Genomic DNA, 55,010 nt, shown 5'->3' on the forward strand with positions numbered 1-55,010 from the left:
TCAAGTCGACCATGTGGATCATTCGTTCGTCTTCGCTGGCCGAGAATTCCACCTTCCAACCTTCGCATTCGATCGACTCAATTGCGAAAGGCTTGCGGCCCCGAATCGCCAAGCGTTGGGAAATGCTATCGCCTTGCTTGATCGTTCCAACCGCGATGGATTGAGGAGCGATCGACAGGGCTGATTCGACGGTGCCGATCACTCGCAAAGGAACGTTCGGCATGCTGCGGTCATTGGTTTGAATGATCAGCTCGTCTTGGAAGTAGCCTTCCGGAGCGTCTTCACGCACTTCGACGGACAGTTCGTAGTTGGCTTTGCCTGCACCACGTTCGGTTTGCTTGAACGAAGGCACCAACCAAGGCGTGTTGGAGCGGACGTCGACCACCTGCCAATCACTTCGCCCCGCGTAGAACAACTTGGTCGACCCCGACTTGGGTTCGCCTTGATTGACGGTTCCCAGTTCGATGGCACCAGGGTGGAACACCATGTCGCTGCGGATGTAACCATCCACTTTCAACTGAATTTCGCTGTAGAACGGTTTGTCGATGACGACCGTCAACGTCGCGCCACGTTTGCCGCGAAACGTTGGGGTGTTGAAACGAGCCAAGATCGATCCGGACTCGCCGGGAGCGATCGTTGCGGTTTCGATGATCGCGGTGGTGCATCCACAGCTTTCTCGCACCGATCGGATATGCAGATCCGAGTTGAACGTGTTGACCACCGGAAAGCGAAATTCCGTTTTGGAAGCGACCGCAACCGTTCCAAAATTGTGCGTCTTCACCGGGAACACCGTTTGGGTCCAATCCGCCCTCGCAGAGGAACCCAGGGCCGAACCCAAGAAGACAAACGCCACCATCCACACTCGACTGTTCATTCGATCCCCTCCTGAGGGGAGCTGCGAGGAAACATGTTCACCTGAAATGCCCATCCATCGGCATTGGCTCGAGGTTGACCATTTGCTAGCAACAACGCGAAGGTCGGGTGCATCCACAATCGATCAACGATCTCGTGTGAATCGTACCGAGATGCCTCAGATGGACAAGCTCGATTGGGGGGAGAATTTGTGGAAACCAATGAAAATCAGCGAATCTGTGAAGAATGAGTGGATCAAATTGACGTTGTTGCCGAGGGGGCGATTTTCGTAGCGTCTGGCCGGTCGATTGTCCCCCGTCTCCGATGCCAGGTTCCTCATGTCTGCGCCACGTCTCCTCCTCCTGCCCCTGTTCACGGAATGGTCGGTTCGATCATCCTCGCTGACACGCTCGGGATTGGCCATCGCTCTGCTGGCCACCGGATTCACCAGCTCGGGCTGCCATCGCTCGCGGTTGTTCTCACCGCTCAACGGCCGATCCGGTCTGGAACAACACGCCAATCAGGGACCTTCGGACATCTTCATTTCGGGGGAGGATGCCGCCCCAGAGACGCTGCTTGAAGAAGTCCCGCAGCGTTTGGCGACGGCGAAAACACCGATCACTCGAAAGAATTCGAATTCGACGACCGCGGCAACCCCGCCCACCAAGACTCCGGCTCCCGCTCAAACCACCACCTCCTCCGGCCCCGAATCTGACGATTTGTCGTCACGTGATTCGGCGGCAACCACACGCCAAGTCAGCTACGTCAGCGACTCGCCGTCCCGCCCGGATGAAAACGGCACTCCCAAACCCACCTCGGCACCGGACACTTACGCGGGCGTCGACGTCAGCATGGTCATGAACGCGCTCAAGGATCATCCGCCTGAGGTGCAGCGAGAGGCGATTCGCCGCTTGGTCGCAATGTCCTACAAGAAAGCCCAACCCACCCAGCAACCGGCCGGGATCGACAACCTGTTGGCGGCCTCGCTGGACTCGTTGCCCGATCTGCCGGATGAAGTGGTGGATCGCGGCCTGACGCCACAACGCATCGCGGCAAAGGATTTCCCCCCCTCCCCATCGAAGGAGTCCTCCACAAGCCCCGTCGCCAATGTCGCTCAGACCATCCCGCCACTTTCTGAATTCAATCTGACCGACCAGGTGCTCGAAGACGTTTTCGAAGGAGACTCCCTGAGCGACCAAGGCAAGGTCGCCACCACCAACGCCGCTGCGACCGGTGGTGGTGAGAACCTTCCATTGCCGGCTGGCTCGCCCCAAACAGAAACAGATGCCACGGCCGTTTGGAACTTCTCGGACAAGGTCGCGGATGACACCGGCGCGGCTCATTCGTTGTCGGATCAAACGGACGCCATCGCCAACCAAGATGGCACACCACCCAAAGTTCAACAGGTCTCGGCCACGCAATCGTCAGGCTCTCAATCGCCTGTCATCCAACCAGCGGCCAGCGTCGCTCAAGCAGTCAACGTGGAATCGCTCAGTGACTCGGAACTGTATGACGCCTTGCTCAAACGACTCGAGCAAACCGAACCCAATGAATCCGACGCTCAGAAGCAACGTCGCCAGATTATTAAACGTCACTTGATGGTTCTCTCGGGAGACCCCGATCGTGCGGTCGACAAACTGGAGGGATTGAGCACGGAAGAACAGGAGTACCTGCGTCACCAATTGCTCGGTCTGTGGACCATCATCGATCCCAACGGGCACCCGGTGCCGTCGCGACGTTTCAGCACCGCGCTGCCGCAAATTCGCCAAGCCACCGAGTTCCTTGCCGCGGCATCGGATTCGCTGGATATCCGGGCCTTGGAATTCTGTACCGAGATCGAAGCCTACGGGCAAATCAAGCCGTTCCCGAAACGTCAGTTTGATCCCGGTCAACAAGTCATCTTGTATTGCGAGATTGAAAACTTCGTGGCCAAGTCAATCAGCGAGGGTGGCAACCAAGGCTTCGAAACCATGTTGCAAGGTAGCTATGACCTGCTGGATGAATCAGGGCGTCGCGTTGCCAGCCAATCGCTGCCTGTCGACAAACAATTGTCGACGAACAAATTGCGTGACTATTTCATCGCCTACCAAATGTACTTGCCCGACTCGCTCGAACCGGGACGCTACCAGCTGCGTTTGACGATGGAAGACGTCCACGGAAAGAAGTACGGTCAAAACGAAGTCACCTTCGAGATCAAACGCTAGCTCGACTTCGACGCCACGCCGTCCAAGATCCCGCTGCCAGCATGCAGGCTTGGGCCAAAAAAGCGGGCGCAATCACGAGGAAAACCAAAGTCGTGGCGACCACACGGCCTTCGTAGATTCTCAACGTGGTTGCGTTGGAGAATAAATGGGTGGCTTGGATGCCGGCCCAAACCAGTGAAACGAAGCTCACGAACGCGAGCCACAAAAAATGCTTGCTCCCACGGATCATCAACGATCCGGCAGGAGCACCGAGCAGGTGGAACGGGATCACGACCACCCCGACAAAGAACAGAAACTCCGGCAACGTTTCAACAAGCTCTGGTACATCGGAATAACGCTGTCAAACCAACAGCCCGCCGCTCGCGGCCCAGGCCCAGGTGAAGAGATTGATCCCGATGATGGCCCAACCAAAGGTCTTCTCGAGCGACCCGTGGTAGAGTTCGTACCCGAAACGCTCCGCGATACTGGGAGCTCTGGCTTCAACCGGCTGATCGCTCAGGAATCTCTGCAGGTCGGCCTCCAGTGCCCCAGCCGATTCGTAGCGTAGGTCTGGATCGCGTCTCAGGCACTTCAAACAGATCGCTTGCATCGCATCGGAAAGATCAGGCCGATGTTTCTTCGGCCCATCGATCGGCGAATGGTGCAGCATCAACACGGCCTCGGCAAAATTGTCCGGCGTCAAAGGAGTCGTTCCGGTGAGCATCTGATACAGCATCACGCCGAGCGAATAGAGATCGCTCTTCGGTGTGATCTGACGATTGCCAAACATCGCTTGTTCGGGCGCAATGTAACGCGGTGTCCCCGCGATCCTGGTCGTTGTCGCGACGGTCGAATCCGTGTTCGCACAAAGACCAAAGTCCAACACCACGGGCCTCTGCGTTTCGCCATCCGACGACTGCTGCATCAGAATGTTCTGCGGCTTCAAATCGCGGTGAATGATTCCGGCTTCATGACCGTACTGAACCGCGTTGGCCATCTGAATCATCCACTTCGCGGCCTCCTTCTCGGACATCGGCGACGACTGATTTGCCAACCAATCGCACCCAACAAAGACGACGACTGCCCTGCCGATCGCGTCGCTTCCGAATCGGAGTCCGCGGCGTCTCGCGTGGTCGAATTTTCTTGTGTTCGTTCGGTGCTGTTTTCCATGCCGTTTATCCAGTGCCATCCCATATGGCGAGGATCTCGGTGTCTGGTGAAGACCGCCCGCTAAGCAGGTCGGCAGGAGTGATCAAGCACAACCATGTGAGCCGTTTGGGCGTTCGCCCCGGTTGTGCGTGAAAACCGTGGCTAACGCCAGCGGCTCACATACCCGATGACACCTGCGCACCTGCTTAGTGAACAAAAGTAGACAGCACCAATCGAAGAATCGAGCCCCACCTCATTCGAGGTCGTGAAGTTTTACTTCACTCTCCCTTTGGGAGGGTCGGACCGCTTCGGGCCGGGAAGGGGTACGCGCAGGATCCAATGCTGAGCCCTCCCCTCGCTTCGCTCGACCCTCCCAAGGGGAGGGTGATGAGAAACGCTTTGCAAAACAACAACTTGAAAACTGCACGACCTCCTGCGCGGGCGGGGTTCGCAAGACGTCACGAACAGAGCACTTCGAAACTGCACAACCTCATTCATGTGCAAGAAGCAACGCCGATACCTGCCTCGTTTCAATCAATTGATTCCCAAGAGATTCATCGAACTCGTACCGAACTCACCACAGCACCTTCACATTGAGCACCTATAAATCACGCCTCATTCAAAACTGACCTGCCATCCTATTTGCGAACGCCTTCCATGAAACCCTTCGCTGCCTTGCTGATCCTAACAGCGTCCCTGCTTGCCACCGGTTGCGATTCTGAACCCGCTCTTCACCCGATCAGCGGCCATGTCACGCTTGGCGGGAAACCCTACGAGCGGTTGATCGTGTATGTCCGGCCCGTCGACGAAAGCGTCACACAATACAACCTCGGTGTCGGTGAAACCGACGCCACTGGAAAGCTGTTCCTTCGCTCGACCGCCGGCGAAGGTCTCGCAACCGGAATGTATCGCGTCAGCTTCTCTTGCATCGTCAGTGGCAAAGGTCAAACGGTTGGCTCCAGCGATGAAAAGATGGACGACGACCGGCGTCTGGTCACCAAAGACCTTGTTCCTCCTGCCTACGGCGATGGAGGTGAATCGACCCTCGAATTCGAGGTGGTTTCCGGCACCGACAACCGCATTGAATTCGACATCCCATCCAAACAGTCTTGAATCATCCTTTTTTGTTCCCACCTGACTTTTTCTCGCGAGACCTTTCAGATGAAACGACGCAACCTTCGCCACCGATCCGGCTTCACCCTTGTCGAATTGTTGGTGGTCATTGCCATCATCGGCATTCTTGTCGGATTGCTCCTCCCTGCCGTCCAATCCGCACGCGAAGCCGCACGACGAATGCAGTGCAGCAACAATCTCAAACAACTTGGCTTGGCGACGCATAACTTTGCTTCCGCTTACGACGAAGATCTGCCAATGCTTGGTGAAGCTCAGGAAGGTGGCCATTGGAGTGCATTCATCATGCCCTACTGTGAACAGACCAGCCTCTTTGAAGCACTCACGTTTGGTTCCACCAACTGGGCAGCGGGCACCGCACTCAGTGGCGCCGACATTTCATCGGCCAACCCACGAGATCGCCAAGTGGCCGCTTGCGAAATGCAGATCAGCGTCATGCGATGCCCTTCCTCAGTCGCCCCTTCAGCCATCTTTGACGCCTCGGTCTATTCGCCTCCATGGTTTGTCGCCGCCCGTGCACCCGCCAACTACCTCGCCGTCGTCACCGGCATTCAGCCAAATGACTGGAAGCCTTCCTGGGGATGGGGCCGCGCCAACCAACCGACTTGGGGCGACAGCCAAACGACAAAGCACCACTCCGAGTTGGACGGCATGATTCAAACTCGTTCTCCCGAGCGAGCTCGTATCGCACAAGGCGGAATGGGAGGCGGCACCAAATTTCGAGACGTGATCGACGGACTCTCCAACACCCTGATGTTTGGCGAAGCCATCCCCGACCCCGAGTTGGCCTCGATCGCATCGACTGCCGAAGAAGCCAACTCTGGCCGAAAAGATCACTGGGCGATTGGCGGCGACGACTTCGACAACTGGGAAGGTACCGACTGGTCCGAAATGGGCGGGTCGACCGCTGTCCCAATCAACTATGCCAAACCAATTGACATCCCCACGGCGGATGACTCACCTGAATGGGGCGCGTACGAAGTCAGTTTCGGCAGCCAGCACACCGGTGGTGCTCAGTTCTGTGTGGGCGACGGATCGGTTCGGTTCATCACGGAATCGATCGACATGACGATCTTTTCCGCCTTGGGGACCCGAGATGGTGGGGAAGTGGTGGAACAGCCATAACCCAATCACTTCCTTGAGAAGCAGGTCGGCGGGAATGATCGGGCATGGCGATGTGAGCCGTTTGGGCGTTAGCCCCGGTTGTACGTAGGAGCAACATCGCTCGCCAACACGTTCCAAATGCCGAAAGACTCCCGCCGGTCTGCTGAATACTTCCTTGAATCGTTTTTCTTCTTTGAGTTTCCCAATGCGTTCGACACAATCATGGTTCCTCCGTCCCGGCATCTGCCTGCTTCTTCTTGTCTGTTCATGGTCGACAGCCGTCGGGCACGATGGACCTGACCCGCGGGCGCATTGGGTTTTTGGAACACCGTTCTTCCAAGATGGAAATCTGAAAAGCCAACTCGGTCCCAGTCTCGCTGGGCACGGATCCCCCGCATTGGACGACTCCGATGGACTCAACGCGATTCGCCTCGAGGGGACCCGTTCGTTTTTTGTTGCTGAACAACCTTGGCCTGAATTGCAGAAGAAGCTTCCTGAGGAAGCGATCACGATTGCGGCTTGGGTTTCGCTCGATGAGCTGACTCAATACGGCGGCATTGTCTCGGCCCTGCAGGACAATGGCGACTCGGAACAAGGATGGGTTCTGGGGTACAACAACCAAACGTTCTCGTTCGGACTCTCCAGTCAGGAAGCAGACGATGGGAATGGGAAGATGACCTACCTGGAAGGAACCACCGAAGTGACACTCGGAAAGTGGTACCACGTCGCGGGTGTCTACGATGGCGAAACCATGCAACTCTGGGTCAACGGAAAACTGGATGCGGAAACAGGCGATCAAGGTGGTCCGATCTTGTATCCGAAAAAAGCCGACCTGGCGGTGGGTGCCTACCTCGATCGAAACGAGACCATTCCCATGAGCGGTCGTCTGGCGAAGGTCGCTGTCTACGACCTGGCCGCAAAACCGGCTTGGATCGCTCATGACTTCGAACACCAAGAGGCATGGGCAGAGCTTCCGCCCACCGCGAAAAAGAAGGCCCCCTTGGACTTCATGGTCGCCCCGTTTTTGCAGTACGCCACCACCGACAGCATCCGCGTGGTTTGTGAAACCAATGCGGAGTGCGAAGTCTCCGTGCGTTTCGGAGAAACCGCCGACTTCGACCGCGAAAGCACTGTCGCCTCCGACGACAAAAGAATTCATTCGGCACTGCTGGATGGACTGACTCCTGAGACCGGACACTACTATCAAGTCACCGCAACCGATCTGGAAACCCAAGCTTCCGTGCAAAGCGAAGTGCTCTCGTTCCAGACCGCTTCCCTGCCGGAAACCCCGTACGCATTTGCAGTCATCTCGGACACGCAGGGCAATCCAGCCGTCAGCGGAAAAGTCGGCGAATTGGCCTGGGGCCTGCGTCCAAATTTCTTGGTCGTCCCCGGTGACCTTGTCAGCACCGGCACGATCAAGAACGAATGGGTTTATCAGTTCTTCTCAAGCATGAATCCACTGATCTCTCGAGTCCCGTTCTATCCGGTCCTGGGGAACCACGAGCGAAATGCAGATCACTACTATCGGTACATGGACCTGCCCGCACCTGAATACTACTACTCGTTTCGATACGGGAACGCGGCGTTCTTCATGCTCGATTCCAACAAGGAAATGGGCCCCGACAGCGAACAGTACCAGTGGCTCGAAAAGCAACTCGCGGCCTTGGAAACTGAAAAAGCAGACGGCAAAGTCGTGTGGACCTTTGTCAGCTTTCACCATCCCGCGTATTCATCGGATGAAAATGATTACGGAGACCTCTGGAAAGGCAAAAGCAAATGGGGTGATTTGAGAATCCGCCCGATGACCAAATTGTTCGACCGCTTCGCTGTGGACATTGTCTGGAATGGACACATCCACTCCTACGAACGCACCTGGAAAATGCACAACGAAAAACCACAGAACGACCGAGGCACGATCTACATGATCACGGGCGGCGGCGGTGGCGGACTGGAACAAGCCGGTCCCATCCGACCTCCGTTTCAACAAACGGTTCGTCGCGGACACCACTTTGTCTACGTCGCGGTCAATGGCAAAGAACTGCAACTCAAATCGTACGACTTGGAGGGGCAACTCTTCGACACCGTTTCGGTGACGAAGCAAACCGGCGTGCCCAAGCAAGAGTGAGCCTGGAGGTCGCGACGGCAACCTGGCTTCAACTATCGCATTGGAGGAGCAGGCGGTATCGTTTCCGCCATGCACCTTCTACTTCCTTTGTTGGCCAGCGTTCTTTTTGTTTGCGGGCTGATCTTTGTTAAACGAGTCAGCCGATCCGTCGTACGCCCTGAGGGGGTTGGACAAGTCACGCTGTTGTTCTGCGTGAACATGGGCTCCTCTGCTTTGATGTCGCTGTTGTGGTTCTTTGACGGGCCCGACACCTATTGGTTGAATCTTTGGCAACCCGCGATCGTCGCGTTGTTGTTCATCTTGGGGTTGTTGCTGACATTCACGGCGGTGGAAGTCGGCGACGTCTCCATCGCGGCCCCGGTGTTTGGCGTGAAGGTCGTTTTTGTAACTTGCCTGCTCGCATTCTCGTCGGACACGGGAGTCCCCAACGCAATCTGGGGAGCCGCTTTCTTGGCGGCAACCGGCATTGCGTTGATTCAGTGGACTGGCCAGCATCATCCCCGGCGAATTGGACTGACCATCGCATTGGCGCTCGGTGCCGCGAGTTGCTATGCGACGTTTGACTTGTTGGTCCAACGTTGGTCACCGGCCTGGGGATCCACTCGGTTGTTGCCCGCGGTCTTTCTCATCGTCGCGGTGCTGTCGCTGCTCGCGCTGCCTTGGGTACGCTGGCGGCCCGTGGTGTCAGACAACAACTGGAAACTGCTCGTTCCCGCGATCATCTTGCTGGCCTGCCAAGCGTTCTGCATCACGATCGCAGTCTCGGTGTTTGGCGACGCGGCACGACTGAACGTGGTCTACTCGCTTCGCGGTTTGTGGGGCGTGTTGTTGGCTTACGCCGCCGCCAGAATTTGGGGCGGCGCAGAAGCCGACCTCAGCGGCAAACTGCTGCTGATGCGACTGTCGGGTGCGGTTCTGTTGACGTTCGCCGTTGCCTTGGCCGTGTTGTCGTGACTCGGAATCGATACCAGAGCGATCCGAAACGATGACTACGGTTGCAGCAACTGCTTGACAAAGAAGTCCTTGATCTGCTGCTTCGTGGTGGGATGAAACAGCGTCATCATGTGGCCTTGGTTTTCGATCACCGTCAAGGAAACGGCCACGCCGGCGTCCATCAAAGCAGCTGCGAATTTCTCGCTGTTTTCCAGCGGAACCAACAAATCCTTTTCACCATGAATCAACTGCATCGGTGGATCGCCGGGGGAGACATGGGCGGTCGGTGAGGCTCCCAGATAATTGTTAGGCACTTCACGCGGCGTTCCGCCCAAGAAGTAACTCAGCCCCGCGTTGTCGTCGGGGACGATTCGGAAATCGCACGGTGGACCGCCCGCACACACCGCCGCGATCGGCGGCAACTGTTCCCAACGTGGGTCGTCGGATCCCCACTCGCTGGCCAGCATTTGAGTCGGCCGATCTTCATTGCTCAGCACTCCAATCAGTGCCGACAGGTGACCTCCCGCCGAGTAGCCAAACATCCCGACACGATTCAGATCAATTTTCCAAGCGTCCGAATGCTCGACCAATTGCAGCAGGGCTTGTCGCACGTCATCGACTTGCCGCGGAAATTGGTGCTGCGGTGCCAAGCGGTAATTCATGTTCAGGACGACAAATCCCAACTGGGCCAATCGATCGCAATACGCACGCAAGGTCCATTTGTCGCCGATCGCCCAACCACCACCGTGGATCATCAAAATGGCTGGACGAGGTGCCCCTTCGACAAACACTTCGCCGGCGTCGTTCGTCGAAACGCGGTGCTGATCCGAAATCGGCAGGTGCAAATCAAACAGCCCCGCGCTTCCATCGGCATCGCTGTAGCGGAGATCAAGAAACTGCTGCACCTCCACGGGGGTCCCCTGATCGGTCGCCGCAACGGCAACTGCGCCCACCTCAGCAGCGGAATCAACACTGGCGGGCTGAACACTGGCGGGCTGAACGGCCGCGGACTCGCTGGTTGGGATGATCTTCGATGAGTTTGTCTTCTCTCCCTCATCGGACCACGCAGCCCCTGAGGGCAGAACAGCCACTGACGCGAGAATGCAACTCGCCAGCAGGTTCCATGGACTTGGGCTTCGCAAAGTCCGTCTGCCCTGCCCCCCATGATTCCCGCTCGCGAATTCTCGCGGCGGCAGGGAACTGCAGGGAAAGGATGAGAGCATCATGTTTGGGTCCGTAGGCGTGGTTTCCATCGCACGTATAATACGGGCAGGTCCAGCGTCGAGTCATTGCCATTTCGTCGCATGGTCCCCCGTCTTTCCCCCCCCATCGCCGACCTGATCTGCCCAATATGTCATCCTCGATTGAGTTGAACACGATTCCCGAAGCCGTCGAAGCCATTGCCCGAGGCGAAGTCATCATCGTGATTGACGCGGAAGACCGTGAAAACGAAGGCGATTTTATCTGCGCGGGCGAAAAAGCGACCCCAGAACTGATCAATTTCATTTTGGGTGGGCGTGGACAGTTGTGCGTTTCGGTGCTGCCCGAGGTGTGTAAACGACTGGAATTGTCACCGGTCGTCCCTCAAAACAACGCTCCGCTGCAAACCGCGTTCATGACGCCAATCGATATCGCCACTGCGAAAACAGGCATCACGGCCGCCGAGCGAAGTGAAACGATTCGACTCCTGACGGATCCCGAGGCCACGGAAGAAGACTTCGTGCGTCCCGGTCACGTGTACCCATTGCTGGCCAAAGAAGGCGGTGTGCTACGCCGGGCAGGACACACTGAAGCGGCAATCGACCTTTCTCGGATGGCGGGACTGGCCCCCGTCGGCGTGCTCTGCGAAGTGCTGAACGAAACCGGCGACCGTGCTTCGCGTGACGACTTGGCGAAACTGGCCAAGGAACACAATCTGAAAATCATCAGCATCGAACACCTGATCGCACACCGACGCGTGAGCGAAAAACTGGTCAGCCGCGCCGCCACTTCGGAACTGCCAACCCGGTACGGCGATTTCGAAGTCATCGTTTACAATGTCAACTACGAAGCCCAAGAACCCATTGCAATCGTGTTCGGGGACCTGACCGCGCCCGGCACGCCACCACTGGTTCGGATGCACAGCAGCTGCTTCACGGGGGATTTGATCCAATCCCTGCGTTGCGATTGTGGAGACCAACTTCACATGGCACTGGACATGATCAGTCGCGAAGGCCGAGGTGCATTGATCTACCTTCCACAGGAAGGTCGGGGCATCGGGTTGGCTCAGAAGATCCGGGCCTACGCTTTGCAAGACAAGGGCATGGACACGGTCGAAGCCAACCACGCGCTCGGATTCAAAGCGGACATGCGTGACTACGGCGTCGGACTTCAAATTCTAAAGGACCTTGGTTTGTCCGAGGTTCGTTTGTTGACCAACAACCCGAAGAAAACCAAAGCCTTCAACCTTCGTGGCTTTGACTTGAAGGTCGTCGACCAAGTCCCGATCGTTCCCCCCAGTAACGAGCACAACATGCGCTACTTGGAAACCAAACGCGAAAAGATGGGTCACCAGCTGCCGCCACTGTCGTGAACCTTTCCACCGAAGATTCATCGCAGGCTTCCTCCGAGGCGTCGTTGCGATTTGCCGTGTTGCATCACCGCGTGCCATGCGGCGACAGCGACAAGTGTGCTGACCCAAATCGGGATGCCTCGGATTCAAGTGCCTCGGATCCAAGCGGCTGCGATTCAAGTGGCTGCGATTCAAGTGGCAGTGATACAGCCGCCCAGGCGACCGTTGCACGTGGCGATCACTTTGACTGGTTGTTCGAACTGGAAAGCGGCGGCGAGCAACTGTGGACCTGTGCCACGCCGATCGTGCAGCTGGCACCCGCGAACAAGATTCCGATGGTGCGTTTGCCGGATCACCGCCGGCTTTACTTGGACTACAACGGCCCGGTTTCCAACAACCGAGGCAATGTCACCCGGATCGCATTCGGCACTCACCGAATCCTCCGATCGGAATCGTCCTCGCAGGCGGCGACGAGCGAAATCCCGTTTCGCACCGTGGCCTCAATCCAACCAACGGAAGCACTCAACGCGGTCCCATTGCCCGGGTGCTTGGAGCTGTTGTTTCAGTCGGCTCCATTGCAGTCAATTCACTGGTACTGCGACAGCGAATCGTCTGAGCGAGTTCGCAACACCGCCGGCATCGTCTGGGACGGCTTCCTGACCATCCAGCGTTGGCCAGAGGCTTTGGTTCCCGCTGCTCGCGAATCTGCCCGGCGTTGATCGAGGTTTCGATCCCCGGTCGTCGTTGCGTCGGAGCTTTGCTCTTGGGATTCGGAAATCGATGCGGAACGGCCGTCCGTGGTTTGATCAGATGCACGTGAGGATTCATCCTCGGAATCGTTTGCTTGCTGTGATTGCTTGCGAAACGAAACGAAACGATGCACCGGACCTCGAGGCGAGTAGTAATCCTGCGCCAACTGGCCGGCTTGTCCCGACAGACGCAACCGCCCCGCGGTCAAGCTGACCAGTTCGATGACCAAGGGCTTGAAGGCATAGTGCGGGTCCTCTGGAGGAATGTGCACCAACGCGATCGGCCCATCCTCGGTGAAGTCCCACCGAATGTCTAAATCGCCCAGCGCAGCTTCGCGACTGATCCGGCGGACAAAGGGTTCCAGCGGCAATGGCAACGCCCCCGCTTTCAAGTCCGACAAGTGGATGGCAAGCAGATTGGGTTCTTCGGTCATCTCAACCGACAAGCGGCACGAGACCACCGTGTCGAGACGCGATGACTGGTACCGCACCGCGGCGAGAATTTGCCCATCTTGGATGGCGATGGCGGGCTCGCGCACGCCGCGACGTGACAGCCGATCAAATCGTTCTGGCAATTGATCGGACAGCCACGCGTTGATTTCCTCTTCACTGAAGGAGGCGTTCCAGGAACCTCGCCGTGACAGATCCGATTGCAGTTGCTCCACATCGTGTTGCAATTGATTCCGAGCAACCTGCATCGCTTGATCGGATTGATCCAAGACCCGCTGGTAGAAATCGGGCACTTGCCGAGACTGCCAAACCGCCCAGTAACTCGCCATGCCGCCGGCAACCAGGGCCACGGTCAAGACCACGCCCGCGATGCGTCCCCAAAAACGAAAGGACGACCGACTGCTTTTCTTAGCGTTCGCAGGCTTCGATCGATGCGATGGCGAATGGAACATAAGCGAAACCTTGGGAAGGCGTTCGACTGATCAAAAAGGACTCAAAATCTTAGCGGCTGAGGCAACCAATTGCGAATTTTGCCGGTCACACTCGCATTTTGCTGCGACGAATCCACCAGGGGCTGCGGATCCGAGGAACTTCCAGGCGTGGCCGCTGTGCCAGAAAGATTGTCCACCGTCTTTTCGGTGAGCATGGATTCTGTCGGCGGCCCTGTGGGGGCCGAAGTGGCGATCGCCACGGGACTGACAACGCCCTGCCCAAACGCCGGCTGCACAAAGGGACGATCAACCTCGGCGCGGCGCGGGTCCGTCGTTCGTCGCACGGCAAATTGCAACAATTGCTTGGCCCAGAATTGATTCAGTAATCTCGCGGGACCTTTGACGTCGTCACGTTGCAGACCCTGAACGGCCAAGTACGCCAAACTCTGGATTTCAGCTCGTTCGGCTCGACTGGCAAACCAATCCGTGACAAAAACATCGTCCACCCAAATGATTCCATCGGACAGATTGTCGATTGTTACCCGCAATTCTCGCGTGTTTTCCACGTCCACGTTCAGCCATTCCAAGACCACGGTGGAGTCTTGCCATTTTCCGTCAATTGGAACTTCCACTTCACGCCAATGGCGACACGGTTGCCCGTCGAGAGATCCCTCCAGTGCCACTCGCAGCGTCAGTGTTTTGGAAGCTTCCGCGGAAGTCCCCTGGCGTCCTTCGTTGCTTTGTCCCAACGGTTCGAGCGAGGGCCTTCCTGAATTCCCTGCGGTAGGATTGGCAATCGCTGGAGCGGATGCTCCCGGCGTCGCTGGTGCTTTGAGAGGTTCGCGGTACCCTCGGACAGCCATGGAAATGGCAACGCGTCCCGCGACTGGAGTCGCAATGTTTTTGCTGATCAACCAAGCCTGAGTTCCCGACTCATCGCGAGCGGCGAGACGCACACTGTGCTCGCCACGAAACGCTGCGCGTGAATCGAGTTTGACAGCGTCAGCGGGATGTTGGGCATGCATCCAATTCGGAATCCCCAGTCGCGCGGACGCATCTGGCAAACTGCTCTGCTCGAACCCGCCGTTGCTGAGCAGGGATTGCGGTGACTTTGCAGCGAAGTGTGGTGTCACTTGCTTGGGAGAACGCAGCAACGTTGTGCTGGCTTGAATCACTCGACCAGGGTTCCAGCGGTCAATGGAGGACCTCGCCGGTGCGGCTTGCGATTCAGCTTCTGGAGTGGGTGTTTTCAATTCTCGAGGCAACCGATCCAACTCACTCAACAAACCGACATGCTCCACCACCATCGTGACTTGCTCGGTGATTCGAGGCATCATCGTGGCAGGGTCCGAGACGGATCCGGTCCAGGCGAATTTGCGAGGCAGTGGCGATTCACTTTGGCAAATCACCATCTGACGCGGTGGCAATTTCAAACGGGCGCCCAGTGCTGTTTGCTCCGGCACCGTGAGCGTCAGATCCCTTGCATCGTCACCCGCAGTGGTCTTCCAAACCGTCGTTTCCGTCGTCGTCAGCGAAACGCTCATGGTCCACGGAGCACGGTTCACAAGCACCAAAGAATGACTGGACGGATGCACCGACACGGTCACCAACCCATCGATCGACCTCTGTTTGCCATTGGCAACTTCTGCCGGCACTGGAATCAAATCCTCGTTCCAGTGTTTCCAAACGTGGCAAGCGGCCTTGCCAATGGATGAGTCCAACATGTCGCGATCGAACAATAGGAATCGTGACGAAATGGAATCACGAGGCAGGCCCGCGGCACGAGCAGGTTGATCCCACCACTGAATCCATTGGTCATCCTTCAACGCCATCGAAACGGCGTTGCCCTCCACGGAAGACGCGGCGTCCGAGGTGGGACTCACAGGTTGGTACCCCAGCCAAAAACCTTGGGCGGGCTCAGCAGCACGACTGTCCATGATCGGGAAGTGGGCGCTCAACCGCGGGGGCGGTTCACGTCGGTGATCACTGACCAACCAAACCTGCCCGTCGGTTCGTTCCGGTTGCAAACGGCGAACTTCGGCGAGAGTTTGTTGCAGCAAAGGAAGCACGGTTGATTCGCTGGTGGCATCTGCGGTCGACGCCGTTTCAACATTCGCATCTTCGACCAAGATCAAGTGCTGATGATTCAAGTTCGCAATGATCGGCAGCAAAGCTTCCGTCGCATGATGGTGGCCGCAGTTCCGGCACTGAATGGTTTCTGATTGCCATCGCACCACAAAACCACTGGCCTGGCCGTTGCCCCAGAATTCATTCCAGGAATCAACCAAACGATTCACCGGAGCACCGCACTGCAAATGGGGCGGTTCCAACCAAACCTGTCCGTCCAACTGAATCATTTCTTCCGCGGCCAAGCGGACCAGCATGGCGTCTTCGAGGGACCCTTCGTTGGAAACCGATGAATCGGGATCGGCACCAAGCGCCGCCTCGGGCATGGGCAGGACGATCGCGTCCACACCATGGTCACGCAGGACTTTGATTTCGCGTTTCAAGCAATTCAGACGCGCTTGCCACTGCATCGCATCCTCCGAAATCGGTGCGTCATCGTGACGCCAATTCCAGTTCAACAAGGAGTGATCCTTTGCGGATGTCTCCGCCGCCGCATTGGAACACCACGATCGCAGGGTCGCCGCATCGATCCGCGTCATCAGTTGACGGGGCTTCAGTTCCATTGGGCTGGGAAGGCCCGCCGTGGGTTGGGTGGGGGCAGTCGGTTGCGTGCTGGAGGCTGGGAACACCACCACGGTCCAACTGCGAACCACGTCCATCCCATCACGCTCGGTCAGGGAATCCAAACGCAGCCAGCGCTGCCAACCTTGGTGGTCTCGAGGGACGCGCATTTGCACATCGTAAATCCCTGGCTCCGTGATCGTGACCGGTTCAGACACCGTTGCAGGGGAAATTTCCACGCGCCCGATCAGGGCATTGGATGCAGCCGATCGAATGTCCAAGCGTCCCGAGCCTTTGGATTGATCCACCGGCGTTTCGCTCGCAACTGTTTCTTCGTCAGCAGCGTCCGCTTCGCCCGCGATCCGAAAACGAATCAACGATTCCGACAACTGGCACGAAGGGATCCCCTTCTGCGGCAAGACAACGATTTTTTCACTGGTTTGCGCGAGGGCGTTTGTCACGCCGAAAACACAGACCAACAACCCTGCCAGCGATCGCGACACAGCGATTGCGAAAGCATCGTAGAACGTGCGCGACACGTCACGACAACGGTCGTTTCGAGGTGTTGTCCGCGCGTTTGTTTCGCCTTGCCCCATCACTTGAAAACCAGCTTTTGTGATAATCACCACCCAACAGGGTGGCCGATTCTTCGAGATCCAACTTGAATCGTCCAACGCCAAAGTACTGGGTTCATCACCGTCATCACAAGACGATTTCGGAGGGAACTTGCATTCAAACCACGCCCCCCTAGAGGCGCACTGACCACCCTTGCCGCGCAAGAATCACCCCAGAATTAGCTGTATTCAAGATGACAAAAGCACTAAGCTGAAGGTTGTTCCGCAAACATAGTGGAGGTGCATATGAGTGCCCAATGGTATTACATGAGTCACGGATGGTTTCATACGACGAAACGGATCGGTCCCATCAGCGAACCTGAAATGTTGCTCCGTATCGACCGGGGGAAAATTTCTCCGGAAACGTTGGTGCAAAGCTCCAAGACGCGGCAGCGGTGGGTTCCAATGAGTACGATTGAACCTGCCATGCGGCGATGGAAAGCGTCTCATCCCAACGAAGCCGGTGACGCCGCGCACGGGCAGGCCAGCTAGCCACACGGCATCTTCTTGAGCCGACTGCATCACACCGCCGCCGACTACGCCGCCATCGCGATTGCGCCGGTGTTGATCTTCGTGATGCTGTTCAGTCTGGCCAGCTTCCTGTGCATCGTCCTGTATTCCGGCGGGTACTCGGGCGCGTTGGTCTGGACGATGTTGATGTACACGATGGGAGCCACTGCGGTGGCCCGGATCACCATCGAACACGATCGTCAGTACTCCTCCCTGTACGCAATTGCTTTGGGCGTCGCGACGGTTTTCGTCCTGATTCGGTACGTTGGCGATCCGATCTTTTCCATCGGGATCGTGTGGGTCGTCGGTTATTTGGCCGACAAGATCGTTCACGACTGCACCATCGTCGATGATGCCGTCGACAGCAGCGGACAGGGACTGGTCGACAGTGGTTTGTCGTTTCTGAAGCTTCGACGACAACAAAAACAACAGACCGACGTCTTGCCATCAAATGCGGCAACCGACGCGAATGACGCCAGTGCGATCTCCCAGTCCAACTCCAAACGCTCAGCCAAGAACCCTGCTGCCGGGCACCAACCAGGTCGAACCGTGTTGTGGCTGGCACTGGGGGCCTTGCCGCTGTTTGGTCTGGGCCAGTTTTTTCTTGGTGGCGATTCAAAAACCTGGAACCTGGCTCGAATCCTTCTGACGCTCTATTTGTTTTCTGCGTTGTCACTGCTCGTGGTGACTTCGTTTTTGAACCTTCGGCGTTATCTGCGACAACGGCAGACCGAGATGCCTTTGGATGCAACCGTCGCATGGCTTGCAGGTGGCATTGTCATCATCGGGGTGATCCTGATGATCGCCTACATCGCTCCGTTGCCCGGCAAGGCCGTTGCTTCGCTGAAGGCCCCCGAGTTCCTCACCAATCGGTCGCCGCTGTCTGCCAGCGAATACGGGTGGGGCGATGAGGGCGCGGAAATCAGCGACGAGAACGACGCGAAGTCATCCGAAACCAGCCCAGACGGTTCTCCCAGCGGTGAAACCAAACCCGGTGCAAAAGCCGGCGGCCAAAAGGGCAACCGCGAAGATGGACCTGCGGGCAGTGATCCCGGCGGAAAGAAGCAAGGCAAGGGGCAAGACCCCGGCAGCGACCAACCCGCCGGCGGTGAAAAAAACGAGTCGTCGAAGAGCCCGTCTCCCGCGGCCAACGATTCCAAGAACTCGGGCACCCCCCCCCAATCCGAGCCCGGACAACCAGGGCCCAAGTCAGGAGACCAAGGCAAGGCGCCTCCCAACCAGTCACCCCCCTCACCGAGCGAATCCTCCTCCAAAACCGATCCACCCAACCAATCGCAGTCGAAAACATCCGAGTCGAATGCGGCAGATGCGGCCAACGACGATTCGCAAAGTGGGGAACCCGAGAACTCAAGCTCCGACACCGATGCCGCGGAGGAATCCCAATCGCCTGATTCGCAGGAACAGGAGCCTCAAACATCCGAGCAATCGAAATCCAACAGCGAGTCGCCCTCGGACGACACCCCGAATCAAAACACGGGCAACCAACAGGAACCGCTCTCGGCTCGGACCAAGCCACCGCCCGATCGCTCGCCGTCCTTGGGGGGCGTGTTCAGCACCATGGCAGGAATGCTGAAATGGGTGATTTTCCTGGCGTTGTTTGCGTTCATCGCGTTCTTTGTCGTTCGTAACTTGGACGCCATTCTGGCGTGGTGGGACAACCTCTTTGCGGATGAAAACCGAGAACCGTCCGCTCCAAAACCGATCGAGAAGAAAAGCTTGGAGCCGGATTCGCCACCGCGACCATTTGCATCGTTTCGAAATCCGGCTGGGGATCCCGATCCGCGTCGGGTGGTGGTTGTCACGTTTCAGGCTTTGGAAGCATGGTGCCGAGAACAAGGCGTCGAGCGATCTCCGGACGAAACGCCGTCTGAATTTGTCCGCCGAGTCGCAGTGCAATTCCCGACTCTCGGCCAATCGGCGGTCCAGGTCGTCGATGCGTACAACCGAATCGTCTATGGTCGTGCAGCGGCCTTGCAGGATGATGTCGAGGCCGCCAATTCGGTTTGGCAAGTTTTCGCTGGTGGCACCCGCACTTCATGACGTCGCATTTGCACTCCCCCATTCACACGCAAATCGCGCGAGCGACAGCGCCGTGGATGTTTGCGCTGTCCATGTTGTTCTTGGTGTGCCAAGCGGTCTTGATCGTGATGTGGGTCGACGTTCCCAATCTTCGCGAATCGGCCACTCAGGCGGACGTCGATCAATACGTCATTCGGGTTGATTCGACTTACTTGGGAATGTGGTTCGAACAACTCGCGATTGTTTCGATGCTGGCGATTTGGCCCATCGTGATCCTGGAGTCCGTCTACCACTGGATCATTCGGCCGAAAACACCGTCCATGCGATGGTTCCACTTCTACACGTTGACGTTTTGCATTTGCCCTTCCCTGCGGATGTGTGCTCGCAGTTACGAAATGCATGGCCAGTTGTGGTTGCCCGGCATGTCGTGGCAACGAACCAACAAACGGCTGAGGCGGCGTTTGGCGCAACACTTCAGCATTCCGATGATCGGCATCGCGCTGTTGATCTTGCCGGTGTTGATCACGGAGTTCTTTCTCAAAGACCAAGTCGCACGTTATCAATGGCTGCGAATCGCGTTGCACATCGGCACCGGAGTGATCTGGTTTGCTTTCGCGGCAGAATTCATTCTGATGGTTTCCATTGCGGAGAAGAAGCTTCAGTACATCCGCCACAATTGGGTCGACTTGGCCATCATCTTGCTGCCGTTTTTCTCGTTCCTGCGATCGATGCAGGCGGTTCGAGGAACTCGTTTGGCGAAACTTGCGAAAATACCCCAAATTGCCAAGCTTGCTCGGGCCTATCGCTTGCGAGGCACGGCGCTCAAGGGCTTCCGAGCCCTGGTGATCTTGGGCGTCGCCACCCGGTTGTTCAAAACCAACAAGAAACGCCAGCTCGAACGACTGCAGGCGGAATTGTCCGTCGCGCGTCGTGAAACGCGGTTGATTCGGCTCGCGATTGCTCGACTGGAGCGTGAAATCCAGGAAGAACTGGACGATGAAGCAGGCCTGGCGGACGAAACCGACGCCGCCGTCCCGCTCAACTAGGTAAAAAAGAACCCAGAAGAAACTCGCCCAAATTGCCAACATTGCTGAAACTTCAGCGAATTGGCCTGGGTACCTTTCTTCGTACGCGCCCTGTTCCTGACATGACGCGGCCTTACAGTTGAAGCTCTTGCCTTTCAGTTTCCAATTTGATCCGACAAAGGACGCACCCGTGAGATTGTCGTACGCCCGTTTCCAACCCGCCCGCCCAGGCATTTCTCGAGTTGCCACGTTCGCGTTGGCCGCTTTGGTCGCCGTCGCAGGCATCGCCTCACCGTTCACTTCGGTGATGGCTCAAGAAAAATTGACTCCCGGTGGCGGCAGTGCCGTGGCGGGACAATCCACTGAACCCGTTGTCGTGGTCACGTTGGGCAGCATTGACCAATTGACCCGCGACTTGAACTACCTCAGTGGTGCGATCGGCCAGCCTCAATTGGGAGGCATGTTCGCCATGATGGCCGGAACCTTCACGCAAGGCATCGACACCTCTCAACCGGTTGGTGTGGTCGTCCCGTTGATCGACGGTGCTCCGGAACCCATCGCGTTGTTGCCAACCTCCAATGTCAAAACCGTGCTCAAACGCATGGAAGCTCAAGTCGGCCCCGCCGACGAACTGGACGACGGCACCATGGTGATCGCCATCGGCGCCAACACGGTGTTCATCCGCCAAGTCGGTAACTGGGCTGTCTTGGCTCGCAACCGCAGCGTGCTGGACCGTGCTCCCGCCGACCCCTCGGCCATCATCAGCGAGATGGGCACGGACTACGACATCGCCGTTCGCTTGGACGTCCAACAGATCCCGCCGCCAATGCGTGATGCCTTGATCGGGCAAATTCGCCAAGGCTTTGACCAAGCCATGAAGCAGCAACAAAACGGCGACGAAGCCGCTTTGGAATACGCCGCTCAATCGATCGAACAACTCGAACAAGTCATCGATCAAACCAAAGAACTGATGATCGGAATCGACATTGATTCGGCCAATCGCCGCATCATGCTCGAGACCGAATTCACCGCCGTTGCCGGAACCAAATTGGCTCGCATCTACGACGGGCAAAAACCGATCCCGTCGGCTTACAGCAGTGTCATTCGTGAAGATGCCGCCGGCTACGTTCACTTCGCCAGTTCGATTGGCCCCGAGGCTTTGGAACAAGCTCAAACGAGCGTCGACGGTGCCATGCAAATGCTGGGATCGGCTCTGAGCCAAACCGACAAGCTGAGCGAATCCGAGCAAGCCGAAGCGACAGACATGATTCGCCGCGTGGTTGAATTGATGATGGACTCGGCCAAAGAAGGCAAGTCGGACTTCGGTGCCTTGTTGCTGACCGATGCCAATAAATTGCAATTCGCAATGGGGGCCTTTGTTTCCGACGGTGGCGAAGCCGCCAGCATCGTCAAAGATGTCGCTGCCAAGGTTCAAGGTCGCGGTGACGCACCTCGCTTTGAGTTCGACGTCAACAATTACAAGGGCGTCAACATGCACTTGGTGGAAGCCGACGTGCCCGCTGACGAAGACGAAGTTCGCAAGATCTTCGGCGAACAAGTTCGCGTTCACATCGGAACTGGCCCCAAAGCCATCTACGTTGCTTTGGGCGATGACAGCCTGCCATTGATGAAGCAATTGATCGACGCGGAAGCAACACCCGTGGCTCCGTCGGGCAACACGTTGATGCAACTGGAAGTCAACCTGATGCCAATCCTTCAGTTTGCTCAATCGATCGAGAACAACGATGCGATCGCCGCCATGATCGACGCTCTTTCACGAGCCGATGACGCTGGTGAATTGCGAATCGTTTCCGAAGCGATCGAAAACGGCCAAATCAGCCGGTTCATCATCGGTGACGGCATGCTGCAAGCCATCGGTGCTGCCGCTCGCCAAGCTCAGCAAGCCAAAATGAACCAGGGCTTCTGAGCCGAACCCTTGTCATTCTGTTCATTTGCACTGTCAGATGACCTGAATCAATGACCTTTCAAACCTCTCTGGGCGAGCCTGATCACAGGTGAATCCAGAGAGGTTTTTTCATATTCTCTTCCGGTGTTTGCTTTCATGGCTTCCGATTCATCTTCCGCCCACTCCAACGCCAATGTTTCTTGCTGCAGCCGGCGTCGAACCTGCCTGATCGGCCTGCTGTGTTTCTTCGCAGGACTGGGGCTGGGTTGGTTCTTCCGCGGGAAAAGTGTACCGCGTTCCGTCGCCAATCCACCGACCGTGATCGGCTCCCCTTCGTCACCTGGCCCCCATTCGTCCTCTGGCAACGCTCAAAACGACGGGACGACCGAATCAGCCTCCGTCGAAGTTCCCATGTCAGAGGTGCTGAAGCTCGCGGAGGAATCGCTGCAGCACTTGATCGACAACGTCGACGGCTACACAACGCGAATGATCAAACACGAACAGGACCGCAACGGCGTTCTGCAAGAACCGTCGGAGATGTTCATGAAGATCCGAACGCGACACGTTGGTGGCGAGCCCGGCCAAGGCCTGCGTGCTTACTTGCGATTCGAAACACCCGAGTCCGCGAAAGGACGGGAGGTGATTTGGATCGAGGACCAAAACGACGGCCAGCTTCTTGTTCGTGAAGCCGGGTTCCTTGGCAGCATGATGACCGCCAAGCTCGAACCCACCAATTTCCTCGCCATGCGAGGCCAACGCTATCCGATCACCGAGCTGGGGCTGACGAATCTGGTCCGCAAATTGATTGAGCGTGGGTCTCGCGACGTTGACAATCCCGACGTCCGTGTGATTCGCACGGAAGGCCATCCGTTCGATGGAAAATCATTGACGTTGCTGCAGATCCAACGATCCCAACCGAGCGACCAACCCGATGATTTCTCGTTGGCGGAAGTCGTGATCGACGAAGAGCAGAAACTGATCGTCAGCTTCCGCAGCTTTGGCTGGCCAGAATCGGAAGGCGAAACGCCGCCCCTGATCGAATCGTACGAGTACCACGACTTGGTTGTGAACCCAAAGTTAACCGACCTCGATTTCGATCCCACCAACCCGGACTACACCTTTCCTGAGTGAGGCGTTCGATGAATGATTCATTCGGCCTTTGGCCAAAGCGTGCGGGTGGCGCCGCACAAGACCAGGGGCGTTGCCCACTGGCTATGTTGAGCATGGCTTTTGGCCAAGGTGGACAACCGACCAACGGCCAGTTTCATCGAAGCCAGTTGCACCGCCCCTGGGACTTTGCCCGGTTGCCCCTGACGAATCGAGAATCACATTTTGGCGGGCAAAGGTTGCGTTCGCCCAGCGAACCCCGATTCTCAGACAAACAAAAAGCTTGACATCGGCGTGCTGCACCACCACGTTAGGTGAGGGCAGCGCAACCAGCGATAAGTCCGAGATTGCGAACCTGAGACGGGACAACGCAACCGGTGAAAACACCCTTCCATCCAACTTATCTCCGGACCAACCGGGGATAATCATATCGTTACCCGACTGAATGCCAATGATCGCACTCGGCTACATGGCGAAACGTATCGTCGAGCGTCCCGATTGGCTGGGCGTACCATCGGTCCGCGACGTCTACGCCGTGTCAGACTGCATCTCACCGGACTTTGCGGACTACATAACTTTTTGGAAGCACAACGGCTTCTGGTTCTTCGACCGGCCTTCCAACATTACTAGGCTTTGTACGCAGCACGGCATCTCGTTGGATGACCTTGCCTTCGTGTATTACGAGGCCCATCCGCAGCAATTCGACAACGACGATCACACCTGGCGGGACTTCGGACCTGAACTGGACATCAAGACGGATATTTTGCCAGCAACCGCATCGACACTGCTCGGATATGACATCGTCTGTTACTCGATGCAGAACTCGCCCGAATGCTCACCGTTGTCGTGCAACCACGTCGCGACTGACGTCCAAGTGAATTCGCACTGTCTTATCGACTCGCTTGACTACGCTATCCAATCTCTCGAAACTGGCATCTTTGACAACGCCGAGCCCGGCCCGATGCGGATTGTTGCCGTCCACTCGCTTCGTACGGGAGCGGACGGGGAACCATGACATGCACGAGAGCACGGCTTCCAGCGTTCTAGCAATGGATCGCTGTCTCTCCGTGCCCCGTGAGGTCCGACGCTCCGCGAATTGCGACGTTTGCGAACACATCAAGATTCACCATTCATTCCGCAGGTCGCTATCAATGCCGAAACACACCATTTCCATGCTTACCGGATTGCTTGTTTTTGCAACCGTTCTTTGCTCGCCCACCACTTACGCTGACGAGCCAACTACTGAGACCGATCCTCGTCCAAGTGAGGGAGTCATTCGCTTCGAGTTTTCGGGATCGTACAACGTGGTCATCGACGGTGCGACCGTAGCGACGGGACAGGGCACAACCACGGTCGAACTGAGCCAAACATTTGCGTACCGATTGTTTCATGATTTCCAGAAAACGCTTCAGGACTCGAATATTGTCGGGGACGACGTAGCCAAAGGGATCTCGTCACTCCCGTCTACCATTCGTTCGGCAAACGAAACACTCAAATTGTTGTCCGATCCCGAAACGCAAGAATCGCTCAGGCAGGTGGAGTCCATGCTTCGTTTGCTTCCAAGAACGACTGTCCCAAAGGAAATGTCGACCGACTCTGATTCTGACCAGAATTGAGCTACTTGAGATCGAAGGGGACGGGGGCATTGCGATTTCTATTCGCTCACTCATGCCCCGCTCCCTTTTGATTGCTCCACGTCATTTCCGATCGCCGATGAACATCCAAATGAATGATCGACGCAAACTCATTCTCATTGCCGCCGCCAGCTTCGCTTGCGGTTTTATGGCGTGTGGTTTGTTCTGGAAGGGTTTGCCTCTGGCCGACCGTCATACCTTTCACGCGGTGACCGTTCAGTACACGGTCGACGATGGTCTCGGTGGCGTGTCGACGTTCAGTGACCTGGAGGTTGAGTCGGCTGTCCTCGGCGCCGACTATTTCACTATCACGCAGGTTGGCGGGCAAGTCGAAGTCATTCCTGTCAATCGAGTCGTCCGCTTCAGCTGCCAGCCCTGACCGGGCCGAGATGAGGCCACCTGCGAACGGCGATCAGTAGCAACGTCCTCGGCGGCGATGGATGCGTTCACCGCGATTCGTTGCTTCTTCCGTTTCCGCCGACACCAAAGACGCTCAATCGTTGCTGCCTGGCGGGGGAGGTGCTAATATTTTTGCTTGGAAGGCGTTTTGCATTTCAAGCCATTGGGCAAAATCGAAAGGGATGGCGTTCACTGTTGCTTTCATCTGTCCGTTCATGACCCCCGCCCTCTTTGATCGCCCCATGAAACTCAAATCACACAGAGTGATGCGAAGTGAACTAGAGAGTCTTCGCAGCTTTTTCGACAGCACGAAGAGGGCGTATGAAATTGCCGAAGAAATATGGCAGGCTCGCTACACTTCACCTCAATTGCGTGAACAGCTAAAGACCAACGAAGTGGACGTTTCCCCGCACGATACATCTTTAGGGAAAAGGTCTCAACGCAAGCGATTGCATACGATGTTGTGCGAGCTCACGTTGGTGCGGGTCGTTTCAGTACTTGAAGTGTTCTTGGTCGATTCAGTCAAGGACGTCTTTGTGGTTACAAAGAGACCATTCATGGACCCAAACCTGCGAATTGAGATGTCACAGGACGAATTAATTGCCAATAGCAGCCCTGCGAAAATTCTCGGCCGAATCATCGATCGCGAAACTAGACGACTGAGCAGCGGCGGATTCAAGGAGGTTATCAAGTATTACAAGCGACGCTTTGACATCGATTTATCCTGCATTTCTCCCGGCTATTCTGTTATGCAGGAGTATCATGACCGCAGGCACCTCTTAGTGCATCGTCTTGGGAGGACGGACAAAGTCTATCGACGAACCTACAAGACCGTTTCCAAGACGGTTGATGTCGCTGATGACTACATTGAAAAACTTTTTACTGACACAGCTTCGTTTGTTGAATGCGTTTGCGATCAGCTCGAGGTTTTCCTGAGAAGAGAGGATATTAGCAATTCCTCTATGAACGCTAGGCAGATAACCGACATCACGTTTCTCAAGAACGAGATAGTTGATTGTTTACAACCGAGTTTCCATTTTTGGGCCGGCGATGAGTACGTCACCACGAACGAAATCCTGGCCGGAACCCACAGGAATATGGATGGAAGCATCCGGCACTACTTTAACGGCACTGACCCCGCACTCCAGTGCATCAACAAGTGCCTTAAAGAGGAGGCAAGAAATGGGACTATAACGTTCAACACGGTCGCATCTGCCGTCGCACATAAGAAAGTAAGCGAACAAGTAGTCGAACAGGTATTCCAAAAGCTTCCAGAACAGCCTTGGCAAACCGGAATTCACAAAAGGATCGCTGAAGAACTTGGGCTTTCGAATGGCACGGTGTCTTCGGCGATCCAAACCTTAATCTCGCGAGGGAGATTCAAACAGCAGATACACGGCCGACTTTTCTAATGCTGCCAAATGATGAAGCCGAACTTTTTGCCTCAGGATCTTAACGGCACAATGGAAACGACCAAGGTCGCCTTCACCAAACATAAGATTACGCGTACCCATGCCCCTTACCATGACGAAATCAGAGGAAACGGGGTTCATTGTTGTTTCCATTCGCCTATGCATGAATCCCGCGCCCTTCGATTGTACGCGAACGTTTTTTTGGTTGGCTGTTGGACTACTTCGTTCCGAGTTGATTCTCTCAATGGCTATTTTCGCGGGGTCCATAAAAAACGGAAAGGTCAGTGTACCAAAGAGCGGAAACGCAGGAAGCTCTTTCAGATTATGGAAATAGTATGGGGAGATCTCTTTCGGGAACTTAGCTCGACATATTCCAACCGGGAATTGCCGTGCGACGAGATCGTTGCCATTCAGACGCCCAGAATAGACCTCCATTCTGCTGACATTCTGGACCGTGGAAGCACGCGAGCGGAGATTTTGTGAGCAGCGTTGCGGTTGACGTGGACAATGGTGGGCGAGTTTGCGGTTGGTTGGAAGGTTGGCTTGGCTTGAATTTTGGCGTGACAACTGGGCCTAACGGCCGTCGGCTGAAGTGAACGGGTTTGGTGAGCCGGCGTCTTCGGCAAATCTGAAAACAGCCTGTAGCGTCCTAGCCACATTCTGAAATGTTCCGTCGCCCGGCGGCTGCCATTGCAACGATCGATGCCGTTCAGGTGTGCGGGAACGAGAGACCTACAGACTGAATCAGAACAGCTCGATCGCTGCGATGGTTTTGGCGACTTCATCGATTGTTCCCGAGGCGTCGATGACGTGCGTGCGACCACCGGCGTTGGGCAATTCGTCCAAGAAGGCTTGCCGAACTTTGGCCATGTAATCGACGCCTCGTGACTCCATGCGATCAGCTTCGCCACCGACTCGCTGCATCGAGATCTCGGCGGGCAAATCCAGCAACAGCGTCACGTCCGGCTGAACCCCACCGCACGCGAGTCGGCCGAGTTGCCACAGCGTTTGCGCATCGACTTCACCACCAACGCTCTGATAGACCACGTTGGCCAGCAAGAACCGGTCGCTGATCACCGTCACCCCATCGGCCAGCGCCGATCGCAAGGTCGATTCGATCATTTCACAGCGACTGGCCATGAACAAGATCGCTTCGGTGCGTCGATGCATTTGCAGATCACTGTCCAGCAACATCGCTCGCAATTTCGTTCCCAGGTCAGTCGACCCGGGGTCTCGCACGCAGAGAATCTCGCGGCCTTCGGATCGCAAACGATCGGCCAAGATCTCGATCTGGGATGACTTCCCAACCCCGTCGATTCCATCGAGCGTGATCAAGCGACCCGGATACGGGTGAGCGGGTTCCGCTGTGCATGGTTCCGCATGGTGAGAATCGTCAGGCATCAAAACGTCCCCGTTGAATAGGCATCGGCTTTGCCCACAATTGGCAAGTGAGCGTATTCCGACACCAACCAACCGCCGTGGGCCGCATTGGGATCGCCACTTTTCTCGAATGTCAGCATCAATCGTCTGGGAATGGAAACATTCTTGATCGACCCGCGTTTTTCACTGACGGTCACCTTGACCGTCATGTCCACGTTGGCTTGTGGTGGCAAGGATCCCTGCACCATTTTGATGGATCGAATGCTGCCGACTTTGGCGACTTCGAATTCATAGCGTTGAAGTTCGGTTCCAGCTTGCGTCTGGGTTTGTTTGGCACCAATCAGCTCGACCACGTCGTCGTAGCGTTCTTCTTCGACGGCCTTGGCCACATCGTAGATCAAGGTTTCGATTCGTTCCTCGTCCGTCACCCAATTGCCGGCGATCACCCAAGCCAACGGAATCAAGGCGGCGGAGACCAAGCCGGCGATGGCCAATGCCTTTTTGCCCGTTTGCAACCAACTGAAAATCAACGCGGCGGCCAACACCCCCAGCATGATTGAAACCACGAGCGGTTGTTCAGCAAGGAGTTGAGTCATCGCAATCGCCAGAAAAGAGGAAGAGAGCCGCTTGGTTGCGATTCGCTGGGGTCACCCCAGGAACCACGATTCGATACGATAACCGCATTCGATCTCAGCGCCGTGAGGGTCGCCCTGATCCAATTGGTCATCCCGTTCATTTTAGCCACTTGTTCCATGAAACGTGTTTCGTTGCCAGTCGTCTCAGCCCAGCACTACCGTGGGGCAGTCGAGGGTGAATTATGGGAGTTGAGGCCCGCCGCGGTGGCGGGTTCGTTCTCCGCTCGTTCGCAACCCACCGATGATTCACCGGAGGCGATCACGAAACTCGCCGTGAGCATGTTGCAGACGCCGGCGGACTTCCCGACAGTGTTCGAGGCGATTGTTCCCGGCGACCATGTGGCTTTGGCGGTTGACCCCAATGTCCCGCGAATTTCGGATGTTTTGCGGGGCGTGCTTGCCTTGCTCGGGCAAGCCAATGCGGGCAAGGTCAGCGTGGTGCTCTGGAACGAGGCCGACGAAGCCTTGGTGACTCGACTGCAGCAAGAATTGGATGCGGTCCAGGCCAACCAAACCACCCTCAAACCGATGAAGGTGGAAGTGGTCCGCCACGAACCACACCGACGCGAAAATTTGCGTTACATCGTCGCGGACGAAAACGCCGAGGCGGTCTACCTGGCCAAGGATCTGGTCGACGCTGACTTCACGTTGCCAATTCTGTCCGCTCGATCCCGTGACGCGATCAACAACGTTGATCCGACCGGCATCTTCCCATTGTTCGCGGATGCGGCGACGCAGCACCGCTACCAGATCGGATCCACCACGGAACCTTCGGAAGCCGCTTGGTTGCTGGGCGTGCAAGTCATGATGCTGGTTTCCGCCGACGCAGCCGGTGAACTCGGTCGATTGATCGCCGGCACCCCGGATGCCTTGCGCCATGAGCTGGCCAACCTGTACGCCAGCGGAGAGACGGCCGACCAAGAGTCCTGGGATCGCGACGAATCCGCGATCACTTCGGACGCCATCAGCGAGACCGTCCCGACCGCGGAAATGGTCGTTGCGGCTCTCGATGGAGACGAAAACTCGCAGACCTGGGCCAACCTGGCGCGGGCCGCAATCGCAGCCGGGCGTCACGTCACACCGGCCGGAACGATTGTGATTTGGTCGCAAGTCAGAACGCCGCCCGGCCCGGTGTGGTTGCGAGAACTCGGTCAATCACCGATCGGCATCGAGTCCGATCCGGACCAGAGCGACGCCTCCCAAGACAACGACGAGGAGGAGGAAGACGACTCGGGCACGGCCGATTTGGAACCGAGCAACCCAGCCAAGTTGGACCAGGACACGGCGTTCAAAAGCTGGGACGCGGAAACACCTCTGGCACGGCAATGGAGTCAATTGATTGCCGATGGTCACGTGCTGCTGCACTGCCAACTCGACGACGATGTGGTTGAATCACTCGGGATGGGTGTCATCCACTCGATCGAAGAACTTCGAACCCTCGGAACGCGTCTCAGCGGTGCAGGAGTGTTGCGTGCGGCGCACTACCACACCGAATCCATCGTCGCTTTCTCAATGACCGACGAGGAGGTTGAACCATGAAGAAGAAACCAAGCGCGGCCACCGTCAAAAAAACAGCCAAGAAGTCTGCTTCGCGGAAATCGGCAAAGAAGTCCTCCCGTGAATCAACACGCAAATCACATCCTGCCGCCCACCAAGCGAGTGGCAACGACGCCAAAAAATCCGCCAGCAAGACGGTGAAGAAGTCGGTCAAGAAGAAGGCTGCGAAAAAGTCCGCTGTCAAAAGCGTTCGCAAGGCAAGCCCCAAGCCCAGCAGGCGTTCGCAAGAACCGATCGAACAGGCGTTCCGCTATTGTCCCTCGTGCCAAACACCGAGTGAGCATCTCGGAGCCATCCCGTTTCGCTGCGGAGAATGTGGATTCGCGTTCTTTTTTGGCCCCGTCGCGGCCGTCGGCGGGCTGATTGTGAACGAAGCTCAGGAATTGCTGCTTGTTCGTCGTGCACGCGACCCTGGCAAAGGCCAATGGGGTTTGCCCGGGGGCTTTGTCGATCGAGGCGAGTCCATCGAGGAAGCTCTGCGCCGTGAGGTCATCGAAGAGACTCAGTTGAAAGTGACCGAGTTGACGCTGTTGACGACAGGCCCCAACACTTACACCTACGCCGGCGTGACCGCTGATGTGATCGATTTGTTCTTTGTCTGCAAAGTTCCCACGAACGCTAAGATTCAATTGGAACCCACTGAACTGTCTGAGTTCAAATGGTGTGTGCCTACCAAGCGTGAGCTCAACAACATGGCATTCCCGTCCAATCGAATCGCGGTGGAACAATGGCTCCAAGAAAGAAAACAGGCCTCCAAATGAATTCAGCGATTTCGACCGAGCATTCACCGCGGGCATCCACCCGATCATCGGCGTCTCGCTGGGCAACCGTGTTGATGGCCGGAACGATGTTGATCCTCGCCTTTGCGGCAACCGAAGGATGCACCAACTCATCCGGCAAACCCAAAAGCGGCAAGCTGCAAGTTCTCGCCACCACTGCGATGGTGGGCGACGTCGTCAAAGCGGTCGGTGGTGACGCAATCGAAGTCACCGTGTTGCTCGGTCCGGGCGTCGACCCGCACCTTTACAAGACGACTCGCGATGACGTGGCTCAAATTTTGGATGCCGATGTGGTGTTTTATTCGGGTTTGATGCTCGAGGGAAAAATGTCGGACACCTTTGCGAAGGTCGGGAAATCGAAACCCGTTTTCGCAGTGACAGAGGATTTGGATCACGACAAGCTTTTGTCTGATTCGCAGCAAACCGGCCACCCCGATCCGCACGTTTGGTTCGATGTCGAACTGTGGTCGCTCACCGCCAACCAAGTCGCGGAAGTCCTCGGGGAACAGTTGCCCGAACACCTGGATACGTTTGCGATGAATTCGTCAAACTACCAATCGGATTTGCGAGACCTCGCAGCGGACGCCAAGGCCGCCCTGGCAACGATCCCTGAAGACCAACGAATTCTGATCACCTCGCACGATGCGTTTGGCTACCTTGGCCGCGCTTACGGGATCGAGGTCATGGGTGTGCAGGGAATTTCAACGGACTCAGAAGCCGGGCTGCAACGCATCAACGAACTCGTCGACTTGATCGTTGAGAAACAGGTCCCCGCCGTCTTTGTTGAAACCAGTGTGAATGGGAAAAGCATTCAAGCCTTGATCGATGGCGCCCGTTCTCGTGGGCACGCGGTCAAAATTGGCGGGGAACTGTTTTCTGACGCCGCTGGCGAAGCGGGCACTTACGAGGGCACCTACCCTGGCATGATTGATCACAATGTGACACTGATCACCCGAGCCCTGGGAGGCGAAGCCCCCGAGAATGGATTGCGAGGCAAACTGAGCATGGACGCGGAAACGACAGCCGAGACCTCGAACGTTCCGAATTAGGCACCGTCCCCGTCCAGCCCATCTGTTTTCATCATGAGTTCGTCTGCCATCCCTGTTGAACCTTCCGTTCCAAACGGGTCCGCCTCTTCGGGTGCCGGTGACACGTCGTCGGCCATCGCTTTGAAGGTGGATGATTTGACGGTGGCGTATCACCGCAAACCCGTCATCTGGGACGTTGAACTGGAAATCCCAGCAGGCAACTTGGTCGGCATCGTCGGTCCCAACGGAGCCGGGAAAAGCACGCTGCTCAAAGCGGCCATGGATTTGATCCCACGGGCGTCGGGGCGAGTCGAATTCTTTGGCCAACCGTATTCCAAATCACGCAGCCGAGTGGGCTACGTCCCGCAACGAGAAAGCGTGGACTGGGACTTTCCCGTTGATGCCCTCGATGTTGTGACCATGGGACTGTATCGACAATTGGGTTGGTGCATGCCGGTTCGCAAAAAGCACCGCGACATGGCCCGAGAAGCGCTCGCTCGCGTGGGCATTGCTGACCTCGCTCATCGGCAAATCAGCCAGTTGTCCGGCGGGCAACAACAACGCACTTTCCTGGCGCGAGCTCTCGTGCAGAACGCCGACTTGTATTTGATGGACGAACCGCTGGCTGCGGTCGACGCAGCCACGGAAGCCGCGATCATCGACCTGCTTCGTCAGATGCGAACCGATGGAAAGACCGCGGTTGTGATTCACCACGATTTGCAATCGGTGCCGGATTACTTTGACTACGTCGTGCTGCTGAACATGCGAGTGGTCGCATCAGGCAAAACCGAAGACGTGTTCACCAGTGAAAATTTGCAGAAGACCTACGGTGGCCGATTGACGTTGCTGGACGAAGCCACCGAAGCCATGCGTCGCCGGGAACGGTCGATCTGATGCCCGAGCACCTTTGGCGTGTGATCAGTCTGCAGGATCACAACACACGAGTCGTGATTTTCGGCGCCGCGATGCTGGGGCTCGCTGCCGGGTTGGTGGGTTGCTTCACGCTGCTTCGTCGCCGTGCTTTGGTCGGCGATGCGCTCGCTCACGCGGCGCTTCCCGGAATTGCAATTGCATTTCTGTGGGTCACGGCGATGGGCGGCAATGGGCGTTCGCTGCCGGTCTTGTTGGCTGGGGCCACCGTATCGGGCATGTTTGGGATCGCATCGATTCTGATCATTCGGCGTGGCACTCGCATCAAAGAGGATGCCGCGCTTGGAATTGTCCTCAGCGTCTTCTTTGGACTCGGACTGGAACTGCTGGGGATCGCCCAGCAAATGAAGAACGGGAACAAAGCCGGACTGGAATCGTTCATCTACGGCAAGACCGCGTCGATGGTCGAGAGCGACGCCTGGCTGATCGCAATCGCATCGTTGATTTGTGTTGTGGTTTGCGTGGGGCTGTTGAAAGAGTTCAAGCTGCTGTGTTTCGACGAAGCCTTTGCGGGCTCGCGGGGGTACCCCGTCGTGCTGCTCGATGCGGCTCTGATGAGCGTGGTGGTCGTGATCACGATCATTGGCCTGCAGGCCGTGGGATTGGTGTTGGTGATTGCCTTGCTGGTCATTCCCGCTGCGTCGGCCCGGTTTTGGACCGATCGATTGGTTTGGATGATGGTTCTTTCATCGGCCATTGGCATGATGGGATGCTTGGTGGGAGCAGCCGCCAGCGCCATGCTGCCACGATTGCCCAGCGGCGCGATGATCGTGCTGACGACTGGCATTGGCTTTCTGATCAGTTTTCTCATCGGGGCTCGTCGAGGCTTGTTGATTCGGATGTGGCGTCGTCGGTCGCTCAACGCCAGCATCGATCGACAACACTTGCTGCGTGAACTCTACGAACTGTTTGAAACCGATCCAAATCGGTTGTCGGTTTCGTGGGACGAACTCGTCCAAGCCCGGAGTTGGTCCAGCAAACGCCTTCGAAAGATTCTGGAGCAGGCCTCCAGCGATGGTTGGGTCAGCGAGAACATCACCAAGATGGAATTCGCTTTGACGGAACGAGGGGAATCCGAAGCCCGCCGACTCACACGCCGCCACCGTTTGTGGGAACTGTATTTGATTCATCACGCCGACATCGCACCGCAACGAGTTGACCGCGATGCGGACGCGATTGAGCACGTGCTGGAACCGGAGACGGTGGCTGAGCTCGAATCGTTGCTCAATGCCGAACTAGGGGAGCGCCGGATGCCGACCGACCCGCACGCTTCCTCCGCCGAAGGAGCCAAGGCATGATCGGTTGGGCTGACTCCACGTCATTTTGGACGGTGGAATGGAACTGGGCATTGGACGGATGGATCGTCGCCGCAGGAATGCTTTGTGCCGTGGCATCATCGCTGCTCGGTTGTTTCCTCGTGCTTCGCCGGATGAGTTTGCTGGGCGATGCGATCAGTCACGCGGTGCTGCCCGGTTTGGCCGCCGCATTTTTGATTTCCGGCAGTCGCAGCAGCGGATGGATGTTCCTCGGCGCCGTGATCGTGGGCGTTCTCACTGCACTCTTGTCCGACTGGATTCACGTTCGTGGCGAAGTCGACGAGGGTGCCTCGATGGGCGTGGTGTTCACGACCCTGTTCGCCGCTGGTTTGATCATGATCGTGTTGGCGGCTGATCGGGTCGACCTGGACCCAGGATGCGTTTTGTATGGGGCCATTGAATCGACGCCGCTTGATACTTGGGTCATCCCGATTCCGATTCTCGGTCCCACCGACATTCCCCGAGTCGTGGTCGTGTTGTCGATCGTCACGTTGATCAACGCGGCTTTCGTGGGGCTATTCTTCAAAGAACTGAAGATGGCAACCTTTGACGCTGAACTGGCCACCTCCAGTGGTTTTTCGGCCAAAGCGATTCACTACGTCCTGATGACGTTGGTGGCCGTGACTGCCGTTGCCAGCTTTGAAAGTGTGGGCAATATCCTTGTCGTTGCAATGTTGGTTGTCCCCGCCGCGACGGCGTATTTGTTGACCGATCGATTGGGAGTCATGATTCTGTTGGCCTGCGTGATTGGTGCCGCTTCCGCCTGGGGCGGTCACGTGGCCGCGGTCGAGATTCCGACCTGGTTCGGTTTCCGGAGCACCACCACGGCGGGCATGATGGCAGTCGCCACCGGATTCGCGTTCACACTTGCCGTGGTGGGTTCGCCCCGTCGCGGATTGATCCCCCAGTGGATCCGCAAACAATGGCTGCGTTGGACGATCCTGACGGACGACGTCTTGGCGTTGCTGTACCGCATGGAAGAAAAGACACTGGACGAACGTCCGATCGCGGATGCCATGGCCATGCAGGCCGACCTCAATGCCTGGATGGCGGGTGTCTTGTTGACCAACCGATTCGCGATCAAATCGGCGGTCAAGTATCACGCCTGGCGTGGCCGGATCGAAACCGCTCAGGCGGTTTCGACCACTGCCACCGCCGAAACGGCGAACACGGCCGATCGTTCGAAAGTGCTGGTTCCCAAGTTGACGGGTGTGGGACGATCCGAAGCGGAATCGCTGGTTCGCTCGCACCGGTTGTGGGAACAATACCTGGTCACACAAGTTGACTCGGAAGGCAGCCGGATTCACCAGCAAGCTCACCAGCTTGAGCACTTCACCGATCGCCAACTGCAAGACCAACTCGATCATCAAACCGATTCGCCGGAGAAGGACCCGCACGGCAGCCCCATTCCCTCGGCCAACGATCAACACCCATGAGTGCCAGCTTGGAATCCCATTCTTCTTCGACCGACCAGCATTTCTTCCGCACCAGCGTCCTCACGAAATGGATGCTCGCTGCGGCGTTGTGCCTTCTGACTGCGATCGCTTACTTGCCAGCCATCCAAGGTGGATTCATTTGGGATGATGACGATTATGTCACTGAAAACCCAACCTTGCACACGTTTGATGGACTGGTCGCGATCTGGACCGATCCTTCGGCGACACCCCAGTACTACCCCGTCGTTCACAGTTCATTTTGGATTGAGAATCACCTGTGGGGCCTGAACCCGATGGGCTACCACTTGGTCAATGTGCTGGTCCACTGCATCAGTGCACTGTTGTTGTGGCGAGTCCTCTCGCGGTTCTCCGTTCCGGGAGCCTACGTTGCGGCGCTCCTGTTCGCGGTGCACCCGATGCATGTGGAATCGGTTGCCTGGATCACCGAACGCAAAAATGTTCTGTCGGGGATGTTTACGTTGCTGACCATCCTGTGCTGGCTCAGGTACTGGGACTTCACGAAGTCGGAATCAGATGCCGAAACGACGCCTCGAAACCGGCGTTGGTACGCACTCGCATTGCTGTGTTTCATCGCCGCGTTGTTGAGCAAGACGGTCGCCTCCACCTTGCCCGCCGCGTTGCTGGTGATGATTTGGTGGAAGCGTGGCACGCTCCGGATCAAAGACTTTGTCGCCCTGATTCCGTTCTTCGTGATCGGCATCGGAATGGGGTTGCTCACCGTGTGGTTGGAAAAGGTCCAGGTCGGGGCCAGTGGCATGGACTGGGAATTGTCGCCTTGGCAACGGGTGCTGATTGCCGGACGAGCGCTTTGGTTTTACGCCGGTAAATTGGTTTGGCCGACCGAGCTGATCTTCACCTACCCACGATGGGAGATCGATGTCACCTCATGGTGGCAAAACGCGTTTCCAATCGCAGCGATCGCCGTGATGATCACGCTGTTCGTGATGCGCCATCGCTTGGGGCGCGGCCCCATCGCAGCGGTGTGCTTGTACGCGGGCACCTTGTTTCCTGCCTTGGGGTTCTTCGATGTTTACCCGATGCGGTTCTCCTTCGTTGCCGATCACTTTGCCTACATGGCCAGTGTTCCTCTGATTGCCTTGGTCGTGGGGGTGGTTGCGACTTGGCTGCAAACCAAGGATCAAGACGAGGAAGAATTTGGCTTGGGGCGACACCTGCCTAAATTGATGGCCGCCGGTGCCGCGTTGCTGCTGGCCACGGTTTCGTTTAGCCAAGCGACGATCTACAGCGGATTGGAAGTGCTCTGGCGGGACACGCTGGCCAAGAACCCCAACTCGTTCATGGCTCACAATAACTTGGGCGCGTTGCTCAACCGACGAGGTGACTACCTGGAAGCCGAAACGCATCTGCGTCGTGCCCTGGAGATCAAACCCACGTTTGCCGACTCCGTCATCAACTTGGCCCAAGCCCGTCAAAACCTGGGCGATCTGGAAGAGGCACTTTCGCTCTACACCCGTGCCACGGAACTCAATCCGGGGCTCGCCGAAGCCTACAACGGACTGGGGGCATCGCAAGGAATGATGGGTGACTTCGACGCCGCAGAAGCGTCGCTGAACCATGCCATTGAAATTGACCCCGGCTACGCCAATTCTTACGGGAACTTGGCGACGCTCCGATCCTCACAGGGACGCAACGAGGAGGCCATCGAGTTGTTCCAAACCGCCGTGCAACTGGCTCCTGAAAGACTGGATCATCGAACCAATTTGGCTCGCGTGCTGATGTCGGTCCAACGGTGGGAGGATGCCTCCGCAGTCTGGCAGGGGATCCTGGATCAATCCCCTGAAGACGTCAGCGCGATCTTGAACTTAGGCGTGATTGCAGCGAATCAGCAACGCACCGAAGACGCCATCGGCTACTTCGAACGTGTGCTGGCGATCGTCCCCAATCACCTGAGCGCCACGTACAATATGGGAGCCATGCACGATGCTCTGGGCAACACAGCCGAAGCGGAGCAGTATTTCCGGCGTGCCGAGCGATTGCAGCCATCTGTTCCCTGATGGCCGACCGAAGGAAATGAAAAGGCATTTCGAGTTTGCTGTGTGATTCGAATACAATCGGAGGCGGTTTCACCGCTCCTCTTCGTCGACACGGTTCCAAAATGCATTCGAACTCTTCTATCCCTGTATCGTCGAGCCGAACTCGGATGCACCTGCGGGATGCTTACCGAGGCCTTCTGGGAATTTTTGGGGTCACGCTGGTTTGCTCGGCAATTTCGCCCCTTTCGCTGGTCGCACAGCAGACGCCTGCCAGCCCACGTCCGAATGTGATCATCGTCTACACCGATGACCAAGGTTTCGGCGATGTCAGCAGTTTCAACCCCGAGGCAAAATTCGCGACGCCCAACATGGATCGTCTCGCGAAAGAGGGGATCGCCTTCACCAACGCGCACTCCAGCGACAGCGTTTGCACGCCATCCCGCTACGGATTGCTGACAGGTCGCTACAGTTGGCGGACAACGCTCAAACGAGGTGTGATGAACGCCGAGGGAAAGTGCTTGATCGCCGACGACCGGATGACGTTGGCATCCTTCCTTCGCGATCAAGGCTATCAAACGGGCATGGTCGGCAAATGGCACCTGGGCATGCAGTTCCCCGGCTCACCGAAGGACCGAGATTGGTCCCAACCCGTTCTCGACATGCCGTTGGACAAAGGCTTTGATCACTTCTTTGGCATTCCCGCATCCCTGAACTATGGCGTGTTGGCTTGGTTCGATGGTCGCCACGCCGCGGTTCCTCCCGAATCTTGGACCGGCAAGAAACCGAACAAGCGTCACGTCGACTATCGCATCATGCCTCCCTATGTCGACACTGAGGGCGAAGCACGGGAGCGTTTCAAGAACACGACCATCGAGGTCGCGGACGACTTCATCGACAATCAATGCCTGACTCGGTTCACCGACAAAGCGATCGAGTGGATTTCCGAAGTCACAGCCGCTCCATCCGCAGAAGCATCTTCCGACACCGCACCGTTTCTCCTGTACTTGCCACTGACATCGCCGCACTATCCCGTCTGCCCGCTGCCTGAGTTCTGGGGGCAAGGCGAATGCGGTGGGTATGGTGAGTTTGTCATCGAAACGGATCACCATCTCGGCCGCTTGCTCGACCATTTGGATTCAAACGGTTTGAGCGATAACACGCTCGTGATTTTGACCAGCGACAACGGCCCTGAAAAGTCATGGAAGCAACGCATCGATGACTTTGGTCACCACAGCAACGGTCCTTACCGAGGTGGCAAACGTGATATCTACGAAGGCGGCCACCGAGTTCCCATGCTGGCCCGTTGGCCCGACGGCATTCAGCAACCAGGTCGCACCAGCGATGCGTTGGTCGGACAAGTCGACTTGTTGGCAACCATTGCCGAATTGCTCGGGCAATCCGTGCCGGACCATGCCGCCGAAGACAGCCACAGCTTTGCATCGATCTTGCTCGACCCTTCTTACGAACATCATCGTGTCCCATTGATCAATCACGGGGTGCGAGGCGAGTTCGCCATCACGGCAGGCCACTGGAAGTGGATCGCTCCGAACCGATTCAAAGACCAAGGTGAACTCTACGATCTCGCCACTGATCCCGCGGAATCCAAGGATCTCTCGTCTGATCACCCTCAGATTGCTCGTCGATTGCAAACCGCGCTGACAAAAATCGTGGTCAACGGGCGTAGCACCCCCGGCGATCCTCAACCCAATGACACTGGCTACTGGGACGACCTCCACTGGATCGATCCTTCCGAGTACATCCGCCCCAGTCCCTGATCCTCTTCCCACACGATCCCCATCCCCCAGAGAGACCCTCCATGCATCTCATGATCCCCGTTCCTCGTTGGCTTCCTTTGGTTGCGTTGCTTTGCGCAATGAGCGTCTCGCACGCCGTAGTCGCCAACGATCGCCCCAACTTTTTGGTCATTGTGGTTGACGACCAATCGCCTCTCGATTTGAAGATCTACAACCCCGACTCGCCACTGGAGACGCCCAACATTGATCGCTTGGCAGCGTCCGGAATGGTGTTCGATGGGGCTCATCACATGGGGGCCTGGTCAGGTGCCGTGTGCACCCCTTCGCGGCACATGATCATGACGGGACGCACTGTTTGGCACCTTCCTCAGCGACGTCCGAAGAATGCAAAGCAACGCAACAACAATCAAAGTGTGCGCTACCCAGATGAGAAACTGGCCCCCAAGGACCTGCCTGAATACACCATGGCGGCGATCTTCAATCGGGCCGGGTACGACACGATGCGAACTTGCAAGAGGGGCAACAGTTACGCTGCCGCCAACGAGCAATTCACGGTCGTGCATGATGCAACCAAACGTGGTGGAACAGAGGAATCAGGCAGTGCCTGGCACGGCAAACAAGTGTTGGAATACCTGGATCAACGTGACGCTGCATCGGATGAAGATCCATTCTTGATCTACTTCGGTTTCTCGCATCCACACGACACGCGAGACGGAACACCTGAATTGCTGGCCAAGTATGGAGCGACCAACCACACTGATCGCAAATCATTGCCACCTGCGAATCCCAAGCAACCGCCCCTGCCGCCGAACCATTTGGAAGCTCATCCGTTCCATCACGGGCACCCCAATCTTCGCGATGAAGTCAGTGTCAGTGGCGTGTGGGATCGTCGCGATGAACGGACGATTCGCAACGAACTCGGACGAGAATTTGCCTGCAGCGAAAACATCGACATTCAAATCGGCAAGGTGCTTCACCGCCTCGAGGAGATGGGCGAATTGGACAACACCTACATCGTCTACACATCCGACCACGGCATGGCGATCGGTCGCCACGGTTTGCAAGGCAAGCAAAACCTCTACGAACACACTTGGCGAGTTCCCTTCATCATCCAGGGTCCCGGCATTCCACAGGGAAAGCGTGCGATCGGCAACCTTTACCTCCTCGATTTGCTGCCCACGCTCGTCGACCTCGCCAAGATCGATGGCCCCGAAACTCTGGAGGGAAAATCCCTGCAACCCGTCATCCGAGGCGACCAAGAAGTCCTTCGCGATGTCCTCTACGGCGTCTACTGTGGTGGAACCAAACCGGGCATGCGGAGCGTGAAGAAGGGCGATTGGAAACTGATCAAGTACGACGCGTTGGACGGCAAAGTCCACGAAACGCAGTTGTTCAACTTGGCCGCCAATCCGCTGGAGTACCTGCCCGAACACCAACGTGAATCGGAACTCGAAACGGACCTCGCAGAAAACCCGGCCTACGCTGAGAAACGTCAGGAACTGGAAGCGTTGTTGCTCTCCGAAATGCAGCGACTGGACGACCCGTATCGTCTTTGGGATCAACCCCAAGTCGCGGAAACCAATCCCTGATCCAATTGGTTCGAGCCAACCTCTGGCTCACTTCCGAAAAAACGCGAGTCCGCCGCCGACAATCCAGGCATCGGATTCGCGTCCATCCGTGGTGACCCAGTAGCGTCCAAACCCGGTCAACCGAGCGTGTGGCGTCCACCAAAAGTGGGCGCCCACCTCGGGATAGATCGACGCCATCGTCAGATCGTATTCGGTGTCTTCCTCACCGCGTTCGTCTGTGATTCCATCGTCGTCGTTGTCAACTCCATCGTCGTCCGCCTCGACGGTTTCCCAGTTCATCCCGGCGTAGCCACCGATCCCCACAAAGGGCGCCAATCGGGTTGGGGTTTGCAATCGCAATCCGGTGTCGAGTCCGATCGAAGCTTGGTCCCAGCCCGCAGCGCCGGACACCGACATCCGCTGAGTGAGGTACGAGGTCAAGTAGTTTTCATTCCCCACATCCGCTACAAACCCGGCTCCCGTGCGGGATCGATACGCCGCTCCGGCAGAAACGTAGGTCCCCTCGGCCCCGTTCAGGAACCTGGCATCGCTGGCCTGTTTCACCTTGCCAATCGGGTCGGATTTGGGAGCGCCTTCGGCATACTTCTCAGCGTAATCCGGGTGTTCCATCGCCCATCGCGAGTGCGTGATGCCGGTCGGCAATCGACACCCCAAGGTCACCACCAGGGCGCATCCGGCAACGAGCCACACGATAGGATGGAAGCTTGAATTCAAGAGATCGTCATCATTGATTTCGTTCGGACGATGGTCACTGGCCCGGTTCACCCTCGGCGATATCAAATCGTCACCCCCCAACACAAGCGGAGTCATGTGGCATAGGCTTCCGGCCTGTGAGGAAGGTGATGACCTAGCGCGACTCACAGGCTGGAAGCCTATGCCACTCTTTGTTCCCGTTCCATTCCAACATGCTGACCATGAGCCACACTTTTCACCTCTCGCCTCGAGTTCTTTTCTCGATCTTCGCGCTCACGCTGTCGTGGCTTGCGATCCATCCAGTGCATGCACAACAGCCCAGCATTGATCACTCGGCCCGACATGAGCTTGCGATCGAACGAGCCCGGTCCAACCTGCGTCCGGATGAGCCAGGTTCCGCGAATCGCCAGGTGGCAGTGGCCGATGCGCTGCTGCGTGCCGGGAAGGTTGACGATTCCATTCCGCACTACGAGAACGCAATCGAGCAATCGCCTGACATGCAGCCATACCTTTGGCAGTACGGCATCGCTTTGTTCTTCGCCGGGCGTTTCGAAGACGGACGGGAATTGTTCGAAGCCCATCGACGTGTGAATCCCAACGATGTTGAAAACGCAGCCTGGCACTTCCTCTGCGAAGCCAAGGCCAACGGCATCGACTCCGCTCGAAAGTTGCTGTTGCCTGCACCGGGAGACCGACGGGTCCCGATGTCTGAAATCCTTGACCGGCTGCCAGGAGGCGACACTGACGCCATCGAAGCCGCCGTGGAGGCGATCGACCATCCAGGGTCAAAGCAATCCGCTCGCTTCTATGCGGATCTCTACCTGGGGATGATCGCCGATGCGGAGGACCAACCAGTTGCCGCGGAGCGATTCATGAAGCGAGCCGCCGCCGCACCGCTGGCACATTACATGGCGGATGTGGCTCGTGTTTACGCGAAACACCTGCCGGATTCGACCAAGCCCGAAGTACGCTGACAATCACGCGACCGCCGTGGGGTCACGATCCCTGCGAACCATCCGGGCTCGACACCGCGGGAATCACATCGTCCAAGCGATGGCCGCAGCGATCACAATGGACGGCGCCCGCTCGGTGATTCGACAAACCACATTGCGAACACAGATGACGCTCCGTCGTCGTCACCAGCTTGCTCGACAGTTCCGCGCTGACAAATCCAGTTGGCACGATGATCAGCGAATACCCGAGCAGGATCAATGCGGCAGAGATGATCTTTCCGATTGTCGTGTGTGGCACCACATCGCCGTAGCCCACCGTGGTCATCGTCACGATCGCCCAGTACATCGACTGCGGAATGGAGGTGAAATCACTTTCATGGGATGATCCCATCAGCACTGTTTCGATCTGGTACATCAACGTGCCGCTGATCGTGACCGCGACCAAAACGACAGCCAAAAAGACAATGATCTTTTCGCGTGATTTCCAAACCGCATCCGCGAGCTCATCGGCCTGGCTCATCATTCGCCAAAGCTTCAGGACCCGAAAGACTCGCAGCAGCCGAACGCTGCGAAGAATGACAAATGACTTGGCGGAATACTCGACGAACAGAGCCAAGTAGCTCGGCAAAATGCTGAGCAAGTCCACGATCCCCCAAAAGCTGAACGCGTACTTCAGCGGGTGACGCACGCAGTACAGTCGGAGTGCATACTCAATGGTGAACAAGATGGTGAGAAACCATTCCAACACCCAAAACCAGGTTGCGAGCGTGCTGACTGGCGTCTCAGACTTGGGGTCACGTTGCAGGCCATACTCAGGGACCGTTTCCAAAGACACCAACACGATGCTGGCAATGATCGCGACCAACAACGCGATGTCAAAACCACGACCAAGCGTTGAGTCGGCTTCGAAGATCACATCGTAAAGCGTCTGCCGGACACCGGGTTCGGCGGGACGCTGGATCAATCGACGCCGCAACACTTTTTCGGTCGCGGTGCTCATGTCATTTGGGGACCGCGAGGAACCTGGATTTCACATCGCTGTTCAATGATTTCCAAGTGATGCAGTAAATGCCCCGCCGCCACCCAGGCCATCCCTCGGACACTGATGCGGTTGCCATCCACCGTCCCAACATTGTCCCAGGCGGTTGGATTGATTCGCCGCAGCAACGTCGCGTTGGCTTGCCGGCAGAATCCCAGTTCGGAGATCAACTCTCGCATGTTCCCCAGACCAAAGCGAGCCGCGGCGTAGGCGTTTTCGTCCCATGCGGGCTGGTTGCCTTGATCTCCTGCCGCGATTCGCAGCATTCGGTCCCCGGCAATTCGTTCCGCGTCGACGCAGTGTTCAATCACCTGGCGAATGGTCCACGCATAGGGTTTGTGGACCTTGTCAATCTGCTCCGCCGATAGGCTTCCTGCCAGTTCACAGACCCAGTGCAACTGGTCGTCCATGGCTTGCAGGATGCATTCACCAGGAACACGACGGGCCAATTCACAGTGATAGTCGAGCGACAATTCGTCTTCGCCAGGTCGGCGACTCTTGGAGCGGCTCACAGAAGCGTTGGCTTGCATCAGTTTTCAAACTCAATGACTTGAAGGTCGGGATGATTCTCAGCCAATGTGTCGATGACGTCGAATCCGATGCTGGTGTTGGCAACGTTCATGCTCTTGAGATTGGGCAGCTTTGCCAATTCCAGGAAGCTCTCATCGCCGAGTTGGGTCCCCGCAACGTTCAATGTTTTCAACTTGGTCATCTGCATCAACACAGGCAGTGATTCGTCGGTCACCGAGGTGGACTTCAGATTCAACTCTTCCAAGTTGACCAAGTCGCCGAACCCAGCCAATGTTTCATCGTTCGTCTTGGTTTCCCAAAGTCCGAGGTACGTCAGGTCCGTCAATTTACCCAATTGGGCGATTCCTTCAGGAGACGCCAGGCGGCATTCCGAAATGTCGACGTAGGTCACGGCGGGCAACTGCGAGATGACTTCCAGTCCTTTGTCATCCACCGACGAATCGCGAAGTTCAAATCGAGCCAGGGCTTTGTTGTTGGCGATGTGTTGGATGCCTTCTCCCGTCACGTCACAACCGCGAATTCGCAGACGCTTGAGCTTGGACAGCCCTTTCAATTCAGCCATCGCAGCGTCGTTGATTTTGGAATAATCGCCTTGCAACTGTTCCAGCGTTGCGGTCTGGCCCAGCATCTTCATCGTCGGACCGTTGATCGTCGTGCAGTAGTTGAAGTTGATGGACTTCAGCGGCAACGGGGCAAGTTGGACCAAGCCCTCATCGGTCACCTTGGATTTTTCCAGCTGCACATCGGCAAGTGTTTTGATCTTGGCAAGCGAATTCATGCCGGCATCGCCGATGTTGCTGTTCCGCAGATCGATCGCTCGCAATTTGCTCAACCCGGTGAGCAATTCCATGCCTTCGTCGGTGACGCCGGTGCGACGCAGGAACAACGCTTCGAGAGTGTTCATTTTGCCAACCGTTTCCAGCGTCTGGTCCGTGATCGCGGTGTCCGTCAGCGTCAAGCGTTTGAGTTTGGCAAGCGAAGTCAGGTTGTCCATTCCAGCATCGTCGATGCCAGGGCCATTGAAGGTGGCGATCAGCGTGTTGGGAATTCCGCTGAGATGCGGCAAGGATTCCGCGATGCCACCTTTTTGGTTGGCGATCGAAAACTCAACGACGTTGCCATCGTCGTTTTTCGTCAGGATGTAACCCGCGTCGGTCAGTGCGGCGACAGCCTCTGGATCGTCCGGCGTGGCCTGAGGAGGAACACTGACCACGGTCTCTTCGACTTCAGGAGTGTTCGCGTCCTGGCCGGTCTTGGAGTCGGAACGGGAACACCCGGTGAGGGCCAGACCACCGACGAGCAGTCCGGTCAACAGGGAACGATGAATGGTCATGGGACGAAGGCTTGGGCGAGAGAGCAAATTCAGTTTCATTTTGACGAGGGCAAATTGCCACGGGAAAGGTTCGGAGGGAGTGTGTCAGCCGTCTTGGACTGAGAAGGCCCTGCATTCTAGCGTCGATCGACTTGGACTTCTTCCCCTACTTTTTGCCCAGTGCACGCTTGGCAGAGAAGAACTCGGTTAATAAATGGCCGCACTGTTCGGCCATCACGCCATGGGTGATTTCGCAGCGGTGATTGAGGCGTGAATCGGTCAGCACTTCGTACAAACTGGTCACCGCCCCTGCCTTGGGATCGCTGGCCCCAAAGACCACCCGCGGCACGCGAGCCTGCAGAATCGCCCCCGCACACATCAGGCAGGGTTCCAGCGTCACGTACAGCGTCGTTTGTTCCAAACGCCAGTTTTCGATCGAAGCTGCCGCCTGGGTGATCGCGATCATCTCCGCATGAGCCGTGGGATCATGCAAGGCTTCCCGCTGATTGGCCGCTGCGGCGATCGCGGTTCCCGATCGCACGATGATCGCTCCAACCGGAACCTCATCTTCCATCGCGGCAGACTGAGCCATCTCGATCGCCCGCTGCATCCAGTGACGATCAATGTCCAAGGGGTCCAAACTCATGGGTTTCCCGCTGGTGTGATTGCGGAGGCTTCTTCGCTCGGCGATTCAGGCTTTTCAGCGGGGGACTGATCGTCCAAACGGCGAATCTCCAGGCCTCGGATTTCACTCTCGCATTGAAAATTTGCGATCCCCAACGGCAGGCATGGATCCATCTCGATTCGGATGTCAAACGTGTGCTCGGATCGGTTCACGTTGGACCATTCTGAATCATCGATCCAAGTGGTCACGGTTTCCTTGTCGACTCGAATCCGGATGTTGTACCAATGCTTGTTTTCGAAGTCTTTGTACCCGGTGGTTTCGTTGCTCGATGCGTCATTCCCATCGATGCTGCTGATTCCAACCACACCGCCGCCCCAGCCCCCCAGCACAAAACTGCAGTGTTCTTTACCGACAGGGAACGTCACGGCCGCGAAAAAGTCGAACCCGTCGGTTCGCCGAGCCTGCAGACGCAGTTCGTAGTTCTCCAGTGGAAAATCACCGGTCCAGCGGATTCCGGTCAGCGGGTCGCCCATCCCCAGACGGAACAACTCACCGGTCGCAGGCAGCTTCGCGGAATCGTCCTGAGCAGTCTTCTTCCAATTTTCTCGTGTGATTCCGCCGTCCCCACCAAAGTGGGCTTCGTCCCATTTTCCTGCCAATGGACGCCATTTGAACTGTGATTTCGCGGTGTTTTTCGTTTCAGCATCGCTTTTGGCCGCCACAGGGGGAGTTTCCCCGGACTGGCAATATGCAGAAGATGGGGCAAGTGCGAGCACGAGCGTCGCCAAGAATGCCCGCGACGCCGGAAACGAAGCCAGATTGATCGAAGGAGTGGATTGCGGACGCACGATAGAGACCTTTAGCGAACGAATTGTCATAGACGCCCATTGTCCTCGCGAGAGCACCGCTGATGCAACCGGTCACCAAATTTCGACTGCTCGGCTTTCGATTGGCCGTGATCGCTTTGGTTGCCTACTGGGTCGCGATTTTTGTGGGCACGCATCTGCCCAAGATGCCCCAGTCACTCCCGTCGGTGAACGACAAAGTGATGCACTTCACGGCTTTCTTCGGGTTGGCGATGTTGCTTTGCTACTGCACCAACTCGTCCCGTGTCTGGCGTCGCTTTTCAATCATCGTGGCCATGTGCTTGGTGTATGCGTGCGTCGATGAGCTGAGCCAGGCTCTGGTTCGAGGCCGGCATTCGGACCCGATGGATTTCTTGGCCGACGCCGCAGGCACCCTGACCGCTGTGTTTCTGTACGCAGCCGTTCGCTGGGCCTGGCTGAGTCACCGCGAACGCTCGGATTCGGTTCACTCGCCGTCGGCGACCTAGGCGTAGATCGCAAACAGGATCGGCAATCCAATGCCGACCAACGAATGCAAGGCGATTGCAAACCAATACGGGCCTGGCGATTTCTCGCGTTCAACGACCATTTTGTCCGCTGCCCATCCGAGCATCGCGCATCCGGTGAACAGTTCCAACCCGATGAGCAGCAACGCGAACGCGGTGAAGACGAGCATCATCATTTCTTCTTCGCCCGTCGCTTGGCTTCGAGCAACCGTTCGGTGTAACTGGTCCCTGATGAGTCACCTTGGCTGCTTGCTGACGTCGACGGTCGCGATGCATCCTGGGAATCCGTTGGCCGCCCCAGTGGGGAATCCAAACCTTCGATGTCCGACCGTTTCGAGCCATCAGTGTCGATCGATTCCGGCTCGAACCGTGGGCTGGCTCGTCGTTGTTTGTGGACGTCCTCTTTGGTTTGACGCAGTTGATCCAATCTCGCGACCGTTGCCGTTTCAGGTTGGGCATCCCCCACCATTCGTTTCCACCAAGTCTTCAGGAATCCAAACCGAATCGCGACACGTCGCACCAACACGTCGGTGAAGAAAAACACACAAGCGGCCAACACAAACCATGGCCACGCATCACGAATTCGACGGGCCAACGGCAATCCACCACGGAACGTGTCCCGCGATAACAGGGCGTCATTCAAGGTTGCTTCCAGAGGCTCGGTGACGATCCCGGCTTCGCCTCCATCCGGTTTCATCGAGGCCAACTGAGCGATCAAGGTTTCGTTGGTTTCACGATACCGGAACTCTTCGCTGTAAGGCACCGTGACGCCAGCAGACAACGGCGCGTTGCCTTGGCCGGGAATCACGTTGACGAAGTAGGTTCCCGCTCGATCGATCGGAAACGACCCCTCGTAGCGTCCCGGTGCAGTCTGCTCCATGTCCAGCATCAATGGTTGAAGATCAGGGTCCAAAACCGAACCACCGACCTCCAAGAAGTTGAGGAAGGAATCGTCATCGTCGAGCGCGGTCACGATGACATCGACCATGTCATCTCGCACCTGTGTGGCCAACGAGAATTGACCGGTGTCGCCGGTCGGACGCATCAACCAACGCACCAATTGCGAATGCAGTTTTTCATAGCCGGGCCACCCCGTCCAAGCATTCGTCCAGCGTGCGCCCGCATCGGTTGTGAGCACCGCGGAGCGTCCCAGCCCGTAGGTCCAGGTGGCCAACACCGTCGCGTTTTCCGGCGTGCTGGGTTTCGGGGACTGAGCGATGACCTGAACCAGCGGGCTGTCTTTGACCTGAGTCATGACAAAACCGGTGATCGGTGGAAGCGAGTCCAGCCCATCGACGACCGGGTGCGGAAAGACAATCTGCGGGGTGACGCCGCCGGGTGGCTCGTAGATCAAAGGCCGCGTCACCCGGCGGGCTTCTCGCTGAAAAATGCCGGGCAATGCACGCCCCGACTTGACCGCGTAGTACTTGCCACCGGTGGACCGAGCGATGTCTTGCAAGCGTTTGCTGTCGGACAACCCGTGCGATTCCACCGCGACCGTGCTGATCGTGATGCTGTTGTCTTGGAAGGCTTGGATGACACTGTTGGTGGGTGCTCCCGGGTCCCCGTCGCTGATGATGATCAAATGCTTGACTGAAGCATCGGTTCGAACCAACCCCGCAACCGCCATCCGCATCGCCGGATCAAATTCCGGCATGTCGCCTGGTGACATCCGTCCCACCGCCGCCAGCATCGCGCGTCGATTGGGGCCGACCTCCAACATGCCTTTGGATCCGCCCCACAACCATTTGTCACCGTTCATGGTCCAGTGAACCACGCCGGCTTGATCCGCGCTGCCGAGTTGCTCAATCGCCGCGATCGAGATCTGCTTTTGCCAGTAATTGCCCTGCGCCATTTCGCTGGCGTGCATGATCAAGGCCAGAGCCCCGACACCTTGCACTTTGGTGTTCTTGATTTGGAAGTCGACCGGCATCGCTTTTTCAAGCTCCGTCCCTGTCCATCCACCAGCCCCCAGCGAATCCGGGCCGCCGATCATCAGCAACCCGGCCCCGAGTTGCTGGGTGTTGCGGACCAGCATTTCGATTTGGTCATCACTGAACGAAGTGATCGTTTGAGTGGTGTCACCGGACACCCTGGCAACGCCAGCCAAAATCACCGCGTCGTAGGGTTGCAGCTCGGCCAGCGATCCGAAGAGCTGCGTGGTTGGCATGGGAGTCACTTCGATGTTGGAATCTCGCAACGTTGCAATCAGCAGTTCGAAATCACCAATGTCCTCTGGACCGTGAATCAACAGCACACGTCCTTTGCCACGGACGTAGGTGTAGCCGGTCGCACTGTTGTTCTGCGTCAGAGAATCGTCTTCGTCGTCATCGGCAATGAATTCCGCTTCATAGGTGTACGCCGCTGGTTGATCGATCTTGTGCTGCAGCGGGAACACGTTCTTTCCCGGTTGCAGCTCCACGGTCTGTTCGAGCAGCAACGCTTCTTCGCCTGCGACCTTCTGTTTGACGCGCAAGCGACCTGTGACAGGTTTCTCTGGATCGGATTGCTTGGCACCTTGGCGATCCACCACGATGCGTGCTTCGAATGGTTGGCCTTTGCGAATGTTCGTCGGCAGATCGATCTTTTCGACCAAGACTTCTCCGCCGGCCTCCTTCAACACTGGAACCACGTCGATCCCAATCCCCGCGTCCACAATCCGGCTGCCGATTCGGCGAGCTTCTCCCATGTTCTCGTTGCCATCGGTCACGATCACGATGCGGCGTGACGTGTCCTCGGGCATGGATGCCTGAGCGAGGTTGAGTGCCGTTTCCAGATTGGTCGCGTCGGTGCGTTCCAGCAAACTTTCCAGACGACGAATCGGCGGCACGTTGTCGTCGTAAGGCGGAATCTCGATCATCGCATCCCGACCGAAGACGATGATCCCCGCGCGGTCACCACGCGTTGCATTTCGGTGACGGCGAACCGATTCGATCACGTAATCCAGCATCGCCGTTCGTTTCGCCGACGGAATGCTTTCGCTTTGATCCAGCACGTACATGACCGTGATCCGGTCACTGGTCCAGACCAGTTGCACACCGGCAAGCGCCGCGACGATCGCGGTCCAGACAACGGTCCGGACGATCAAAGCAACGACCCGTCGCCAAGCCCCTAGCACTCGCAAGTGCGACCATCCCAGCCACCACAACAACGGCAGCGCAGCCAACCACCAAAGGTAGTCGGGCGATTCAAAACCGAGGCGAAAAGGAAATGTCACGAAAGAGCCCTGGATGGCTGAATAGCCCCTTGAGGCTGGGGAGCCCCGCGAGGCTGGAGGAACCCAGTGAGGCCGGAGGAACCCAGTGAGGCCGGAAAAGCGATCGTCAACCCAAGTCGATGCAGCGACCTGACCACTGGCGTGTCGCTCACACCCACCGCTCCATCATAACGCAGGATCCAACGGTGGGGTCCCGCGGTGTTCGCACCTGATTGCCAGCCGATCAGACCGAGGTGTCCGATGGAACGGGCTCGGCAGCAGAGGCTTCGGCCGCGTCTGGTTCCGTTTCGGTTCGGTCCCAGAATGTCACGGCGAAGACAACAAAGATGATCGCCGCCATGATGGCGGGCGACAACCAAAAGTCCTTCCACTGTCCCATCGTTTCCGCCAAAATCCCCGCATCGAGTCCCTCGGGCAATGCTCGTGAAAACATCTGCGTGAATGATTCCAGGAACGACAGGGACGTCGATTCACCGCGTGCATCCGCCAACGCTTCCACGTAGGTCGGCGAGGAAGTCACCTGCTGGCCGTAGTTTCCGAACGTCAAGTTGAGAGGAATGAAGCCAAACAAGTCTCCTCCCGCCATGATCCGGTAACCAAAGAACATCCCGACGCCTTGAGTCAAGAACACCAATAACCCCTGGGCTTGGCCGCGAATGCCAAGCGGGGCTTTCTGGTCGGTGTACATGAACCCCGTCACAAAGAAAAAGTCATAGCAAATGCCGTGCAGCGCCACCGCGGCGAGCAACATCCACGTGACTTGATCTGGTGCGCCATACGCGAACAGAGCGTAACGCAACACCCAACAAGCCATCCCAACCAAGATCATCACTTTGACGCCTAAACGGCGGAAGAAGAACGGGATCAGCAACATGAAGATGATTTCGGACATCTGCCCGATTGTCATCGTCGCCGCCGGTTCCGCGAATCCGGTTTGGCTCAGGTACGTGGCTGTCATGCCGTAGTAGTAAGCCAAAGGAATGCAAATCAACGTCGAGCAAGCCGCGAAGATCAGGAAGTTCCAATCTTTCAGCAACGCAAATGCATCGACCATGAACAGCGACCGCATGTCCATCGGCTTGCCTTTGAGCGGTGGCGGGGTGTGCGGCAAAAAGAAACACAACACACCCAACGCGAGCGAGCTGACCGCACCGAGCCAAAAGATGTTGTACGACGAGGACCAACCCAAGATCCCGACCGTCAAGCCCGCAGCGATCCAGCCGATCGTGCCCCAAACGCGAATCTTCGGGAAATCGTTTTGACTGGGGATGTTCGAAAATGCGATCGTGTTGCCCAGTCCCAGTGTCGGCATGTAACACAGGAGGTACGCCAAGATCATCCAGACCAAAGTCTTGCCAGCGGTGTTCTCCTCCGCTTGCGAGGCGCTGAAGGCCTCCGCATCGTAGGTGCCCGCAGCACGCATGGCATCGGCGGTCTCATTGGCAAACGCTGAAGCACTTTCCGCCATTCCTGGGATCAATAGCATGATGCCGCCGCCAACCAGCATCAGCGATCCCATCACACGTTCGCTCGCAAAGAACCGGTCGGCGACCAATCCCAAGAACAAGGGAGCGAAGATTGCTGCGAGGGGAGCCGCTTCATAGGCACCGCCAATGAACGCTCCCAACAAATTCGAATCCATCGCAGCGGACAGGCTCGCGAACCAAGCTCCCCACGCGAAGAATTGGAGGAACATCATCAGCGACAACGATGGGACGATCCATCTGGCGGCGGACTGGGAGTTGGATTCTGCGTCTTGCATTTGAGTCAGCACTGGGAAACGAGGCAGGAGGTTTCAAGGTGAGCTTTCCGGCTGCGGCCGGCGCTCTCGCAAGTGGGGAGCCACGCGATGGCGGCCGCGGGTCGGCCCATCTTAAGACAATTCGCAGGAGCCGTGTCTCGACTCAGCCTCAGTTTGTCGATTGCCTGCCCAAGCCAAACCGACTGTTGCGAATGCTGAACGCAGAGCAGGCTGTCGATGGATTTGCCCCGGTCTTCCTCAGTGGATCAATCGTTGCCCAACACGCATGCGAGCGGATTGGCCGGAGCCCTTGCCGGCCAGTGGCGAACCGATCTGCCTCCGCGGTCAGGCAAACCCGAGGGGCTTTGCGATCGATGAACAAACCCTTTGAAGGTCACGCACCCGGCGGGCTCCAGGTCCTGCCGATCATCGAGGCTCGCCCCACAACAGGTGGTTTCCTGCCACCGCTGGCGTCGATCGCGTTAGACTACGGTCGCGGTGGTTGCCATTGTCATTCCCCTCACTCGAAGGAGACGCGTCGTGTTGTTTGTGCCGATCTCGACCGACGCGCCCATTTATCACTGGCCGATCGCCACCGTCAGCCTGATCGTTGCCAATGTGCTCGCCTTCAGTGTTTGCGTCTGGGGGCTGGTCACTGGAAACATTGACTACGAAACGTTGGAACGCTTCGCTCTTTCGTACGAAACGATCCATCCGGTCCAGTGGGTGACCAGCGTTTTTCTGCACGCTGGTCCGTTTCACTTGATGGGCAACATGTTCTTCCTGTGGGCGTTCGGTCTGATCGTGGAAGGCAAAGTTGGTGCGTGGAAGTTCTTGCTCATCTATTTGGGCATTGCTGTTGGCGAATGCGTTGTCGAACAGCTGATGATGTTGGTCCTCGTCGGCGAAGGGTATTCACTGGGGGCCTCCTCAGCCGTGTTCGGATTGATGATGATTGCTTTGATTTGGGCACCTGAAAACGACGTCGAATGTGTGTTGGTCTTTGGGTTGTTCTTGCTCATCCGAGCCTTCGCGTTTGAAATCAAAGTCGTCACGCTCGCGATGCTGTTCTTGTTTCTGCAAGTCGTTGAAATGTTCGTCGCGGGGTTCTCCGTCTCGTCTGGGGTGCTGCATATGCTCGGTGCACTCGTTGGCGCACCCATCGGGCTCTGGATGCTGCACACGGGTCGTGTTGACTGCGAGAACTGGGACGTCATTTCCCGCAACGAGTGGTTGCAGGAATACGAGTGGCTCTGCCCACCGTCGCGTCGCGAAGCCATTCAGCGGGAAGCGGCCATTGCGTACGATCCTGTGGCGGCGGCCTTGGCGAGCAAGCATTCGCAAGTCGATGCGAAATCCACCTACGCTCAACGGCAATCGGCGTCGGCCACGCCAGTGAAAACCAAGCGTGGGTTCCTTGGCAAGAAAAAGCGTGGCCCCAACGATGCTGCCGCAGCCGCTCAAGCCGCGATGACCGCGTCGCAATCGCACTCCGAGTTCAATCGCCTGTCGATGCTGCTACGACAAGCCCTCGCGAGCGGCAGTTTGAGCGTCGCCAACTCCCACTTTGCCAAGCTGGACCAACTCGCCATCGCCACGGGGTTGTCCGACAAGACCCTGTTTGACTTGGCCAAACTCTATGCCGCAGGGAAACAGTTCGTTCCCGCAGCGGGCCCACTGCAAATCATCGCTGACCGCGACGGTTCGCTGTCCAACGAAGCACGCTTGCGACTGGCCCAGATCCAGTTCAAAGTCATGCGCCGCGCCGATCTCGCGACGGCCTCCTTGAATCAAATTCATGTGGACGAGAAGAAGCCCACCGAGTCCCAGCAACAAACGCTTGCCCGCCGAGACCAACTGCTCACCCTGTGCCGAGCAGTCGCCACGCCTCCGTGACCGCCAACGACGATCCAATCCAAATCCATCTCCTCCATATGGTGCCAGCCACCTTCATTTGACTTTGCTGCGGCGATGCATACGATGCTTTTGTCTTGCCAATCCCTTTGGAGAGCAGAGCGATGCCGCGGCCTCAGCGATGTGAACAGTTTGATCCAAACGAAGTGGGAATCGTGCACGTGGTCCAGCGATGTGTGCGACGCGCCTTCCTCGCAGGGGTCGACCAAGCGACTGGCA

At 57.1% G+C, this 55,010-nt stretch carries 42 protein-coding genes (1 of these 42 cut by a window edge); 26 read left to right on the forward strand and 16 right to left on the reverse strand.

Features of this window, described 5'->3' with window-relative positions; genetic code table 11:
- Window positions 1–874, reverse strand: the 5' portion of a protein-coding gene (locus RISK_RS08195) for a DUF1573 domain-containing protein (RefSeq protein ID WP_047813763.1). 134 nt of this gene lie to the left of the window's left edge; only the first 874 of its 1,008 coding nucleotides appear in the window; its start codon is at window positions 872–874; its stop codon lies beyond the left edge, outside the window.
- A 316-nt stretch (window positions 875–1,190) separates the two neighbouring features.
- Between RISK_RS08195 and RISK_RS08200 the strand changes: the two genes are divergently transcribed.
- Window positions 1,191–3,056 (forward strand): hypothetical protein, encoded by a 1,866-nt coding sequence (locus RISK_RS08200; RefSeq protein ID WP_047813764.1) that lies wholly within the window; start codon window positions 1,191–1,193, stop codon window positions 3,054–3,056.
- Window positions 3,057–3,396: 340 nt separating this feature from the next.
- On the opposite strand, the gene RISK_RS32970 is transcribed toward RISK_RS08200, so the two are convergent.
- Entirely contained in the window at window positions 3,397–4,224 is an 828-nt protein-coding gene (locus tag RISK_RS32970) for a serine/threonine protein kinase (protein WP_449314165.1), read from the reverse strand.
- Between the two features lie 617 nt (window positions 4,225–4,841).
- Between RISK_RS32970 and RISK_RS08210 the strand changes: the two genes are divergently transcribed.
- The 4 genes from RISK_RS08210 to RISK_RS08225 all read left to right on the forward strand — a co-directional run bounded on the left by RISK_RS08210 (window position 4,842) and on the right by RISK_RS08225 (window position 9,501).
- Window positions 4,842–5,297, forward strand: coding sequence for a hypothetical protein (locus tag RISK_RS08210; RefSeq protein ID WP_047813765.1), 456 nt, complete (start codon window positions 4,842–4,844; stop codon window positions 5,295–5,297).
- Window positions 5,298–5,345: 48 nt separating this feature from the next.
- Window positions 5,346–6,440: a DUF1559 domain-containing protein gene (locus RISK_RS08215; protein ID WP_047813766.1), complete on the forward strand. Its 1,095-nt coding sequence runs from the start codon at window positions 5,346–5,348 to the stop codon at window positions 6,438–6,440.
- Window positions 6,441–6,816: 376 nt separating this feature from the next.
- Window positions 6,817–8,547: a LamG-like jellyroll fold domain-containing protein gene (locus RISK_RS08220; RefSeq protein ID WP_236696141.1), complete on the forward strand. Its 1,731-nt coding sequence runs from the start codon at window positions 6,817–6,819 to the stop codon at window positions 8,545–8,547.
- A gap of 69 nt (window positions 8,548–8,616) precedes the next feature.
- Window positions 8,617–9,501: a hypothetical protein gene (locus tag RISK_RS08225; RefSeq protein ID WP_047813768.1), complete on the forward strand. Its 885-nt coding sequence runs from the start codon at window positions 8,617–8,619 to the stop codon at window positions 9,499–9,501.
- A 35-nt stretch (window positions 9,502–9,536) separates the two neighbouring features.
- Here the strand turns inward: RISK_RS08225 and RISK_RS08230 are convergent, their stop codons facing one another.
- Window positions 9,537–10,433 carry an alpha/beta hydrolase fold domain-containing protein gene (locus RISK_RS08230; protein ID WP_047813849.1) on the reverse strand — a complete coding sequence of 299 codons (897 nt, stop codon included), beginning with the start codon at window positions 10,431–10,433 and terminating at the stop codon, window positions 9,537–9,539.
- Between the two features lie 398 nt (window positions 10,434–10,831).
- Between RISK_RS08230 and RISK_RS08235 the strand changes: the two genes are divergently transcribed.
- Entirely contained in the window at window positions 10,832–12,052 is a 1,221-nt protein-coding gene (locus tag RISK_RS08235; RefSeq protein WP_047813769.1) for a bifunctional 3,4-dihydroxy-2-butanone-4-phosphate synthase/GTP cyclohydrolase II, read from the forward strand.
- A 565-nt stretch (window positions 12,053–12,617) separates the two neighbouring features.
- Here RISK_RS08235 and RISK_RS08240 read toward each other — a convergent pair.
- Both RISK_RS08240 and RISK_RS08245 read right to left on the reverse strand, forming a co-directional pair.
- On the reverse strand, window positions 12,618–13,682 hold the full coding sequence (locus tag RISK_RS08240; RefSeq protein WP_047813770.1) for a hypothetical protein: 1,065 nt from the start codon (window positions 13,680–13,682) through the stop codon (window positions 12,618–12,620).
- 41 nt (window positions 13,683–13,723) lie between these two features.
- Window positions 13,724–16,888, reverse strand: coding sequence for a hypothetical protein (locus RISK_RS08245; protein ID WP_236696142.1), 3,165 nt, complete (start codon window positions 16,886–16,888; stop codon window positions 13,724–13,726).
- A gap of 342 nt (window positions 16,889–17,230) precedes the next feature.
- On the opposite strand from RISK_RS08245, the gene RISK_RS08250 reads away from it, so the two are divergent.
- The 8 genes from RISK_RS08250 (at window position 17,231) to RISK_RS08295 (ending at window position 26,996) form a co-directional block, all read left to right on the forward strand.
- Entirely contained in the window at window positions 17,231–17,455 is a 225-nt protein-coding gene (locus tag RISK_RS08250) for a hypothetical protein (RefSeq protein ID WP_047813851.1), read from the forward strand.
- Window positions 17,456–17,470: 15 nt separating this feature from the next.
- A complete protein-coding gene (locus RISK_RS08255; RefSeq protein ID WP_047813771.1) occupies window positions 17,471–19,534 on the forward strand; it encodes a DUF4129 domain-containing protein in 2,064 nt (687 codons plus the stop codon).
- Window positions 19,531–20,559: a hypothetical protein gene (locus RISK_RS08260; protein WP_047813772.1), complete on the forward strand. Its 1,029-nt coding sequence runs from the start codon at window positions 19,531–19,533 to the stop codon at window positions 20,557–20,559. The genes RISK_RS08255 and RISK_RS08260 overlap by 4 nt, the downstream gene beginning before the upstream one ends.
- Window positions 20,560–20,677: 118 nt before the next feature.
- The gene (locus tag RISK_RS08265; RefSeq protein ID WP_047813773.1) at window positions 20,678–22,465 is read left to right on the forward strand and encodes a hypothetical protein; all 1,788 of its coding nucleotides are present in this window, start codon (window positions 20,678–20,680) and stop codon (window positions 22,463–22,465) included.
- A gap of 135 nt (window positions 22,466–22,600) precedes the next feature.
- A complete protein-coding gene (locus RISK_RS08270; RefSeq protein WP_047813774.1) occupies window positions 22,601–23,575 on the forward strand; it encodes a DUF1571 domain-containing protein in 975 nt (324 codons plus the stop codon).
- A gap of 427 nt (window positions 23,576–24,002) precedes the next feature.
- Complete coding sequence (locus tag RISK_RS08280) at window positions 24,003–24,566, forward strand: hypothetical protein (protein ID WP_047813776.1); 564 nt, start codon at window positions 24,003–24,005, stop codon at window positions 24,564–24,566.
- A 710-nt stretch (window positions 24,567–25,276) separates the two neighbouring features.
- Complete coding sequence (locus RISK_RS08290) at window positions 25,277–25,564, forward strand: hypothetical protein (RefSeq protein ID WP_236696145.1); 288 nt, start codon at window positions 25,277–25,279, stop codon at window positions 25,562–25,564.
- 61 nt (window positions 25,565–25,625) lie between these two features.
- A complete protein-coding gene (locus RISK_RS08295; RefSeq protein WP_150122521.1) occupies window positions 25,626–26,996 on the forward strand; it encodes a hypothetical protein in 1,371 nt (456 codons plus the stop codon).
- Window positions 26,997–27,740: 744 nt separating this feature from the next.
- Here the strand turns inward: RISK_RS08295 and tmk are convergent.
- Together tmk and RISK_RS08310 are read right to left on the reverse strand one after the other, a co-directional pair.
- The gene (gene tmk / locus RISK_RS08305; protein WP_047813780.1) at window positions 27,741–28,397 is read right to left on the reverse strand and encodes a dTMP kinase; all 657 of its coding nucleotides are present in this window, start codon (window positions 28,395–28,397) and stop codon (window positions 27,741–27,743) included.
- The gene (locus RISK_RS08310) at window positions 28,397–28,972 is read right to left on the reverse strand and encodes a hypothetical protein (protein ID WP_047813781.1); all 576 of its coding nucleotides are present in this window, start codon (window positions 28,970–28,972) and stop codon (window positions 28,397–28,399) included. The genes tmk and RISK_RS08310 overlap by 1 nt, the downstream gene beginning before the upstream one ends.
- A gap of 156 nt (window positions 28,973–29,128) precedes the next feature.
- Here RISK_RS08310 and RISK_RS08315 point away from each other — a divergent pair, with 156 nt between their 5' ends.
- From RISK_RS08315 to RISK_RS08355, 9 genes are all read left to right on the forward strand, one after another.
- Window positions 29,129–30,550, forward strand: a complete 1,422-nt coding sequence (locus RISK_RS08315; protein WP_047813782.1) for a hypothetical protein — start codon at window positions 29,129–29,131, stop codon at window positions 30,548–30,550.
- On the forward strand, window positions 30,547–31,329 hold the full coding sequence (locus RISK_RS08320) for an NUDIX hydrolase (RefSeq protein WP_047813783.1): 783 nt from the start codon (window positions 30,547–30,549) through the stop codon (window positions 31,327–31,329). Before RISK_RS08315 ends, RISK_RS08320 begins: the two co-directional genes overlap by 4 nt.
- Window positions 31,326–32,396, forward strand: a complete 1,071-nt coding sequence (locus tag RISK_RS08325; RefSeq protein ID WP_047813784.1) for a metal ABC transporter solute-binding protein, Zn/Mn family — start codon at window positions 31,326–31,328, stop codon at window positions 32,394–32,396. Before RISK_RS08320 ends, RISK_RS08325 begins: the two co-directional genes overlap by 4 nt.
- 33 nt (window positions 32,397–32,429) lie before the next feature.
- The gene (locus RISK_RS08330) at window positions 32,430–33,269 is read left to right on the forward strand and encodes a metal ABC transporter ATP-binding protein (RefSeq protein ID WP_047813785.1); all 840 of its coding nucleotides are present in this window, start codon (window positions 32,430–32,432) and stop codon (window positions 33,267–33,269) included.
- Window positions 33,269–34,603, forward strand: coding sequence for a metal ABC transporter permease (locus RISK_RS08335; RefSeq protein ID WP_047813786.1), 1,335 nt, complete (start codon window positions 33,269–33,271; stop codon window positions 34,601–34,603). Before RISK_RS08330 ends, RISK_RS08335 begins: the two co-directional genes overlap by 1 nt.
- Window positions 34,600–36,057 (forward strand): metal ABC transporter permease, encoded by a 1,458-nt coding sequence (locus tag RISK_RS08340; RefSeq protein WP_047813787.1) that lies wholly within the window; start codon window positions 34,600–34,602, stop codon window positions 36,055–36,057. Before RISK_RS08335 ends, RISK_RS08340 begins: the two co-directional genes overlap by 4 nt.
- Entirely contained in the window at window positions 36,054–38,093 is a 2,040-nt protein-coding gene (locus RISK_RS08345) for a tetratricopeptide repeat protein (RefSeq protein WP_047813788.1), read from the forward strand. Before RISK_RS08340 ends, RISK_RS08345 begins: the two co-directional genes overlap by 4 nt.
- 146 nt (window positions 38,094–38,239) lie before the next feature.
- Entirely contained in the window at window positions 38,240–39,847 is a 1,608-nt protein-coding gene (locus tag RISK_RS08350) for a sulfatase family protein (protein WP_047813789.1), read from the forward strand.
- A 41-nt stretch (window positions 39,848–39,888) separates the two neighbouring features.
- Window positions 39,889–41,415 (forward strand): sulfatase-like hydrolase/transferase, encoded by a 1,527-nt coding sequence (locus RISK_RS08355; protein ID WP_047813790.1) that lies wholly within the window; start codon window positions 39,889–39,891, stop codon window positions 41,413–41,415.
- A 27-nt stretch (window positions 41,416–41,442) separates the two neighbouring features.
- On the opposite strand, the gene RISK_RS08360 is transcribed toward RISK_RS08355, so the two are convergent.
- On the reverse strand, window positions 41,443–42,129 hold the full coding sequence (locus RISK_RS08360; protein ID WP_236696146.1) for a hypothetical protein: 687 nt from the start codon (window positions 42,127–42,129) through the stop codon (window positions 41,443–41,445).
- Between the two features lie 200 nt (window positions 42,130–42,329).
- Between RISK_RS08360 and RISK_RS08365 the strand changes: the two genes are divergently transcribed.
- Complete coding sequence (locus tag RISK_RS08365; RefSeq protein WP_236696147.1) at window positions 42,330–43,082, forward strand: tetratricopeptide repeat protein; 753 nt, start codon at window positions 42,330–42,332, stop codon at window positions 43,080–43,082.
- Window positions 43,083–43,104: 22 nt separating this feature from the next.
- Here the strand turns inward: RISK_RS08365 and RISK_RS08370 are convergent, their stop codons facing one another.
- From RISK_RS08370 to RISK_RS08390, 5 genes are all read right to left on the reverse strand, one after another.
- Window positions 43,105–44,061 carry an ion transporter gene (locus tag RISK_RS08370; RefSeq protein WP_047813792.1) on the reverse strand — a complete coding sequence of 319 codons (957 nt, stop codon included), beginning with the start codon at window positions 44,059–44,061 and terminating at the stop codon, window positions 43,105–43,107.
- A complete protein-coding gene (locus RISK_RS08375) occupies window positions 44,058–44,630 on the reverse strand; it encodes a DinB family protein (protein ID WP_047813793.1) in 573 nt (190 codons plus the stop codon). Before RISK_RS08375 ends, RISK_RS08370 begins: the two co-directional genes overlap by 4 nt.
- Window positions 44,630–45,964: a leucine-rich repeat domain-containing protein gene (locus RISK_RS08380; protein ID WP_083434852.1), complete on the reverse strand. Its 1,335-nt coding sequence runs from the start codon at window positions 45,962–45,964 to the stop codon at window positions 44,630–44,632. The genes RISK_RS08375 and RISK_RS08380 overlap by 1 nt, the downstream gene beginning before the upstream one ends.
- Before the next feature lie 145 nt (window positions 45,965–46,109).
- A complete protein-coding gene (gene tadA / locus RISK_RS08385; protein ID WP_047813795.1) occupies window positions 46,110–46,589 on the reverse strand; it encodes a tRNA adenosine(34) deaminase TadA in 480 nt (159 codons plus the stop codon).
- Window positions 46,586–47,290 (reverse strand): family 16 glycoside hydrolase, encoded by a 705-nt coding sequence (locus RISK_RS08390; RefSeq protein WP_236696148.1) that lies wholly within the window; start codon window positions 47,288–47,290, stop codon window positions 46,586–46,588. The genes tadA and RISK_RS08390 overlap by 4 nt, the downstream gene beginning before the upstream one ends.
- Before the next feature lie 188 nt (window positions 47,291–47,478).
- Here RISK_RS08390 and RISK_RS08395 point away from each other — a divergent pair, with 188 nt between their 5' ends.
- On the forward strand, window positions 47,479–47,901 hold the full coding sequence (locus tag RISK_RS08395) for a VanZ family protein (protein ID WP_047813797.1): 423 nt from the start codon (window positions 47,479–47,481) through the stop codon (window positions 47,899–47,901).
- On the opposite strand, the gene RISK_RS08400 is transcribed toward RISK_RS08395, so the two are convergent.
- The 3 genes from RISK_RS08400 to RISK_RS08410 form a co-directional block, all read right to left on the reverse strand.
- The gene (locus tag RISK_RS08400) at window positions 47,898–48,095 is read right to left on the reverse strand and encodes a hypothetical protein (RefSeq protein ID WP_047813798.1); all 198 of its coding nucleotides are present in this window, start codon (window positions 48,093–48,095) and stop codon (window positions 47,898–47,900) included. The two genes, RISK_RS08395 and RISK_RS08400, sit on opposite strands and share 4 nt — an antisense overlap.
- A complete protein-coding gene (locus RISK_RS08405; RefSeq protein ID WP_047813799.1) occupies window positions 48,092–51,136 on the reverse strand; it encodes a VWA domain-containing protein in 3,045 nt (1,014 codons plus the stop codon). Before RISK_RS08405 ends, RISK_RS08400 begins: the two co-directional genes overlap by 4 nt.
- Before the next feature lie 223 nt (window positions 51,137–51,359).
- On the reverse strand, window positions 51,360–52,898 hold the full coding sequence (locus RISK_RS08410; protein WP_047813800.1) for a nucleoside permease: 1,539 nt from the start codon (window positions 52,896–52,898) through the stop codon (window positions 51,360–51,362).
- A gap of 519 nt (window positions 52,899–53,417) precedes the next feature.
- Here RISK_RS08410 and RISK_RS08415 point away from each other — a divergent pair.
- Complete coding sequence (locus RISK_RS08415) at window positions 53,418–54,773, forward strand: rhomboid family intramembrane serine protease (protein ID WP_047813801.1); 1,356 nt, start codon at window positions 53,418–53,420, stop codon at window positions 54,771–54,773.
- The last annotated feature ends 237 nt before the right edge of the window (window positions 54,774–55,010 follow it).

Origin of the sequence: Rhodopirellula islandica (assembly GCF_001027925.1) — a bacterium.
GTDB classification, from domain to species: Bacteria; Planctomycetota; Planctomycetia; order Pirellulales; family Pirellulaceae; genus Rhodopirellula; species Rhodopirellula islandica.

Bases quoted from the DNA above. Each gene is read 5' to 3' on its own strand.
- RISK_RS08370 (WP_047813792.1), bottom strand. From the start codon at position 44,061: ATGAGCACCGCGACCGAAAAAGTGTTGCGGCGTCGATTGATCCAGCGT.
- RISK_RS08235 (WP_047813769.1), top strand. From the start codon at position 10,832: ATGTCATCCTCGATTGAGTTGAACACGATTCCCGAAGCCGTCGAAGCC.
- RISK_RS08320 (WP_047813783.1), top strand. From the start codon at position 30,547: ATGAAGAAGAAACCAAGCGCGGCCACCGTCAAAAAAACAGCCAAGAAG.
- RISK_RS08335 (WP_047813786.1), top strand. From the start codon at position 33,269: ATGCCCGAGCACCTTTGGCGTGTGATCAGTCTGCAGGATCACAACACA.
- RISK_RS08290 (WP_236696145.1), top strand. From the start codon at position 25,277: ATGAATGATCGACGCAAACTCATTCTCATTGCCGCCGCCAGCTTCGCT.
- RISK_RS08210 (WP_047813765.1), top strand. From the start codon at position 4,842: ATGAAACCCTTCGCTGCCTTGCTGATCCTAACAGCGTCCCTGCTTGCC.
- RISK_RS08325 (WP_047813784.1), top strand. From the start codon at position 31,326: ATGAATTCAGCGATTTCGACCGAGCATTCACCGCGGGCATCCACCCGA.
- RISK_RS08225 (WP_047813768.1), top strand. From the start codon at position 8,617: ATGCACCTTCTACTTCCTTTGTTGGCCAGCGTTCTTTTTGTTTGCGGG.
- RISK_RS08345 (WP_047813788.1), top strand. From the start codon at position 36,054: ATGAGTGCCAGCTTGGAATCCCATTCTTCTTCGACCGACCAGCATTTC.
- RISK_RS08270 (WP_047813774.1), top strand. From the start codon at position 22,601: ATGGCTTCCGATTCATCTTCCGCCCACTCCAACGCCAATGTTTCTTGC.
- RISK_RS08355 (WP_047813790.1), top strand. From the start codon at position 39,889: ATGCATCTCATGATCCCCGTTCCTCGTTGGCTTCCTTTGGTTGCGTTG.
- RISK_RS08375 (WP_047813793.1), bottom strand. From the start codon at position 44,630: ATGCAAGCCAACGCTTCTGTGAGCCGCTCCAAGAGTCGCCGACCTGGC.
- RISK_RS08350 (WP_047813789.1), top strand. From the start codon at position 38,240: ATGCACCTGCGGGATGCTTACCGAGGCCTTCTGGGAATTTTTGGGGTC.
- RISK_RS08240 (WP_047813770.1), bottom strand. From the start codon at position 13,682: ATGTTCCATTCGCCATCGCATCGATCGAAGCCTGCGAACGCTAAGAAA.
- RISK_RS08410 (WP_047813800.1), bottom strand. From the start codon at position 52,898: ATGCAAGACGCAGAATCCAACTCCCAGTCCGCCGCCAGATGGATCGTC.
- RISK_RS08215 (WP_047813766.1), top strand. From the start codon at position 5,346: ATGAAACGACGCAACCTTCGCCACCGATCCGGCTTCACCCTTGTCGAA.
- RISK_RS08330 (WP_047813785.1), top strand. From the start codon at position 32,430: ATGAGTTCGTCTGCCATCCCTGTTGAACCTTCCGTTCCAAACGGGTCC.
- RISK_RS08280 (WP_047813776.1), top strand. From the start codon at position 24,003: ATGATCGCACTCGGCTACATGGCGAAACGTATCGTCGAGCGTCCCGAT.
- RISK_RS08250 (WP_047813851.1), top strand. From the start codon at position 17,231: ATGAGTCACGGATGGTTTCATACGACGAAACGGATCGGTCCCATCAGC.
- RISK_RS08260 (WP_047813772.1), top strand. From the start codon at position 19,531: ATGACGTCGCATTTGCACTCCCCCATTCACACGCAAATCGCGCGAGCG.
- tmk (WP_047813780.1), bottom strand. From the start codon at position 28,397: ATGCCTGACGATTCTCACCATGCGGAACCATGCACAGCGGAACCCGCT.
- tadA (WP_047813795.1), bottom strand. From the start codon at position 46,589: ATGAGTTTGGACCCCTTGGACATTGATCGTCACTGGATGCAGCGGGCG.
- RISK_RS08395 (WP_047813797.1), top strand. From the start codon at position 47,479: ATGCAACCGGTCACCAAATTTCGACTGCTCGGCTTTCGATTGGCCGTG.
- RISK_RS08315 (WP_047813782.1), top strand. From the start codon at position 29,129: ATGAAACGTGTTTCGTTGCCAGTCGTCTCAGCCCAGCACTACCGTGGG.
- RISK_RS08200 (WP_047813764.1), top strand. From the start codon at position 1,191: ATGTCTGCGCCACGTCTCCTCCTCCTGCCCCTGTTCACGGAATGGTCG.
- RISK_RS32970 (WP_449314165.1), bottom strand. From the start codon at position 4,224: ATGGCACTGGATAAACGGCATGGAAAACAGCACCGAACGAACACAAGA.
- RISK_RS08380 (WP_083434852.1), bottom strand. From the start codon at position 45,964: ATGACCATTCATCGTTCCCTGTTGACCGGACTGCTCGTCGGTGGTCTG.
- RISK_RS08295 (WP_150122521.1), top strand. From the start codon at position 25,626: ATGCGTTCACCGCGATTCGTTGCTTCTTCCGTTTCCGCCGACACCAAA.
- RISK_RS08400 (WP_047813798.1), bottom strand. From the start codon at position 48,095: ATGATGATGCTCGTCTTCACCGCGTTCGCGTTGCTGCTCATCGGGTTG.
- RISK_RS08365 (WP_236696147.1), top strand. From the start codon at position 42,330: ATGAGCCACACTTTTCACCTCTCGCCTCGAGTTCTTTTCTCGATCTTC.
- RISK_RS08310 (WP_047813781.1), bottom strand. From the start codon at position 28,972: ATGACTCAACTCCTTGCTGAACAACCGCTCGTGGTTTCAATCATGCTG.
- RISK_RS08340 (WP_047813787.1), top strand. From the start codon at position 34,600: ATGATCGGTTGGGCTGACTCCACGTCATTTTGGACGGTGGAATGGAAC.